The organism is uncultured Chitinibacter sp., from assembly GCF_945957625.1.
In the GTDB taxonomy this organism is placed as follows: domain Bacteria; phylum Pseudomonadota; class Gammaproteobacteria; order Burkholderiales; family Chitinibacteraceae; genus Chitinibacter; species Chitinibacter tainanensis.
Genome location: NZ_CAMFLP010000013.1, coordinates 1 through 57,671, shown reverse-complemented (window position 1 = coordinate 57,671; position 57,671 = coordinate 1). Strand labels below are relative to the sequence as shown.

Sequence of the window (57,671 nt, the reverse complement as noted above, 5' to 3'; positions counted from 1 at the left end):
CAGCTCATGCCACATTTCACCCACCAGAATCAGCGGGGTGTCGTAAAGTTTGCGCACTTGCAAGAGCTGCCACACCATCGAGAGCTCAAGCAAGGTGCCAATCCCGCCTGGCGTCACAATGAACGCATTCGAGCGCAGAATGAAATGGTGTAGCCGCGAAAAGAACGTCTTGTGCTCAAATACCCGGCCGACAAAATCATTTACGTTTTGCTCGAAATCCAGATCAATCCGGATCCCGACCGAGGCTTCGGGTTTGTTCGGTGCGCCTTGGCTGGCGCCTTCATTTGCCGCCTGCATCAGGCCTGGGCCACCGCCGGTGACAATTCGGCAGCCCATGGCCGCGAGCTGGGCAGCCAGTTGTTTCACTGCTTCGTAGGCCGGCGTGTTTTCCTGAATGCGCGCCGAGCCAAAAATAGTCACGTGATAATCCGGGGTATGCGCCGGGCGCAGCCGGGATAAATCATCCACCGCATCCCACAGTTTCAGTACGGCTGAGCCAACGATGTCCAGTGCTTCCTCATCGTCGATCACGCCGATGGGTTTATTGTTTGGATTAATCATGCTGTTCCCTTCTGTGTTGTTATTGGTCTTGGTTGTCACTCTGTCAGCTTAGGTATAAACCACGACCTTTGTATAGGCCGACGCCGGCTCTGCGCTAAAATAGCCGCTTCACGAGCCAAAGCCGGGCCTTTTATGCGACTGAGCGACCCCACACTAGTTCAAACCCGTTGCCTGATTAACGGCCAATGGCAGTCTGCCTGTGCAGTATTACTGGTCTACAACCCCGCCAGTGGCGAATTACTGGCCACAGTACCGAAGCTGGGTGCAGCCGAAGCTCAGCTGGCGATTGCTGCGGCCACCGCGGCCCAAACTGACTGGCAGGCGCGCAGCGGCAAAGAGCGCGCCCAGTATCTGCGCCGCTGGTTTGAGCTGATAATGGCCGCGCAAGACGATCTGGCCCGCATCATGACAGCCGAACAAGGCAAACCGCTGGCCGAAGCGCGCGGCGAGATTGCCTACGCGGCCAGCTTTATCGAATGGTTTGCCGAAGAGGCCAAGCGCATTTATGGCGATGTGATGCCACATCCGCAAGCCGGCGGGCATATTCTGACCCTAAAACAAGCCATCGGCGTGTGTGCGGCAATCACCCCGTGGAATTTCCCGGCCGCCATGCTCACGCGCAAAGTCGGGCCAGCGCTGGCGGCGGGTTGCACCATCGTCGTCAAACCCGCTTCGCAAACCCCGCTCACCGCGCTGGCGCTGGCGGAACTCGCCCAGCGGGCCGGTATGCCAGCCGGAGTGCTCAATGTCATTACCGGTCCCGGCGCCGAGCTTGGCGAAACGTTAGCCAACAGCCCACAGGTACGCAAACTCTCGTTCACCGGCTCCACCGCCACTGGCCGCCAGCTGATGGCCAGTAGCGCCAGCAACATCAAAAAACTCTCGCTCGAGCTGGGCGGCAATGCGCCGTTTATTGTTTTTGCCGATGCCGATTTGGATGCTGCGGTAGCTGGCGCGATGGCCAGCAAATTTCGCAACGCCGGCCAAACCTGTGTCTGCGCCAACCGCTTTTTAATTGCAAGCGAGATTTACGAGGCATTTACCGCCCGGTTTGCCCAAGCCATTAGCGAATTAAAGGTGGGGTATGGCGATGCAGATAGTACCCAGATTGGGCCACTGATTGATACCCCCGCCATCGAGAAAGTCGAAAGCCATATTGCTGATGCCCTGGCACAAGGCGCACAACTCGTCTGCGGCGGCCAGCGGCACCCGCTAGGGGGTAGTTTTTTTGCGCCGACCCTGCTGCGCGATGTACCGCCCACGGCGCTGATTAATCACGAAGAAACCTTTGGCCCGGTGGCGGCGCTAGTGCGCTTTAGTGATGAAGCAGAAGCGCTGGCCTTGGCCAATGCCAGCGAATACGGGCTGGCCGCCTATGTGTATACCCGTGATCTGGCCCGCACTTTGCGCGTGGCGACCGCGCTGCAAACCGGCATGGTCGGCATCAATACGGGGCTGATTAGCAATGAGGTGGGCCCTTTTGGTGGCATCAAGCAGTCAGGGCTTGGGCGCGAAGGCTCAAAGTATGGGATTGAAGAATACCTTGAGCTGAAATATCTGTGCCTTGGTCACTAGGCACTAACGAATGCGCTGATTTTGGCTACGACATTGCTGACCGGGGTCGAGCAATTGCTCACCGGCCAGTTGATTGAGTGAAAACACCGCCTGTGCCGCTCGACCGGTGGCGGCACACCAGAGCTGTTGCCGCCGCGCTTCGGTGGGGCGGGATACGGGGCAAAAACTACTCTGTCCGTCTTGCACCCGCTCGGTAAATACCTCCAGCACCCCCTGCCAGCGCTCAGCGGGCAATGTGGCTGCCACCGCCTGTAAATAGGCCGCGGTATCTGGCCGTGGATCACGGCGCACGCCTTGCCCATCTTGCACCAGCCAGATCACCCCGCTCTGCTGTTGCAAGCGTTGTAGCATTTCGGCGTAGACCCGGGGTGGGCTATGCCCTCCAAAAAAGGTCGACACATACACCGGCTTGCCCGGCGTGAGTTTGCGCAAGGCCACGACTTGCTCGCGCAAATGCTCGGCCAGCATTTGCTGCCGAGGCAAGGATTGCCAGTTTAAATCGTCGATTTCTTCCGATAGATACCAGCCTTTCACCTGTGCGCCCATGTGGGGCTTAATTTTGGCCGCCTCCGCCAGATTGGCCTGCGCCAGCGCATGCAGATAGTCTTTCAACTCAGCATCGCTAAGTTTTAGCCGCTCGAAAAACTGCGGATCCGCATACAGACCAAAAATGAACTGATACTTGCGGTTGCCACACAAGCGCCGTTGCAGCCAGTCATAACCGCCACTATCCCATAAGGAATAAGCGCCATAACGGCTCCACTGCAGAATAATGGTCTTTACTTGGCGCGCTTGCAGCTTGGCTTTAATCGGCTCCAGCATTTCTTCATTCAAGCCCTGATGTCGCAAGAGGGGCTGGTAAAACACCATGGGCGCGGGCTGGCTGCTGCACTCCAGCGCAGACTGGGCTGGGTGGGCTAGCAAACTCAACAGTAGCGCAGCGTAGCTAGCAATTCGCTTGTCCATTAGTGCACCAATTGCCAGTTCAGCAAGATGCTATGGCGATCTTTGGTATTGCCGCCAATCGCCTGCCGAGCTTCAAGGCTCCAGCGTTGCGTCCAGTCCGGTGCGCGCCAAGTATCACCGCCGTGCCAGATCGTTAGCGCCAGCCCCACGCCCACATCCCAACGGCTCACCGCCGAATCGGCGTCATTGGCGTTGTTCATGGCAAAAATGCTGTTTATGTAAGGCTCGAGTGTCATTTTGCCGTCAAACTGCTTGAGCTTGTAATGGCGACCAGCCTCGGCCTTGGCGGTCAAATAATAGTATTGATTGCGTACCAGCCAGGCAAAATCGCCGTACACATTAAAGTGATTCCACGCTGAGGCGACTGGATTCCAGTCGGCGCCCACAGAGTGCGAGCCTGATAAGCGCAGCATGATGTCATCTTGCACCGCCCCCTGCTCGGAATGTACCCATTCGGCCGAGCCGAGCACATTGTAGTCTTTGGATAAGCGCTGGCTGACCCCAAACCCAGTCATCCAAGCATCTCGCAGCGGCTGCAGTGAATGCTCTTCCAAGCTTGTCATGACCCGCCCAAAGACATAGGTCGGATGCGCGCTATCCCACAGCGGATCAAGCCGGTAAGCCACATTGGCAGCGAGCTGGCTATTGTATTGGGCATATTGCACGGGACTCGTCATCATGGCGGTATCGGGCTGATTATCTAGCCGCCATTGCCCGCCCAAAATAAATGACCAGCGGTCTTCATGCGTCTGCACAGCGCGCTGCCAGCCAAACTGCCGCTCGGCTGCGGTGTCGGCATCGTAATCCAAGTGTTCTTGAATCTGCGCAGCGGCGTCGATCGATTGCCGCCAATACTGGGCCGCCAATTCACGTTGGCCCGCGTCGGAAGCGACTTGCGCCAAATCAGGCAGCAGCTCTTTGCGACTAGGCTCTAGTTGATAGGCCGAGCTCAATGCCGCCAGTGCGGGTGCCGCTTGTTGCGCTTGTTTTAGCCAATAGCCATATTCGGCTTGAAATTGCGCATTGTCGGGCGCGAGTTGCACCGCTTTGGCCAGCGCGGCGCCTTGTTCCGCCGACTGCTCTAAATGCCGATGCGCTTGTGCCAATTCGTACCAGCTATCTGCCTGCTCATTGGCGGCCAACGCACGCTGATAGGCCGCCACAGCAGCGGCCCAATTTTGCTGCTGCATTAATCGGCGCGCATGACTTAGCGGTACTTCACCCGGCGGCAATGCCGCCTCGTAGCGGGCCAGTAGCGCCGCGCTGTAGGGTAATTCCGGGTGTGCTAGCGCCAACTCTGCAATATGTTTGGCGTGGGCTGGGCTGGGGGCTAGCTGATTGATTTGATCGTAACGTTCCAGCGCTACCGCCAGCTCACCTGCGGCCAGCCGCGCATCGGCCTCGCCGCGTAGCCATGCAACGGGCACCGCTTGGTTTAATTGCCGTGCGATCTGCTGAGCCGCAACAAAGTATTGCGCAGCAAGGGCCGGGTCTTTTTCTTGCATCGCGCAGTAGGCGGCCGCTAGCTGGCTATGACTGCTGCTGCTTTTTACATCGCTAGAAATTGCGACTAGCTTTATCAGCTCGGCACAATGTTTCCCAGACAGTCGATTGGCCAATTGCTGCTCGATTTTGGGGGTATATAAACCCGCCGTTTGCAGCGCTTGCACCGACAGCTCTAGCTCTTGATAACGGGCTTGGCGGATGAAGCTGGCAAATAGCGCAGATAGCTCGGCTTGGCGTTCCGCGGCGGACAGTTCGCGATACGGAAACTCTGGCGCTTTCGCTGGCGCCACGACTTCTGCTGCGCGGGGCGGATTAACCGCCATTTTGGTTTTTTTGCTCGCTGCAGATGGCGTTTTTTTCTCTTGAGACGATGCAATCGGCTGCGCTACGGGCGCCGCAATCTCTGCCGTGGTGGTGCTTGGGGTTTCTTCAGTCGTTGCGGGCTCGGCTGCCAATTGTTGTTGCCAGTTTTGTAAATCGCTGGTCGCGATCGGCACCTGCTTGGCTTGCAATAAACGGATGGCCTGTTGTGCTTCGGTTTTGCGTTGCTCATGCAGTAGCGCCGTCACCCAGGCGCGCGCGCCGCGCTGTTGCTGGGTCGCCGTCAGCCCGCTGCGGGCAAGCGCGGCGCTGGCATACGCGGGCACGATCGTCCAGTTTTGCTCTAGATAGGCGGCATAGGCTTGTAAATAAGGGCCCAGCGCATCGGCGGGGCGAATATGGCTCCACTGCGCCCCTTGCTGATCCAGACAAGCGGCATCGCCCAAACGACCACAAATTTGTGACAGCAAAATCCGCGCCTCACGCGCTTTGGGGTCGATGCGCACAACTTCTTCCACCAGCGGACGCGCGCCAGCCAGATCATTTTTGCGATACAGCTCGTAGGCCTTGTTCAGACGCGGATAGGTACGAAAATTGCGCCACTCATCGCCAAGCCAGCTAGCCTGAACCGGAGTGGCCAAGCCGGCCAGCAGCAGGCTGCTGAGCAAGACCGGCACGACAAAAATAGGTTTTTTCATTGGCTTAATCATCCGCATGCAGATCGGGGAAGTCGTGACTGGTTTTATCCCATTTCACCGCGCTGCCCGTTTTGCGACTATTGCGCACCTGGAAAAAGGCGCGGAAAAACGCCCCGATATTGACCACATTGCCCACCAGCAGGCGCGGTATCGATTGCAGCGCTTGCCACCAACCAAAATAGCGGCGGGTAAAAATAAAGCGTTGCAAGATGCGATTGCACATAAACAAAAAGTTGATCCCCACCAGCGTCCACAGCCAGCTCTCATGTGGAATCAGCTCAGGGAAAGTCCACCAATCGGGGTCGATCTCATGGTGTGCCCAAGCTAGAAATACCGAGAGCACAATCAGGTAGCCCATCAGCAGCGATGGGAAGGCCAGCACACTCTTGCGATCACGCATCAGCATATAGCGCATCAGGGGTTTACCCTGCCAGCCCAGGTTTTTCCAGCCCTGGAAGACAATACCCACAATCCAGCGCGATTTTTGCCGTATGGCTTGCCATAGATGGTTGGGGAAATATTCCTGCACGCAAATCATGCGGTGCACACCTTTACGGCCAAACCAGCTCGGCGGCTCGCCTTTAAACTGCACATCGTAGTGCAGCATCATTTCGCGCGCGCCCACCGCATGCAGCCGAAAACCGATTTCATAGTCTTCGGTCAGCGTGCCGGTATCAAACACCACGCCACCGTTGATTTGCTCCAGCAGGCTAATGGCTTTACGGCTAAACGCGGTGCCCACGCCAGCGCTTGGCACCTGGCCGGTCAACATTTGCCGCACCAGAATATCCTTGCCGTGCCACTCGGCAAATTCATCGACATAGTGATTGCCCACCACGCTGGTCCAGCGCCGCGCCAGCGGCATCACGGGCAGTTGCACCAGATCAAACTGCGGCACCAGCCGGTTGAAGGCGCGCAGCTCCAGCGGATGAATAATGTCTTCGGCATCGTGATAGGCCAAGCAACTGAAATGAATGCCGTCGCGCGCTTCCATCTCGGTGATAAAAGCAATGATGTTGTTCAGGCAATCGGCCTTAGTAGTCGGGCCGGGGTCACGAGTGACCACCTTGTGCACATTCGGGTAGCGCGCAGCCACCTTATCGACTTCGGCCTGGGTCTCAGGGTCGTTCGGGTAAGTGCCGACAAAAATATGGTAATTGTCGTAATCAAAGGTGCGCGCAGCATAATCAGCCATGCGTTGAATCACCGGCGCCTCTTGCCAGGCCGGAATCATAATTGCAATCGGCTGCTGGGTATCCTGATATAGCTCATCGGCATACTCAGGCAGGTATTCGCTGCGACGCCAGTCTTTACGGTGCGTTAAGCGCCATACCCAGTAGCGAACATCAATCAAAAAGTCATCAATCGAGCTAATAAAGATGGTAACAATCCCCACCCGCAGCAAAATGGCCAACACAAACCAATAGGTCGCCAAGAAATCAAGCCAGCTCATCGTGCGGCGCTCCAGGCTTTAATCAAGGCCACAATCTGCTGCGCCGCATCCCCACTGCCATACGGGTTTTTGGCTTGCGCCATCGCGGCATAGGCGGCGGGTTGTTCTAGTAATTCGCTCACCGCCTGCACGATGGTGGCAGTTTGCGTGCCGACCAATTTGGCGGTGCCGGCCGCAACCGCCTCGGGGCGCTCGGTGGTATCTCGCATCACGAGCACCGGTTTTCCCAGCGCAGGCGCTTCTTCCTGAATACCACCACTGTCGGTCAGAATGATGTGCGCTTGTTTAAGCAAATACACAAAAGGCAAATAATCTTGCGGCGCAATTAAGTGAACATTCGCCACCTAGGCCAGCCAGCGCTGCACCGGCGCCTGCACATTCGGATTGAGATGCACCGGATACACAATCTGCAAATCCTCACGCTGCGCGAGCTGCGCTAACGCGGCACAAATCTGCTCAAACCCATCGCCAAAGTTTTCCCGCCGATGGCCCGTTACCAGCAGCAGTTTTTTGCGGGGGTCGAGAAACGGAAACTGGCTCGCCAATTCAGCGGCTAAGGCGGGTTCACGGTCAATACGCTGGCTGATGCTGAGTAGCGCATCAATCACGGTATTGCCGGTAATGTGAATCTCGCCCTGCCGATGGCTGCTGCGGGTGAGGTTTTCGGCGGCCTGCGGCGTGGGTGCAAAATGCAGCGCGGCAAATAGCCCAACCACGGTGCGATTCATTTCTTCGGGCCACGGCGCATCCAGCTGCCAAGTGCGCAAGCCTGCCTCAACGTGGCCAACCGGAATCTGTCGGTAAAACCCAGCCAGCCCGGCCGCCAAAGTGGTGCTGGTATCGCCATGCACCAAAATCAGATCGGGTTGCGCCTGCGCCAACACTTCATCCACGCCTTGCAAGGCGCGGGCCTGCAGCTGCGCCAGTTGCTGGCCGGGGGTCATTAAATCCAGATCATAGTCCGCCTGCAGCGCAAACAGCTGCATCACCTGATCGAGCATTTCTCGATGTTGGGCGGTGACACACACCAGGCTTTCGATGGCCGGATCGGCGGCCAGCGCATGCACCAACGGGGCCATTTTGATTGCTTCTGGCCGGGTGCCGAAGACCGATAACACGCGGATAGGCTGTTTCATCTTTCTTCCACCTTTCTAGATTTATGACCTGCAATTATATGCTAGCCAGATAATTTAGATGTGAAGTAAGAATTCGGATGTTGTGCACTATTACATCGACAAGGCCAATTAGGCAAAAAAAGACCGCACCGGCGCCAGCGCACAGTGCGGCAGAGGATGGAGACGGTGAATCAGCTAGGCCACTAGCGTGAGCTTGGGGGGCTGCGGGTGATATTTATGCTGCATTTTATCCAGCGACAGTGGTTTGATTTTGTCGGCCATACCGGCGCACCCAAAATCAACATAACGGGCGCGGCAAATCGTTTGCATCGCACTAATGGCCGGCTTCAGATACTGCCGAGGGTCAAAATCAGCCGGATGCTCGGCCAGATGCTTGCGAATCGCAGCGGTCATGGCAAGGCGCAAATCAGTATCGATATTAATTTTGCGCACGCCCCAGCGGATAGCGCGCTGGATTTCCTCGATCGGCACGCCCCAGGTTGGCGGCAGCTCGCCGCCATACTGGCGAATCTGCTGCAGTAAATCCTGCGGCACGCTGGAGCTACCATGCATGACCAGATGGGTGCTTGGTATCGTGTCGTGAATGGCTTTCACCCGCTCGATATCCAGCACTGCGCCCGTAGGCGGGGCGGAAAATTTATACGCGCCGTGACTGGTGCCAATGGCGATGGCCAGTGCATCTACTTGGGTGGCCGCCACAAACTCTTTGGCTTGCCACGGGTCGGTGAGCATCTCGGCGTGGCTGAGCGCCCGTTCGGCCCCCACCCCATCTTCGGCTTCGCCCCGGCCGGTATCGAGCCGTCCCAGGCAACCAATCTCACCTTCCACCGAAACCCCGCAAGCGTGCGCCATGCGCACCACTTCCTGTGTTACCGCCACGTTGTAATCGTAGCTACTGGGGGTTTTGCCATCGTCGAGCAAAGAGCCATCCATCATCACACTACTAAAACCATGCTTGATGGCGGTCAGGCAGACGGCCGGGCTGGTACCGTGATCTTGGTGCATCACAATTGGCAAATGCGGAAAACTGGCCAGCGCACCTTCGATTAGCTGCTTTAAAAACTGCTCGCCGGCGTATTTACGCGCCCCGGCGCTGGCCTGCAAGATCACCGGGCTGCGGGTGGCCTCGGCCGCCTGCAAGATCGCCTGCACCTGCTCCAGATTATTGACATTGAATGCGGGCACGCCGTAGCCGTGTTCGGCGGCGTGATCGAGGACCTGACGAAGCGAAACCAGTGGCATTGCCAACCTCTTATGTTGCGTTGCGACAAGGGCACTTTAATCATGCCCGAGTCGCACTACAAATAAGCGATTTTCCCATCAGGGAGATACCTGAAACCACTTGCTGCAGGCCAGCAATACCACTTATTCGCTGCGTTTGACCGCCGCGCGCAAGCTGGCGAGCTCCTCGGCTGACACCGCCGGCACAAACTGCGCCCCGCCCATGCCATCGGCAGTGAAGTTAATAGGCAGCGACAGCCGTTGTCCGCAGGCTTCGCCAGTCCAGGTTTCCTGCCATTGGCCGCGAATCAGCGTGTAGGGCTTGCTTGGGTTGAGCTTCAGTTGCAGATATTCTGCACCACTCAGCGGCTGGCTGATTTGAAAATCCACCGGTTTGATGTCTTCATTGGTGCATTGCGCTGCCGTGGCCAAGCGCTGGAAGGCCTCGGTCACCACCGGATCGCGCATAACTTCGCGGCGTAAATTGAGCGGCGCCAGGCTCTCACCCAGCTCGCTCGCCCGTGCCCACGCTTCGCGATTGGCACATTGACGATACCAGTTGGCCCGCTCGGCTCCACTCAGCGCCGTAACCGAATTGCTAATATCGGCGCACACCACCTCTTTTGCGGGGGTAAAGCCCTGCAAGGCAGATGAATAAATGAGTTCAGCGGCATACCGCTCGTTCTCACGCTCTTTCAGGCTGCGCTTGCCTAGCGCTTCATAGCGCGCCGAATCGACCCGGCCATTGGCGCCCTGCAAATCTTGTAGCGCTTCTTGTTTCAGCATCCCGCCCAGCAAAAACCGCGCTTCGGCATTGCTGCGCGCCAGCGGCTCTAATAATTTACGTGCCGCGGCTACGTTTTTCTCGGTGCCTTTGCCGTGCATATAAAACTGAGCCAGCAACATCTTCACCGCGGGCGTCGCTTGGCCCGATTTCACATCGGCCTTGGCCGAGGCAAATGCCAAGGCATAGTCGCCTTTTTCCAGCGCGCTATTGATCAGAATCTCACCCGCCCACAGGCCACTGGCCCACAGTCCGAGGCATAGCGATAACACCAGTCGTTGCATTATTTTCTCCATCCTGTTGTTGTTTTTCGCTGGCAGATCAAGCTGCACAGCCTGTGCGTATCTTACTGTAGTCATCGCTGAGCGCCTACAGCTGCAGCTCACACCTGGAGGGGCCCAATCTGTAAATATTACAGCCCGAGTTTGTAAGGCGCTTTCTATTGTCGGGCTATATCCCTATCATGATGAACATTCGGATAAGGATGGCCTTATGACTGCCGCTCCCTCACTTTGGCGCAATCGCAATTTCATGCTGTTGTGGCTGGCTTCTATCATCAGCAATTTTGCCCTCGCCGTGGCCATGCTGGCCGAAACCTGGTACGTGGTGAAAACGCTGGACGCCAAAGCCCAGCTGGGCCTGGTGATGATTGCGGGCTCGGTGCCCAGGGTGTTGCTGATGGCCGTCGGCGGCGTGCTGGCTGACCGGATGCCACGCAGCCGGATTATCTTTATTTCGCTAGCCAGCCGCGTGCTAATGCTGTTTGGTTTGGTCGCCCTGCTATATTGGCAGCGGCTGGATATCTGGGCGCTCACCGGCTTTGCCTTTCTATATGGCGCGCTGGATGCTTTTTTCTGGCCGGCGCGCGATGCACTCACCCCCACTATCGTGCCAGAACACGACCTCACCCGCGCCAACTCGGTCATGCTCACCACCAATCAGGTGGGGCTGGTGTTTGGCCCGGTGCTAGGCGGCATTTTGCTGGCGGCGCTATCGTATGAAACGATTTTTGCCCTCACCGGCGCCACGCTGCTGCTAGCTACCTTGTGTATTTGGCTGATTAATGAGCCTTTCACGCCCCGCGCCGTGCAAGCCGGGCATTCGATGCTCAGCGAGCTAAAAGAAGGCGTGCAATATGCGCTGCAAACCCCGGTCTTGCGGGCGCTGATGCTGGTGTATGCCGCTGCCAATTTATTATTTATGGGGCCATTGGCGCTGGGTATTCCGCTGATCGTCACCGAAAACCTCGATGGCCAGCCAGCGACCTTGTCATTTCTGAATAGCGCCTTTGCCGCCGGCATGGTGCTGGGCGGGATTTTGCTCACACTGTATCCGCCACAACGCAAGCGGCTGCTGATGATCACGGTGATTATCGCGCTGGAGGGCGTGCTGCTCGCCTTGCTGGCTCACACGCATTGGGTCTGGGTGGCGGTAGGCATTCAGCTGCTGATCGGGCTGGGCGTAGCGGGTAATAATGTGCCGATGATGTCGCTGATTCAGCAGTTTTCCGACAAGGCCAAGCTGGGCCGGGTAATGAGCCTGAACAGCATGGCGTCGATGGGGCTCACCCCGCTATCGTATGCGATGGTTACCGGCATGCTGTCGCTGCACTGGTCAATTGGCTGGATCATGCCCGCCTTTGGCCTACTGATGAGCGCGGTGATGGTGTATCTGAGCTGGCAAATGGCGGTGATTCGGCAGACCGACTAAGCCCTTGCCGTGTCGCAAGTCGTGTAGTTGGCGCAAATTCACTACACAACTCGTGAATGCACAGTGCAACGACCACAAGATAAGCCATTAAAAATAAAAGGTTTTTTTAAGCCGCATCGCCATTCGTGAAATAGTGAGCTAGGCACACCCCGAATTGTCACGTGGCAAGGCATGATGCCTCCATCGCTTGGAGTGCACATGATGTTTCACCGCCTGATTACCTGTTTTTTACTCTTTCTGAGCCCGCTGCCGCTGCTGGCTGCCAACTTGCAAGTGCAACCTTGGCCCGCTGGCGCCAAGGCGGCGCATACCATTGCCCATGATGATGTGTGCGGCGGAAATACCGGCGGGATTTTTCAGCATGCCCTGCCCGTGCTACAAGCCCGCGGCCTACATGCTAGCCTAGGCTTGATTGCCGGATTATGTAACGAGCCACAATGGCAGCAGCTCAAACAAGCGCTACAAGCCGGACACGAATTGTTTAATCACACCACCAGCCACGTCGGCATGCTTGAGCCGGGCAGCCTCGCCCCGATCGCGGGGTGGGACAATCTGAAAGAAATCGCCCAAGCCCAACGCTTGGTGCAGGCCAAATTGGGCTACACCATGCAGTTTGTGGCTTTCCCTAGCGATCTGGCCACGCCCGAAGCCAAAGCCTTTGCCGCGGCCCAGCCGGAAATCCTCGGACTCAGAGCGGCCAAACACCTCTACGATGGTAGCAATGCCGGCCTGAATGCCGTCGATGAAATCGACCCACTGTTTGTGAAGTGGGATATGTACTGGCGCGATGGCAAATGGTCGCGCTACAAACCGGCCAACGGCAATATGTTGATCCAGCATGCGCAGGCCGCGCTCGAGAGCGGCAGCTGGAGCTATCGCACCATGCATGGCGTGGCCGATGGCTCGTTTGAAAGCGTGCCGCTGGCCCAATACACCGAATACGCTGATTTTCTTGCCGCCAAAGTCAAAGCGGGCGAGCTGTGGGTCGCCCCGCCCACCGCCGTGCTGCGCTATGCCATCAGCCGCCAGCAATGTGATCTGCAATTACAAGGTAAGCAGATCAAGGTGGATGCCAGCGGCCCCGATTGCCAGCGCTATCACACCGCGCTGACTGTCGATCTCACCCCCGATGCCGACTGGCAAGGCCAATTTAGCCAGCAGGGCCAAGCGCTGGCCAGCCAGAAACTCGCCAACGGCCAATACCGTATTTTGCTCGACCCGACCAAGGGCGATGTGCGCATCCAATAGAGGTATAAGCCTCAACAATAATAAATAAAAGACTTACCGGGCAATACCCCAAGAAGCGTGACGAGTTGTGCCGGTTCCGGTAGCGGGCAACTCACCTAACTAGAAAGAGGATGGAGATTATGCAAGCCAAGAACATGGGCCACGCCCTGGTGTTCGCATTACTCACCAGCGCTGGTCTGGTGTTGAATCCGGCTCAGGCCACAACGCCCACGCCAAGCCCTACTGCGACGCCGAGCTACCCAAGCTGGGATAGTGCTGCCGTGTATAACGGCGGCCAGCGCGTTATTTATAACAGCCAAATCTACGAAGCCCGCTGGTGGACGCAAGGCAATAATCCAGCCGAGGCCGGTGAATGGGGGCCGTGGAAATTAATCGGCGTAGGCCCAACGCCCACCCCGAGCCCTACCCCTAGCAGCAATGTGGTAACACTAACGGCCAGCCAGGTACCCAATGGCATTAAACCCTGTGGCAGCGCTAACTATGCCAGCTGGCAAAGTAACCAGAACTATGCCAGCGGCGCGATTGTCGCCGTGAGCAGTACTAGCGTACCGTTTCTGGTCTTTACTGCACAGCAGGCGCATTTAAGTACAGCAGCCAATCAGCCACGCGACAACGGCAATGGCACCATCAGCTACGACCGTACCGTGTGGGCGCCAAGCAATGCCTTGCCCGCGCCTTGCCCATCCTTAACGCCATCACCCACCCCAAGCACACCGCCGGTTAACCAAGCGCCAACCATCAGTTTTAGTACGGCCGCTCAGGCAGCATGCCAAAGCCCATTCCAGCTCAAGGCAGAGGCCAGTGATAGCGATGGCAGCGTTGCTAAAGTTGAGTTTTATATTGACAACGCCCTCGTCGGGACTAAAACCAGTGCACCATACGAACTAACTGCCACCAATGACGTGGCATGCTGGTCAAGCGGCGGCAAAAAAGTGATGTATGCTGTGGCCACCGATAATCTTGGCCTGCAAACCCGCTCCGCCAGCATCACCGTGACCATTCCACGTGATGTGCTGGCCACGCCGAGCCCCACCCCAATCGCCACCTATGCAAACTGGAATGCCGCAACGGCCTACACCAGTGGTCAGCGGGTGAGCTACAACGGCCGCGCCTTTGAAGCCAAATGGTGGACACAGGGCCAGACGCCGAATGCCAACGATCCGTGGGGACCATGGAAAGATCTGGGTGTGATTGGTAATGCAACGCCAAGCCCGACACCCGTGATCACCGCAACACCAACCCCAACGGTGAGTGCGTCACCAAGCGCTACGCCAACAGCCACGCCAAGCACCACACCAGCAGGCAATCTCAGCCTGACGGCCGCGGCCATTAGCACCTGGAAAAACGGCGCCAAAGGCGCGTATTCACTGGTGCATGATGATTATTGCTCGATGTATTACGGCACCGATCCATATATCAAAATCATGGATCCAGAGCTGAAAAAACGCGGTCTGGTCGCCGGTTTTGGCATGATCACCGGCAGCTGCTCAGAGCAACACTGGGCGGCGGCGAAAACCTTTATCGCCAATGGCCATGAAATTGTAAGCCACAGCCGCAATCATCCGAACCCGTATATTCCGGATGCCAGCCTGGAAACCGAAATCAACGGTGCAACGGCCGATATCGCGGCCAAACTGGATGGCTATCAAGCTAGCTACTTTATCTGGCCGGGTGATGTGGCATCGACCAAAGCGATCGACTTCCTGAAAGCGCAGCCCAACTTTATTGGCGGCCGCGCGACGCATCTGGTCGATGGCTCTGGCCCGAACAATGCGGTGGATTACACCACCATGCCAGCCGGGGTGAATCCAGCCAACTTTGATAATCCATACCGCGTGAAATGGGACTTGTTTACCGCCGATGGCAAATGGTCGCTCTATCCAATGGGCAGCGAGATTCTCAATCTGCACATTGATGCGGCCATCAGCCAAGGCGGCTGGGCGACGCGTACCGCGCATGGTGTCGATACCGGCTACTGGGAGACCATTCCGCTCAATCGCTATCTAGCTCACCTCGATTACGCCAAGGCTAAAGTCGATAGTGGCGAGCTGTGGATGGATACCCCATCGAATGTGATCAAATATCGCTACGCCCGCGAAAAATGTAGCTTGGTCATACCTGCGGTAGTGGGCAATCGCACCGTTGGCTTTAACACCAGTGCCGAATGCCAGAAATATGCCACCCCAGTGACTCTGCAGCTGACGGTCGCCAATCTGCGTGGCTCGCTGCAAGCCACGCAAGGCGGTCAGGCCTTGGCAGTGAAGGCCGGCCCGGCCGGTAGCTGGCTGGTGACGGCGCACCCACTGGCCGGCGCTATCACGCTGGGCGACAGCCAGTAAACGTCGCACTACATCTTTTCCCCGCTCGGGTCAGATACTCTGCTTGAGCTTGCCCCCGTACTGCCATCCGGCGTACGGGGATTTTTTTCTGTCATCACCCTGTGCTACTCTTCGCGGCTGATTCGACCAAGACGTGCGCGCCACCCCGGCGCTAGAACACGCGAAGCAGGATGGACGTGGTAAATCTGAAGAAACGCAATATCATCACCATCACCGATCTCGATCGCACCGAGACTTGGGTGAAGTATTACAACGGCTTATGTGACGACTGCGTCGGCAGCTGCTGCACCATGCCGGTGGAAGTCAAAATCGTTGATCTGATCCGCATGGGTGTGGTGGATGAATTTGATGCGGTAGAGCCGGCGAAAAACATCGCCAAACGGCTGATGAAGGCGCGCATCATCGAGCATTTCAATTTCAAAAACGAAATCTACACGCTGGCGCGCCGGGCCAATCACGACTGTATTTATCTGGATGAGCGCAGCCGCCGCTGCACCATCTACGAAAACCGCCCCAATACCTGTCGCAAACATCCGCAAGTCGGGCCGCGCCCCGGATATTGCGCGTATAACCAGAAACGCGAAACGGCCAAGTGCTAAGCACTTGACCGCTTGGGTATTACTGCGAGAGTCTTTATTAATAAGGGCTAGCCAGCCATACCCCTATGCACTCATAGCAGAATTACCCTCGCTACCAGCGGCGGGCGCCTCGCGCACCACCGCGGCCGCCAGCAAAGCCGCTTCATACGCCGCCAATTGGGCATCATCCATTTCCGGTCGAAGTTGCTCCAGCTTGGTGGCTGCGACATAGGCTTTAAACGGGTGCGGTGCCTGAACTTGTTGTAGTAGTTCATCCAGTTGCGCCAGACTCACCGTCATGATTTCAGCTCCTTGCGATGCTTGTTGTTATTCGGTAAACCAATGGGGAAATTGTTCCCGCAGCCGGGGCACCATCGAACGGGCCACCGGAATCGCCGTCTCGCCCAGCAGCACCGACCAATGCTCCCGCCCCCGCTTGCTCATCCCGGTTACCTTGCGCGGATTAACCAGATAGGAGCGGTGCACTTGCACCAGCAGGCTCTCTTCAAAGTAAAGCCGAATCGCCCGTAAACGTAAAGTAATATACAAAGGTGCGACGAGATCACTGGCATGAATCGCGCTGTAACCCTTGTCGGCGCGGATAAATAAGAGCTTATCCCGCCGCGACGCGATCTCATACACCTCGCTTAAGAGCTGCGGCTGACGCCCCAGTTCATACAATTGCCGCCGCACAATCTGTAGCTGCTGCAACAGGCTTTGAAAATACGCCGCGTCGTCTTCATCCAGTGGGGCGGTGAACTCAAGCTGCAGGACATAATCATCCAGCGGCTGGCTCATGCGCTGCGCGGCCACGCCCAGCTCACGCGGGCTGGGGCTCGCCTCATCGGCATCCAGATCTAGCACACTGCTGTGGCGCACCAGTGGTTCGGTAGCCAGAAAGCCCAGCGTGATTTCCAGCATTTTTTCCAAGCTGCGCTGCTCTCCCAATTGCCGCCCCAACTCGGTCAGCCGCTGCAAGCGCTGCGCGGCGCTGGCGGCAGGTTTTGCGCTAGGGCTGGCCATGGCTTGGGCGAGGGAAGTGGCCTGAGGGGCATCGCCGAGCGTGGCTTCGCTCAGTTCGGCGGCAGCCAACTCATTTGCTAACACCGCGGGCGTACTAGGCTCACCTGGCTCTTCAGCGACTGCCGACTCGGGCTCTGGCACACTCTCTACCGCCACAGCCGGCGTAGCGAGCGCTGGGCGCGGCGGAGCCGGCAGCAAGGGCTGCAACTGCCAGGCCAGCTGGCGGCTACGCCGCACCCACGGCTGTTGCGCCGGGCCACCCTGCTCGGCCAGCTCGGCCAAAGTCAGCAGCTGAATCGGCAACTCGCTCAGCTGTAGCCGCAACTGCGTGATTTGCGCGACTTCCTGCGCCAGCAGTTGTGCGCGCTGCTTGCGACGCCACCACCACTGCAGCATAAGCGCCAGCTGCGCAGCCAGGATACAGCCCAAGAGCAATTCCACCCAGGCCGGGTGATGCCGCCACCAGTATTGCAGATCATGCCAGCGGCACTGCCATGGCGCGGCATCGTGTTCGATTTGCCGTAGCAGCCGGTAATCGGCCGCGTCGCTAGTGAGCTCCCACAGCGCAATCCCGCGCAAGCCGCGCGCGCGGGCAAAATCCAGCTTGGCCGCCAGCGCCGGTTGGCTTTCTACGCTGATAAACTGCCGTTTGCTGGCGCTGTAAAAAGTGGTGGCCTTGGCCAGCGGATCCCAATGCTCTACAAAATCGCCATCCTGCCGCAAGGCGGCCAGCTCATCTTGGCCAAACACGCCGGTGGCCCCAGTTTGCTCATTATCCCACGAGCCCATACTGACGCCGCCATGCGGCTGCCCCAGCCCCTGTGACATCGGTGGCACGGCATTAAAACTAATGCCCTGCGTGGGGATCAGTACGCTCAGCTGCGCAGGCTTTACACCATACCCCAATACCGTATCGACCGCAGAAGCAATAGATACCTGCCCTGGTGGCGCATACAGTGGTGATTTATGCCCCGTTTGCCCTGACCAGGCGCCGACAAAATCAGTGGCGATCAGCATAAAGTAATCCACCTGTGCCGCGAGCTCGGCCCAACGCAGGCCTTGCCATTGATACGGCTGGGTACCAATTGCCAGACCAATCCGCAGCCCGGGCTGAGCACGCCGCAGCGCACTCACAAACGCCAGCAGGTGCTCACCATCGGCGGCATCAACCGCATTGCCGGCCTTGCCGCCCGCCACCGGATAGCGCCAGTCGATTTCGATGCCGTCAAAACCTTGCGCCGCCAGTAGCGCCAGGGTCGAGCGCACTGCGCGCGCCTGCTGCGCGGGCTGTAAGGCGGTAGAGATCTGCGCCGAATAATTCCAGCCACCCACAGCCAACACGGTTTTCAGCCGCGGATACAGGCGTTTTTGCTCGCGTAACAGCGCAAAATTGCCACGCAACATGCGCCCATCAGCCAGCGTATAGGGTTTGGTGAGATCGGCAAAATTATCCCCTGCGATCAGCTCCCCTTGCGGGGTAAAGCGCGCAAAGGCGTAGGTGAGCTGATTCAGCCTCGCAAGGGGTAAATCGGCTAAGGGGCGGGTCTGGGCGTAACTCACCCAGTAGGGATAATAGGCAGTGAGCTGGCCGGCACTGGCGGTCGCCATGAGCAAACCGCAGAGCCAAGCCCAGCAGAAAACAGGTAAGCGCATTTCGTCTCCATCGCGCTCTGTGGCGCTTTGGGCAGCAGCTTACCAGAGGCGATGGCCGGCACCGCTGTGCCAAGGCCACCTTGCGGCGCGAATGCCGCAGTTAAAATAGCTCGTCGCTGCCGCTGGCGACTTCCTGCTGAGGCAGGGTATCGAAAAACACGATCTGATTGCGGCCACTGTCTTTGGCCTGATACAGCGCCTGATCGGCACGGCCTAAGGTCATGCTCAAGACTTCATACGGGCGAATATCGGTGACGCCACCACTGATGGTGAGCTGATCGATTTGCGGAAAGCTGTGTTTTTCGACTTTTTTGCGAAAGCGCTCGAGCGCCTGCACCGCCCCTTCCCGGGTTTGCGGCCCCAGAATCACCACAAACTCTTCCCCGCCAAAGCGGAATAAGCGATCGTTGGCGCGAAAACAGGAGCGCATCAGCTGGGCGATCAGCAGCAAGACCTCATCGCCATACAAATGCCCGAGCCGATCGTTAATGCGCTTGAAGTGATCAATATCGAGCACCACCAGAAAATAATGCCCCACCCCCTGCTCTTGCCGGCGGCCATTTTGCAAAGGATGCACGCCCGGCAGGTTTTGCAGCGCAGTGACGATTTTGAAAAACTGCCGCTCCAGCGTTTTGCGATTCAGCAGGCCGGTGAGGGTATCGGTTTCACCGTAATCCAGCAGCGCGATGTGGTTTTCATAAATCCGCGCCATACCCTGCAATAAGCGAAAATCCGCCGGCACCAAGCCTTTATTGAGCCGCATGTCCAGCAGCGCATACACCGACTGCTGCCGATGCAGGCCCAAAATCACCCGATTGCCATTGGCATCGACCTGTAGAGAGCTTTCAGACACCAGCGCGCCGTGCAGCAGCGGATCTACCTCCGCCTCCCCCGCTTTCGCTGTGGTTTGCTCCAGCGAATGCTGACGGATGCCGTTTTCGTCGAATTCCACCAGCAAGCCCAGCCGCTGCTTACCGGTGCCCTGCATGGTGCGGTAAAAGCGCAGCGAGCTGGATGGCAGCATCTCGAAAATTGTCAGACACAAGCTCACAGCCAGATCATCGCGGTCGATCAGGCCGGTAAATTCAGCCAGTGAATAGATAAAATCGTGCGGGTTTTTCTGCAAATTCATGGCTGACAGGCGTGCGAAAGGAACAGAGCTTCCAATCTAGACCAGCCCGCGGGCAACCCCAAGCCCGCCGGCCGATTTAGCAGCCGCTCGGCCAGTCAATCCCGGGCAGGCTGGCCGAACGCGAACCGGCCAGTGGCAAGTTATCGCGGGCGTGGTAGCTAAAGACCAGCGAATACTTGGTGTGCGTGGTGGTATTGCGGCTAGCGGCATGGAAAGTGCGCGCATCAAAGAGCACCACATCGCCAGCGGCCAGCGTTGGAAACTCGGCCCGCGCGATCCATGGGGCGGCCTCGGGGTGGCTGGCCTGCAAAAATTCCTTGGCATCAAAGGCCGCTTCGGGGAAATCCACCCGGTGCGAGCCGGGAATAAAGCCCAAGCCGCCATTGCGCGGCGATTCCTCGCCCAGCGCAAGCCAGCTTGATACCAACTCGGGGCGGCTAAAGCGCCAGTAACGCACATCGCGGTGCCACAGCGTATCACTGCTAAAACTAGGCTGTTTGGTCATCAGGCTATTATGATGCGCCTGCGTCAGGGTGATGTCCGCACTACCCAGCAGCAGACGTAACAGCGCCAACAGCGCAGGCTCGCCCGCCCAGGTATGAAACAGCGGATGGCGCGCGGCCATTTCACGCAAGCGGCGAATGGTCGCCCCCCCCTCGGCCTGGGTGGAGCTGGGCGCTCCGGGGTAGCCCAGCTCGGCTTCCAGCTCTAGCGGCGGCAGACGCAAATCCAGCTGGTGCATCGCCTCGGCGCGAATGGCCGTCACGCGTTCGGCGGCGAGAAAACCCCGCAAAATCACCACCCCATCGCGGGCAAAGTCGGCGGCAATTGCCGCAGGCTGGCTAAAATCGCTGAAAGAGGAAATACCCACGGTCAGTCCATCCAGATATCGGGCAGTAATTGTACTGCAATGCTGGGGCGACGCCCATGCGCACTTGCCGCAAGTGCGGGGCAATACAGCCGGCACGCACTGCAGCAGGTCTCAAATACCCACCCACCGTATAGCGCAAAAACGATTTATTTACCTAGCACCGTGGCATATACCCGCTTAAAGCACGGCAGGCAGAGTCACAATGGCTTGCAAGCCACCATCGGGATGGTTTTCCAGGCTAAGCTCACCGCCATGGGCCTGAATGATATTGCGCGCGATGCCCAGCCCCAGCCCGTGACCATGGCTATTGCGCTGCCGGCCGTGCTCCAGCCGCACATAGGGATCAAACAGCGTTTTCAGCGATTCTTCCGGCACCCCCGGGCCATGATCGCGGATGATAATCACCCGCTTGCCCACGCCTTCCAGCACTTTCACTTCGGCGCGCTGGCCGTAATACAGCGCATTATCCAAGAGATTGCCAATCGCACGTTTCAGCGCCAACGGCTTGCCTTTCACCCGCAGGCCGCTGCGACTAAATGCCACTTCATGCCCAGCCAGCCGCGCATCACGCACCATCCGCCCCAGCATGGCATCAAGGCTGATCGCAGTGTGGTTTTCGTGAATATCGCTGTCTTTTACGCTTTGCAGCGCGCCTTTCACCATCATATCGAGCTCATCGAGATCTTCGTGAAACTCGGCGCGGGTGGCTTCATCATCCAGCATCTCGGTGCGTAATTTCAGGCGGGTGATGGGCGTGCGCAAATCGTGGCTAATCGCCGAAAAGAGTTTTTCCCGATCTTCTAGGTAGCGCACAATCCGCTCGCGCATGGCGGCAAACGCCTGCGCCGTGCGCACGAATTCAATACTGCCGGCCTCGGGCAACACCGGCGATTCGCCCCGGCCAAAGGCCTCAGCAGCATTGGAGAGTGCCGCCAGCGGGCCGGTAATCCAGCGCACCACCACCCAGCTCAACAGTAATACGGTACACAGCGTGACAAACTGCAGCAGCCAGCGCTCAGGCGGCAAGGGATTACTGTTATCCAGAAAAAACGGATCGGGCATCAACGTGGCCAGATACAGCCATTGTCCGGGCTCGATCTGCGCCTGAATCACCAGCACCGGCGCTGGGCGTGGCTGGGTGAGGATGGTATTGCGAATCCAGTGATCAGGTAGCTCCAGCATATGGGTGCCGGATTTATTCACCACCAGATCATCTGGCCAGGCAAACTGCACATCCAGCCCCAATAGCTGCGGCAGGCGGGCAGCAAAATCGGCGTGGATTTTCTGCGTGACCAAATCGGCCATGGGCTGCGGGCCAATACTTTGAAAATCAATCGCCGAATTATTGGTGCTAATAAAAAACCGCGTACCGCCGATTTCGCGCATCTGCTCAATCACCAGATGCCGGTAGGTGAGCGGTAGGCTCTGGAAATACTGAATCGCGCTGGCCGCGCCCGAAGACACCTGCAACGCCGCCTGCCCGACTTCCTGCTCGGATTTGGCCTGCAGATAGTTTGCCCAGATCAGATTGCCCAAGATTTGTGAGGCCAGCACGCCCAGAGTCATCACCAGCAAAAAGCGCGCTAACAGGCTCGCGGGCAACAGCCGCTCAAACCAGCGTGGCGCGCGGGAGCCCCAGCGCCGCTGCAAGCGCAGCCAGAAGCCGGGCGCTGGCGCTTCACTCACTTCGGCCGGTGGAGCCGGCCGGGCGCGGGAATCAGGCATTACTCTGGCTCACCTCGGCCGAAAGCACATAGCCCGCACCACGCACGGTTTTAATCAGGCTAGGCTGTTTGCCATTGTCGGAGAGGCGCTGGCGCAGGCGGCTAACCTGCACATCCAGCGAGCGATCCAGCGGACCAATATCGCGGCCACGGGTTTCTTCAGCCAGCTGGCTGCGATCCAAAATCTCGCCCGGATGCTCAAGGAAAAACTTCAACAGCTGAAAATCCAGCCCGGTAAGCTTCACCAGATCGCCGCTGGGCGACTGCAAAGTGCGCTCGACGGTATCAAGGGTAAAGCCGACAAACCGATAAAAGCGCCCACCGGTACTGACGGCGTCGAGCCCCGCGCGGCGGTGAATGGCCTTGATCCGCGCCAGCAATTCGCGCGGGTTATACGGTTTGGCAATGTAATCATCGGCGCCCAGCTCCAAGCCCACAATGCGGTCGGTGTCATCCGAGCTGGCGGTCAGCATAATGATCGGCACATTGCACTGTTTGCGCACAAACTGGCACAGCGCAAAACCATCGGTATCGGGCAGCATCACATCCAGAATCACCAGACTCAGCTCATCGCGATAACGCTCGAATTCCTGATAAAAACTCTCGCCATCGTGCGCCAGCCGCACATCATATTGGTTGCGCTCCAGATAAGCTTTGAGCAGCATCCGGGTTTTCTGGTCATCATCAACGATCAGGATTTTTCGGGTCGTCATTATTGTTCTCCTGAATATTCAGCGCCCGCACCATGGCGGCCATTCTTTGCTGGTTGTCGGCCACACTCAGGCCATCATCCAGATAAAACTTATGCACTTGCGCCACCACGGCGTCTTTAAATTTTTCATCACTGGCCATCCGGTGCACAAGGCTAGGAGCCTGCACCGCACTACCGCGATTAAAGGTCTGCCATGAATTGAGCGCACAGCGATCAAGCTGGCCTTGCTCGGCCCGTGACAAATCACGCCGCACCGTCACCGAGCCTTTCAGCCGGTTATAGCCATGCTGCACCGGCGGGCTTAGCAGCGCCTGTGCCATTTTTTCCTGCGTTTGCTGCTGCGAATAATCACCCGCAAACATCACCAGCGTATCCACACTATACAAATGCCAATTGGCCGTACCCGGCAAGGTGGTACAGACAAAATCCGTATCCAGCTTTTTGCCCAGCGCCTGCAATTCGCCTTTAAACCAATCGCCCATAATCACCATGCCCACCTGGCCATTAGCAAGTTGTTGCGCGATCTCGGTCCAGCTTTGCTCACGCGGGGTTTTGCCGCCATGCGCACGGATCTGCCGCAAGCGCTGCAAGGCATTCGCAAAGCGCACATCCAGATAGGCTTGCGGATTACGCTTTACAAATAGCTCACGGTAAAACGCCGGCCCGCCCTCGGCCAGCACCAGCGTTTCAAATAAAGTCGCCACTTGCCAGGGCTCGCTGCTCTGGCCAAAGGGCACCACATCGGCAGCGGCCAGCCGCAGCGCCGCGCGTTTCAGATCTTCGCTGCTGTGCGGCTCGGCAATGCCGAGCTTGCGAAACAGTTTCGCGTTGTAATACAGATTATTGATGCGATGCACGCCCAGCGGGGCAGCCACCACATGCTCGCGGTGCTGCAAAAGCTGATACACCGTGGGGCTCAGCGCCTTGCTCCAGCCCTGATAGCGAGCCACGGTATCTAGCTCTAAGATCAGCCCCAAATCAGCCCACTCGGCAATCGCCGGGCCAATCAGCTGCGCCACGGCGGGCTGCTTGCCGGCCAGCACACGGCTTTTCAATACCCGCATCGCGCCAATGCCACCACCACCGGGAATCGCTGCGTCATGCCAGTCTATGCGCTCATCGGCGAGGCGCTGTTGCAAAAACCGGGCGGCCGCACGCTCACTGGCCGAAGTCCACCAGTGCAACACGTCCAGCGATTCGGCAGCTTGCAGCGGCAAACTCAGCAGCAAGCCCAAGGCCAAGATTTTTGCTTTGTATTCAAACACCTGTTGTATACCCCACCCAGCGGCCAAACTATATCGTAAGCAAGACGACAAAATTGTAATAAAAGATCACAGACTCTTGCTAAACCCTAACACACTCGTGCGCCAAGCATTTCATTCCAATGCTTATTTTTGCTGAGTTTGCTGCCGGTCGCGATGCGGGCTTTCGTTAATATCTGTAACAGCCGCAGGAAAAGATTACGCCCCGACTTTCAATTAAATTGTTCAATATCAAATACATAGCCAATTCGACACGGTTTCATCAGCCTGTATTCGTGTCACAAAAATCGCCGTGCTACTTTGCCGACACCGTGGCAACAGATCACGGCAACCAAAGCGCCACCTTCATAACAACGGCGCGCACTGAGGATATATCGAACATGCAACATGCAAGCACAAAACTGCTGCTGGGCAGCCTTTTACTGGCCAGCACGCTGGCGCAAGCCGGCACTGTCACCATCGAATCTTGGCGGGTGGATGACAAGGCGCTGTGGGAAGACGTTTTGATCCCGGCTTTCCAAAAGAAAAACCCCGGCATTCAGGTTAAATTCGCCCCAACCGCCCCGACCGAATACGATTCATCACTGACCGCCCGCCTCACCGGCGGCACCGCAGGCGATCTGATCACCTGCCGCCCGTTTGATAAATCGCTGACGCTGTTTAAACAAGGCCAGCTGGAAAAACTCGACGGCAAAGCCGGCATGGAAAACTTCCCAGCGTCAGCCAAAGTGGCGTGGCAAACCGATGACGGCAAAGACACTTACTGTATGCCGATGGCCTCGGTGATTCACGGTTTCTTCTACAACAAGAAGATCTTCAAAGACCTGAATCTGAAAGAGCCAAAAACCCAGGCTGAATTCTTCGCTACGCTGGAAGCCCTGAAAAAAGCCGGCAAAGTGCCACTGGCGCTGGGGACTGCCGATCAATGGGAATCCAACCAGATCGTGTTCACCAGTATTGGTGCCAACTACTGGAAAGGCGAAGAAGGCCGTAAAGCGCTGATCGCCGGCAAAGCCAAATTCACCGACCCACAATTTGTGGCGGCGTGGGATCAGATGGCCAAATGGGGCCCGTATCTGAGTAAAGGCGCGTCAGCCCAAACTTATGCCGATAGCCAGAACTTGTTCGCCATGGGCAAAGCCGGCATCTACCCAGCCGGCTCATGGGATATCGCCTACTTCAACCAGCAAGGTCTGGATTTCGGCGCCTTCCCGCCGCCAGTGGCCAAAGCGGGCGACAAATGCCAAATTTCGGATCACACCGACATCGGTATGGGCGTAAATCCGAAAGGCAAAAACAAAGCCGACGCATATAAATTCCTCGCATGGCTCGGCTCGCAAGAGTTTGCAGATCTCTACACCAATAAAGTCACCGGCTTCTTCTCGCTGTCGAACCACCTGATTAGCGTGAAAGACCCCGTCGCCAAGCAAATGATCGATTGGCGCAAAACTTGCGGCTCCACCATCCGCCTGAACGCGCAGATTATGAATCGTGGCGAGCCAGCGATGGAAAACGAGCTGTGGAATGTGAGCTCGCAAGTCTTGAACGGCAAAATGGCGCCGAAAGACGCTGCGGCCAAAATCCAGACTGGTTTTGCCAAATGGTATAAACCGCAGCAGAAATAAGCAGGAAACCCCTGCTGGGTATAGCACTGCAATCATTATTGGTAGATTGTTGTAGCGCTATACCCACCCTCTCCTCCTCCTCGCTCATCCGCGAGCTGGCCGGCAGCAGCCTGCATGATCGCTTGTTGCCGGCCCTTTTTTTGTGCAAATTCGCTGCCGCAAGGCAGCCCAAGTTCGACCCAGGGAGCCTGCGATGAAACGCATGCCATGGCATATTGCCGTCTTTCTCGCCCCGGCCGTGCTGGTGTATTCGGTGTTCAGCGCTTTGCCGCTGCTCGATACCCTGCGGCTAGGTTTTTACGCCACCACCGATACCGGCAGCACCCATTTTGCCGGGCTTAGTAATTACCTGACCATCCTCACCGATCCGGCCTGGTCGGAATCGTTCTGGAATGCGATGTGGAATAACTGCAAGTTTTTCTTCATCCATTTGCTGATCCAAAACCCGATTGGCCTCGTACTCGCCACGCTGCTCTCGCTCAAGGGCCTCAAAGGCGCGCGTCACTATCGCACGCTGATTTTCCTGCCCACGCTCTTGTCGGTGGTGATCATTGGCTTTATCTGGCAGCTGATTCTGTCACCGCTGTGGGGCGTGTCCGAAGGCTTAATGGCCAAGGTGGGCCTGGCGGATTATTTCGCGCCGTGGCTGGGCCAGGAAAGCAGCGCGCTGATTACACTGGCGCTGATTTCGGTGTGGCAGTTTGTCGGCATTCCGATGATGCTGATTTACGCCGCGCTGCTGGCTGTGCCGGAAGACATCGTTGAGGCCGCCCATGTGGAAGGCGCTTCGGCGTGGCGCATTTTCTGGGAAATCAAACTGCCACTGATTTTGCCCACGTTGGGCCTCGTTACCATCCTAACCTTTGTCGGCAACTTTAATGCCTTTGATCTGATTTATTCGGTGAAAGGCGCGATCGCCGGCCCGAACTACAGCACCGATATTCTCGGCACGCTGTTTTACCGCACCTTCTTTGGCTACCAAAGCCAGGTTGGCAGCCCAACCATGGGCGCGGCCGTAGCCACGCTGATGTTTTTGGTCATCCTCGCCGGGGTGGGAACGTATTTCTATTTCGTGCAGCGCAAGCTGACACGTTACGAGCTGTGAGGCTGCGCGATGAAAACTCATAAAATCACCCAACCGCTCTCCAGTGCCGGCGTGCATCTGGTGCTGGGCGGCTACACGTTGTTGGCGCTGTTTCCGATCATTCTGATTTTGATTAATGCCTTTAAAAGTCGCGCCGGCATTTTTGACGACCCGCTGGCGCTGCCGAACGCGGAAACCTTCTTTATCGGCGGCTTTGAAAAGGTCTTGGCCAAGTCGCATTTCATGCTGTATTTCGGCAACAGCCTGACGGTCACGCTGATTTCATTGGCGCTGATTTTGCTATTTGGCGCCATGGCGGCCTGGGCACTGGCGGAATATAAATTCCGTGGCAATCGCCTGCTGGCGCTGTATCTGGCCATCGGCATTATGGTGCCCATTCGCTTGGGCACCGTGTCGATCCTAGAGCTGATTGTGAAGCTTGATCTGATCAACACCCTCACCGCGCTGATCTTGGTCTACACCGCGCAGGGCTTGCCGCTGGCAATCATGATTTTGAGCGAATTTATCGCCCAAATCCCGAAAGAGCTGAAAGAAGCAGCACGCTGCGATGGCGTGGGCGAATTCAAGATTTTCTTCCAGATCATCTTGCCGCTGATTCGCCCTGCGGTCGCGACGGTGGCGGTGTTTACCATGATTCCGGTGTGGAATGATCTGTGGTTCCCGCTGATTCTGGCGCCGGGTGAAGAAACCCAAACCGTCACGCTGGGCGTGCAGCAGTTTATCGGGCAGTACGTTACCGACTGGAATTCGGTGCTGGCTAGCCTCAGCCTGGCGGTGATTCCGGTGCTGATTATGTACATGATCTTCTCGCGCCAACTGATCCGCGGCTTGACCTCGGGCGCGGTGAAATAAGCGTGTTAGTGCCTGCGGCACGGCTGTTTACAGTCGCAATCCGCGACGGGGACTTCCTTTCTTTGCTTCGCCAAAGAAAGGAAGCAAAGAAAGTCGACCCGGGCGAAAAGCGCTCCGCGCTGCCCTTGCTTCGTCGTGAGCCAAACTACGTTTGTCTCACTCCTCGCCGCGGTTTTCGCTACACGGGATTCAAGCCCCAGCACAATCAGCGCATCACCAAGAACAGCTTTTGATGGGTATATCCATCAAGATCAATATGAATATAGCCTTCATGGCAATACCCCTTGAAGGTTGCAAGAGGAATTTAAATCATGGCCACAGTTAAACTCAATAACCTTTCCAAATCCTACGACGGCAAAGCCAAGGTCTTGGATGGCATTAACCTTGACATCAAACACGGCGAATTTGTGGTGCTGGTTGGCCCATCGGGCTGCGGCAAATCCACGCTGCTGCGCATGCTGTGTGGGCTGGAATCGATTACCGGCGGCGAATTATCGATTGGCGACACGGTGGTGAACGATCTGCCACCGGCCGAGCGCGGTATCGCGATGGTGTTTCAAAGCTATGCGCTGTACCCACACATGAGCGTGTACAAAAACATGGCCTTCGGCCTGAAAATCGCTGGCGAGAGCAAAAGCCAGATCGAGGCGCGCATTAAAAATGCCGCCAAAATTCTAAAAATCGATCACCTGCTCGAACGTCTGCCGCGCGAATTGTCGGGCGGCCAGCGCCAGCGGGTGGCGATTGGCCGTGCGATTGTGCGCGAGCCGAAACTCTTTCTATTTGACGAGCCACTCTCCAATCTGGACGCCGCCCTGCGCGTACAAACCCGCCTCGAAATCGCCAAACTGCACCGCGAACTCAACGCCACCATGGTGTATGTGACGCATGATCAGGTCGAAGCGATGACGCTGGGCGACAAAATCGTGGTGATGCACGACGGGCATATCCAGCAAGCCGGCACCCCGCTGGAGCTGTATCAGCAGCCGGCCAATCTATTTGTCGCTACCTTTATCGGTTCGCCGAAAATGAATTTGCTGCCAGCTGAAGTGCGGGCAGTCGAAGCCAATGGCGTGCGCCTGTGGCTCAAACAAGGCAAAGAGATTTTTGCCGAAGTGGATGGCAGTGGCCTGCAAGCGGGGCAAAACGTCACCGTTGGCATTCGTGCCGAGCATTTGCTGGAAGGCCAGCGCGCACAAACCGGCGCCAGCGAAGAATTCAATGGCAAGGTCAATCTGGTTGAGCATCTGGGCGAGGCCAACTACCTGTATCTGACGCTGGATAATGGCTGCGATCTGGTGGTGCGCGGCGATGGCGAGCGCGAGGTAGCGCTGGGGAGCGACATCAGCATCAGCGCGGCCAGCCAATCTTTTCATGTGTTTACGGCCGATGGCCAAGCACTGCGCCGGTTGCGCCCGGGGAATACCCGCTCATCACGGCAGCAGACAGTAGCCGCCTGACCAACGCGCTGGCAATGTAAAGCGGATCTGCCACACTGAAGTCATCCCATTGCTGGGGTTTCATCATGCGCGATCCGCTGCCCATTACCGAACAAGCGACCTTAGCCACCCGGCTGGCCGATTTGCACCGTGCCTGGCATTTGCAACCTGAAGCCGCGCGGCGCGCCTGCCTGCAATTGATTGATGAAGCCCGCAGCGCCCGCGAGCCGCGCATCCAGATTCAAGCCGCCGATTTGTACGGCAAAATCATGGATCACGAAGGTCAGGCTTTTGCCGCGCGCAATGTGCTTTACGAGGCCATCCAGCAGGCGCAGTCGCTGCATGAATTCGGGCTGGAAGCCCGCATTTACGAGCAAATTGGCCGCCTGCATTACACCCAGGGAGATTACCGCACCGCGCTGCAAAACTGGCAACAGGCGATTGAGCTGGCGCAGACCGAGCCCACTACCTGGATGCTGGCCAAAGTGGGGCTGGGGCAAATCTATGATGCGCTGGGTGATCCCGCCTCGGCGATTTTGCTGCATCAGGCCGCCGCTAGCCGCATTGGCGAGGTGGATGATCCCTATCTGGAAGCCAAAATCCGCATCAATCTGGGCGTAAACCTGCAAAAATGTCAGCGCCACAGCGAAGCACGGCAAGAGCTGCAGCGCGCGCTGGATTTATGCCTGGGCCCTTATCCCGATTACGCGGCCGAATCGCTGTTTCGCTTAGCCGAGATCGCCTTGGCCGAAAACGATTTGCCGCTCGCTCGCCAGCAACTGGAAAGCGCGCTCGATCTGGCACGGCAAGTGCATTACCAATGGGGCGAAGCCAATATCTACAGCACGCTAGCCGAGGTGTATGCGCGGCAGGAAGACTGGCTCACCGCGCTGGATTTGATTCAGGTGGGGCAGCAAATTGCGCTCACCAATAACTTCAACCACATCCTGATGCGCCAGCATTTGGCCGCGGCGCGTTATGCCGAGGCCTTATTTAATGCGCCACTGGCGCTGGCCGAGCTGAAAGACGGCTTTGCCTACCAGCAAAAAATCATCGAGCAAGCCCAGCCCGAGCAGCGCGCCGAGCTGGAAATGAAAACCGGCCTGCGCCCCAGTGTCAGCAGCCAGCTGATTCAGCTGGCCAATCACCATGATATCGAACACGGCAGCGAGGCCGAATTTCGCCAGCTGATTTGCACTGAGGCCTGCAGCATTTTGCAGCTCAGCCGCGCCAGCTGGTGGCTGCTGGGCGAGGATGGCCTCACCCCGCTACAGCAGCATGATAGCCTGAACCCCGATGCCCCCTTGCCGCCCGCATTAGGGCTGGCCGAGCTGGGGGCTGCCTACGCCGAGCTCAAAGCTAATCGGCTGCTGATCGCCCACGATGCGCTGCACCACCCGGAAGTCTGGACACTGGCCGAGCGATTTTTGCACCCGCGCCAAACGCTATCGATGCTGGCTCTGCCGGTGCGCAGTAGCCACCAGCATTGCATCTTGCTACTGGAACACGTGGGCGAGCAGCGCAACTGGATTCCTGATGAAATCATGCATGCCGGGCAAATCGCCGATATTGCGCTGCGCGCGCTGAATAATCACGAACGGCGGATTTTCCAGCGCGAAATCCGCGAGCTGAATCTGCGTCTCTTGGAAGCCAATGAAGCGCTGGAGCAACGCGTGCAACAGCGCACCGAAGAGCTGGCCCGCACCAATGCCGAGCTGCAACAAGCGATGGCCAAGTTAGTGCAAAGCGAAAAACTCGCCGCGCTCGGCAGTCTGGTGGCCGGGATTGCCCATGAGCTAAATACCCCGCTAGGCGCTGCGCTCACTTGCGCCACCGCGCTGCATAGCGAAAGCGATTTAACACGGGGCCTACTCGAGAGCGGCAATCTGAAAAAAACCGAGCTCAATGATTTTCTGCTCACTGCCCATAGCAGCAGCGACATTATCGAGCGCAATATTCGCCGCGCCAGCGGCTTGGTAGCGCAATTCAAACAAGTGGCGGTGGATACCGATAGCGAACGGCGACGGCAATTTGGGCTCGCCGAGCTCGCGCGCGAAGTGGTCATGATGCTGCGGCCGCATATTGATGCGGCGCGGGTCGATGTAGAGCTGCAATTGCCGGAAGATCTGCTGCTGGATAGTTACCCCGGCCCGCTGGAGCAAGTATTGAGTAATCTGTTGCAAAATAGCCTGCTGCATGGCTTTGGCGAACAAGGGCATGGGCAGATCCGGCTGTATCTGGCCCAGCGTGATCACCAGCAATGCCAACTGATTTTTGAAGACAATGGCGCCGGCATCGCCAGCGAACATCTGAAGCGGGTTTTTGATCCATTTTTCACCACCCGACTGGGCCAGGGTGGCAGCGGGCTGGGGCTGTATATTGTCTACAACCTGGTCACTGGCCAGCTGGGCGGGGAGCTCAGCGTCAGCAGCGAGGTGGGCGTGTACACGCGCTTTACTCTCACTTTACCGCTATGCGCACCAAATACCCAGGACAGTATCGCCCTACAGGCCATCATTTAAATAACCCACAGGGCAATACCCCTAGTCAACAATCATAGTGACCGCGATAGGCAGCTCGCTTTCGATCGCCTCGCCATTACGGCGGGCCGGCTCGAAACGCCAGTTGTCGAGTATCTGCTGCGTCACCGACTCATCAATCAGCGGATTGCCACTGCCCTGCTGCACTGTCACCCGCAGCGCCCGCCCCTGCGCACTCACGCGAATCAGCACCACCACCCGCCCCTGCAGGGCCTGCTCGGTCTGGCGCAAACGGCGCGGCACCTTGATCGGTGGATTACGCAATTGCGGGCCCTGCGCACTGGCCGGGCGATCATCGCCGCCGCTCGCGCGCTCGCCCGTGGCCGCAGCTTGACTACGCGGTGCGTCCACCGGCGCAGGCGCCGCCGGCTGATTATTGCTACTGGCGCCCGCTGCGCTCAGCCCCGGTTTGGCCACAGGCTCTGGCAAGGCAGGCGCGGCTGGTGGGGCCGATTTCAGCGCCAGCAACGCAGGATTGAGCGGCCTGATTGGCTGCTGTGCCGGAGCGGAGATTGCCTGAGGCGCAGCAGCGGCGATGGGCTGCGCAGGCCGCGGGTGGGGTACTGGCGCCGGGCGCGCAGCAGCAGATCGCGCCGCTGCTTGCGGGGCGGGGGCGGCCAACATCACCACCACCGCCGCACTGGCTGATTCAGCCGGCGCGGGCAGCAGCCGGCCTTGCCAGCTGGGCAATAAGCCCAGCAGCAGGCCGTGTACCAGCAGCGACAGCAGCAAAATCCAGCCCCAACGTCCGGGCATCGCGCCCTCCCCGTTTGCTCGCCACCGATGTGATGGCGCGAAAGCCAGCATTTTACCTGCCCGCAGCGGCGGTCGGGCGTTTGCGCCGCCACAACAGCAGGCCCAACACTGCCAACGCCACATTCGCCGCCGCGGCGCTGGCCAGGATCAGGTCACGGTTGCTCTTGCCCAGCCCATCCAGCCAATGCCATTTATGCAAATAGGCAAACAGCCAGCCCTCGAAGCGATCGGCATCTTCCACGCGCGTGGAGAAAGTACCGGTAGCCGGCTCGATATACCAGCTGCTATTGGCCGCATTGTCCAGATCCACCCGATACACCGGCAGGCGTTTCTGGAAAAACCCATACTCGCCGCCAAAGCGCTCGATCAGCTGCACCTGTTTCACGGGCCCAACCAGCTCACCACGCTGCACCTGGCGCACCAGCTCGCCCGCATGCACAAGCGCAAGGCCCGGCTGCGCCATACCGTGTGCATCCAGATAAATCGGCAAGGCACTGTTTGACGCGGCTGGCGCGTGGTGTTGATGCCCACCCGCCGCCGGCTGAGCATTTTTCGCTGGCTTGGCCCGCTCTTGCAACCAATACGCCTGGCCCTGCACATTCACGGCCGTTAAGCCGGCAGTCTGGGCCGGCAGATGATGCAGCTCGGGCAGCACCGCAAGCGGTTTGGGGCTGGCTGCCACATAGGGTGCGCGCTGCAACCATAAATGCGTCAGCCCTGAAGCGGTGAGCACGATACCGGCCAAGCCCAGCACCACGCCCAGGCCACGGTGCCAGCGGCGTAAAGGTTTTTGCCCGGCTTTGAGCGTACCTTTTTGCCAGCGCAACACATACATCGCCAGCCCGCCCGCCATGCTGGCTAGCACCAGCACCAGCAGCACGGTAATGCCGACGCGTTTGACTGGCTCGCTAGCCCAGCTCCAGGTGTGCAGCAGCGAAAATACTGGCATCAGCGTGCGTTTGGTGCGATCCGACAAACTCGCTAGCCGCCGCCCTTCGGTATCGACAAAGGCCACCATGCCATCCGCGCGGGCAAACTCCACCCGCCAGACCGGTAAGATTTTGTTAATCGCCGGATAGCTGCGGCTAAATTCATACACCGGCGTCAGCTGGCGCACCGGGCTGTGCGCATCACCCACCAGGGCCCGCGCCAAGCGTTCGGCTTCTTGCGCATCGGCCTGTGGCAATTGGGCGCCGCTGCGCGCATCAAACCACAGCCCCTGCGCTTGCCCCGGCTGTCCAATACGCCAGGCCGGGGTCTCCCCCAGCATACGCAAGCGCACTGATTGAATCGGCCCAGCCGGCAAGGCCAGCTGCGCCAGCGGCACTGGCTGCAAGTCGGCCGGCAAGGCCGCGGCGGGCGGCAAAGGCTGCACGGTCGGCGTTAGCGCCGACATAATCGGGTGCAACACCCCGGTCAGCCCCCAAGCCAGCACGGCCAAGCCAGCCACCCAGGCCAGCTTGCGATGCCAGCGCGTTAGCCAGCCCAGCGCCGAGCCGGCCGCCCGTGGCGGGCGCAGCGCGGCATCCAGCGTCAGATCATCGCGCTTCATTGCCCGCCTCCTTGGCTTTTACTGCCAAAGGCATAGCTTAGGCCGACAAAGAAGGTGCGCGGCGCGCCCGGGCTGTAGCTGTCTTGCGTGTTGCCATTGCGCTCGCCTACGCCTTTGTAGCTGGAAGACGCGATCTCGGCGTAATGCTCGTCAGTGAGATTGAGCGCCTGCGCCCATAGTGTCCAATCTTGCCAGCGGTATTCGCCGCGCAGATTAAACAGCGTATGCCCGCCGTAGCGCACATTATTGGCGTTATTCATCCAGTAGCCGCCCACATAGGCCGTTTCCAGCGCCAGGCGCAGATTGGCATTGGGCTGGAAAGCCACTTCCAGCGTGCCCTGCCAGCGCGGGGCGGCCGGAATATCTTTGCCGGCGTAGTTTTCCTGCGGCGACGGCTGGTATTGCTGATAGATGTGGCGCGCATACTGGCCCGCCAGACGGGCACTCCACTGCGCAGTAGCGGCCCAATCCAGACCCAGCTCCAGCCCTTCATGGCGGGTTTTACCGGCATTACGCGGCTCGGATTTACCCGGCACGATGGTGTAGGTCACCAGCTCATCCTGCCCATCCAGCCGATACAGCGCGGCATCGACTTTCAGATTGGCCAGCGCCTGCCAGCGCGCGCCCAGCTCGAACTGATCAAAGGTGGCCGATTGCAGATCGGGTACAGTGGCGCTGCTAAACAGCGAGCCCACTTCCGGCGGGGTAAAGCCCCGGCTGTAACCCCCGTAAACAAAGAGATTATTCGCTGCTTCCCAGGTCAGGCCCAGCTTAGGCGAAGTGCTGGCAAACGACTGGCTTTGCGAAGCCGCACCCGTGGTGGCCGAAGGGGTTAGATTATTGGTGAAGTCATACACCACTCGGTCGTAGCGCAGCGCGCCATTGATCGCCCAGCCAGTGCCCAGTGGGTAGCTGGCATCGGCAAACACCGCCTGATTGCCGAGATCCACATGGTAATCGCGACGCACGCTGCCGGTTTTGTAGCTGAGGTATTTGCCGGTTTTCGGGTCGCGCACGATGGATAAATTCACCTCGCGCTGATCATTCGGGCTTTGCTCCAGCAGGCCGCCGACAGTGAGCTTCAAATCGCCCCACTGCTGGCGATGAAAGGCACTCAGCCCCAGCGAGGTAAAGGTGTTATCGGTGGTACGGCCGCTCGCCGAGCTAGGGCCGGTATTGAAAATCAGATAACTCGGCAATTGGTAAGTGCTGTTATCGCGGTAATACACGGTGGCGCTGGTGAGGCCGCCGGCATTAAGCTCGCCTTCCAGCCCGGTGCTGACGCGCAGCGCCTCAACCTGCCGGGTGGTAAAGGTTTGGTAGGAATAGCCAGGGCGGGTCTGGTAATCGCTTTCGTTCAGGCTGCCGGGCATATCGGTATCGAGCTTGGAATAGGTCAGCACCGATTTCCAGCGCAGCTCATCGCTGAGCCAGTGATCTAGCCGCGCGGTCAGGCCGGTTTTATCCATGCTGTTGTAGTCTTGCCAGCTGTCGCCACGCGTGGCTTGATAGCCGGTGATACGCACGCCGGTATCGCCCCAGGAATTAGATACCCCAAGGTCTGCACGCCGATACCCCTCGCTACTTCCTTGCACGGCGGCCTTGGCCGTGAGGTGAGCGCTGGGCGCTGCCGTGGTGAAATTCACCGCGCCACCCACCGCATTGCTGCCATACAGGCTCGAGGCGGGGCCCTTTACCACTTCAATGCCGTCGCTGCCGGTCAGGTTGACTTCGTACAGCGCATTGTGGTTGAAAATACCCACTGGGCGAATCGGCACCCCGTCTTCCAGATACTGATACACCGCCGAATAGCTCATCGGCTGGCGAATCGACATATTGTGCTGCTCATTGCCCAGATCGGTCATGTGCACGCCGGGGATTTTATCCAGCACTTGACCGATAAAGGTGGGCTTGGTGTCTTCGATGGTTTTGGCATTCACCTTGCCCACCGCGACGGGGGCTTTGGCTAAAGGCGTGGCTTCACGGGTGGCCGTCACCACGATTTCTTCCAGCGGCGTTGCCGCGGCTGGAGCTGGCTCGCTGGCCAGGGTGAAAGGGGAAAAGGTGGCCAGCACGGCGCAGGCCAGGGGGCGCAAGGCCCAGTTTGGAGTTATAGACATACGATTTCCTATCCATCTGGCGCACGCACGGCAGCCAGATTCAAGCCCCGCGCACAGCGGAGCCATGAATAAAGTGCAGCACGCTCAGTGCTGCGCGAACAGATCAGTAGGAAATCAGCGGGGGGCCACGCGGTGGCGGCGGGATCGCGCGCGTGAGCGGCGAGCGATGGCTGAGCGCTAGGCTCGCCACCGGCAGAGTTGGCGCTGGCACCAGCGCCAGGAGAGTCAGCGCCGGCGGTGGCGCCAGTGCATGCAGGCTGGCCACCGAGCACAGCGCACATTTCACCAGAATTTTGGCTTCGCCCGCGCCGCCCTGCGCCGGGCTTCCCTCACCCTGCATGGCCGTGGGCTGCGGGCCGGTGCCACACCAGGCCAGCGGCACGCCCGCATCCATCGCCGCGGCATGCGCGAACGGCAGCAGCAATTGCGCCAGCATGGCCAGTAAAGCCAAGGCATGGGCAAAGCGCCAACGAGGATGGAAAACAGTCAGGGCTGACACGGGTGAGCAAGATGCAAAATCAATGTGCCGGCGATCATAGCGTAAATATTCACGCCAAACCTTTCGCCAAACCAACAGCAGTAACTGGCCCACATTTTCCCCGCGCCGAGCCATCGCAGCGGCTAGACTGAAACCATCATCAGCTAAGGAAGCGCAATGCCTCGCCCGCGTTTCGAGCGCCCTTCGTGGCGGCAACTCTGGCAAAGCAGCAGCCTCGCTCAAATCCGCCGGGCCTACTGGCTGCAGGATGCCATGGCGGGCCTCAGTGTCTGCGTGGTGCTGATCCCGGCCTGTGTGGCCTACGCCGATCTGGCCGGCATGCCCGCACAAAGCGGGCTGTATACTGCCCTGGCCGGTATGCTGGTGTATGCGATCTTGGGTAGCTCGCGCTTGGTGATCGTCGGGCCGGATGCTGCGATTGCCCTCTTGGTCACCGCCGCAATTGCCCCGCTGGCGCAGGGCAACCCCGCCGAATATGTGCGCCTGGCAGCCGAGCTGGCGCTGCTGGTGGGGCTCTTGATGCTGATCGCCGCCAAGGCCCGCTTGGGCGCCATGGCCGATCTGTTGTCCAAGCCGGTGCTACTGGGTTTTATGAATGGCGCGGCCTGTATTCTGATCGCCAGCCAGCTGGGCAAACTCACCGGCCTTAGCCTCACCGAAGACGCGTTTTTCCCCCGCGTAGCGCAATGGGTGCAGCTGCTGCCCACAGCCCAGGACACCACGGTGATTGTGGGCCTGATCTCGATGGCTTTGCTGCTGCTCTTGCGGCTGGTGGTGCCCGGCGTACCGGGCGCGATTGTGCTGTTTGCGCTGGCGATCCCCACTGCTTATTTTTTGCGGCTGGGCGAACACGGCGTGGCGCTGCTGGGGCGGCTGCCGCAAGGTTTGCCCGCGCTGGTGCTGCCGTTTACCAGCCTGCAGGAAATCGCCCAGCTCTTACCCGCCGCGGCCGGGATTGCGCTGTTGGCCATGCCTGAAGGCATCTTGCTCGCCCGCGCATTTGCGCGCAAACACCACGACGACATCAACCCCAATCGCGAATTACTGGCGCTGGGCTTGGCCAATATGGCCGCCGCCTGCGCGCAGGGTTTTGCACTGGGCGCCAGCCAATCACGCACGGCGATTAACGATGCCGCCGGCGTGCGCTCGGTGTTGTCCGGGCTGGTAGCGGCCGGCTGTTTGCTGCTGTTTTTGCTGCTGTTGTCCGATAGCCTGCGTTATTTACCGGTGTGTAGTTTGTCGGCACTGCTGATTGTGGCGGGGCTGAATCTGATTGATGTGGCCAGCTGGCGTGAAATGTATCGGCTCGATCGTACCGCCGCCCTGTTCTCGTTAATCACCACCGCCGGGGTGCTGATTGTGGGGGTATTGCCCGGTATCATAGTTGGAATCTTGCTTTCGCTGGCATACCTCATTCAATTTATGGCCCGCCCCTTTGATGCGGTGCTGTGTTCAGTCTCTGGGCGCAAAGGTTTTCATGACGTCACCGAGGCGGAGCTAACGGGCGAATCGCGCTATCTGCAGGGACTGTTGGTGTATCGCTTTTATGCGCCACTGCTGTTTGCCAACGGGGGGTTTTTTGTTGAGCGCATTAGTGCGCTAGTGGCGGCCGATGGCGATACACGCTGGGTACTGATTGATGCGCAAGCGATTACCTTTCTGGATGTCACCGCCGCCGAGCAATTGCTCACCCTTAATCGCCTGCTGGAAGAGGCCGAAATCGACCTTAAATTTGCCCGCTGCAACCGCCCACTACGCGAAGCACTGGATCGCTACGGCGTCACCGCGGCGATTGGCGCCGATAGTTTTTACAGCCATGTGCACGATGCTCTGGCGGATTACCGCAGCCTGTATCCCGATGTAACCCACGAGCCGGTGAGCCTGTGGGATGGCGTCGAGCGGCGGCGTAGCTGACACGCCAATCAAACAGTAATTCCTTATTTACAACAGTGACTTGGATTATTTAGCCAAGCGGCAGCATCGGCCTACAATCATCCCGTTTCTGACCAAAAAAGCAAAATACATGTTGGCAGAAATCACTACGCCGTCAGTTTCACGGCGGCGTGTTAATTAAACAGGATGGAGAAGACCTATGCACTCACGCATTACCGCTCTGCTGGCGGGGCTATTGCTCGCCGCCAGCGTTCACGCGGCCAGCTGGCAAGAAGGCACCAGCTACAGCGCCGGCACCGTCGTGGATTACAATGGCAAAACCTACACCGCACTGGTGCGCCACACCGCCTACGCCGGCGCAGGCTGGAATCCGGCCAGTACGCCAACGCTGTGGAAAGAAGGCGGCAGCAGCACGACCCCTGCCACACCAGTACCAACCCCGACGCCTACCGCCACACCAAACCTACCTACACCAACACCAATGCCAACCCCTGTTGGCGATTGGGCCTGTGAAATTGGCGCTACCCCACCGCCAACTGGCTACTGCGTAATCTGGTATACCCCGAAACCTAAACCTAGCACGGCCCCGAGCGCACCAAGCTGGGATAAAACCGCTGTTTACACCGGCGGTAGCCGAGTGCTGTATAACGGAGCGCTTTACGAGGCCAAATGGTGGACGCAAGGTGATGTGCCAGGCGGCGCGGAATGGGGACCATGGAAATTGGTGAGTGCAGCTACAGCAACACCATACGTTTCACCAAGCCCGACGCCATGGGTATCGCCAAGCCCCACGCCGATCGTAACATTAACACCATGCCCAATGCCGACCCCACCGCTCCCGTCGCCCGACTATATTGCGGAACCCGTGTATGACGCCGCGGGTTCCTGCGTGATCGCGTGGAAACTTAAGCCAAGAAACACACCAACCCCAGAAGTGCCCCCAACCCCGACGCCCGTGGTGACCACGAGCCCAACACCAACCCCAAGCATCTCGCCAGCCCCCGCGAACGACAAACTGCTGGTCGGTTATCTGCACGCCAGCTTTGCCAATGGCTCGGGCTATATCCGCATGAATGATGTGTCGGATAAATGGGACTTTATCAATCTGTCGTTTGCCGAGCCGACCTCATCCACCAGTGGTGAAGTGGCATTCAAGCTCTGCCCATCGACCGAATGCCCGAATGTCGAATCAGAAGCCGACTTTATTGCCGCGATTAAGGCCAAACAGGCCAAAGGCAAAAAAGTGCAGATTTCGATTGGCGGCGCTAACGGTCAGGTTCGCCTCGAAACCACCGCCGCCAAAGATGCCTTTGTGCGCTCGGTGGCGGCCATCATCGATAAATATGGCCTCGATGGCCTGGATGTCGATTTTGAAGGGCATTCATTGCAACTGAATGCCGGCGACAACGACGTGGCTAACCCGAAAGCACCGGTGATTGTGAATCTGATTGCCGCGCTGAAAGAGCTGAAAGCCAAATACGGCAGCAAATTCACGCTGACCATGGCGCCAGAGACATTCTTTGTGCAGTTAGGCTATAGCTTCTACGGCGGCACTTGCTCGGGTTGCGATACCCGCGCCGGGGCTTACCTGCCGGTGATCTACGCGCTGCGCAATGATCTGACGCTGTTACACGTGCAGGATTACAACTCCGGCCCGATCACCGGTCTGGATGGCGTGTATCACACCATGGGCAATGCCGACTTCCACGTGGCGATGACCGATATGCTGCTAAAAGGCTTTAAAGTCGCGGGCACTAGCTTTATGTTCCCCGCGCTGCGCCCTGATCAGATCGCCATCGGCCTGCCAGCCAATGCCAATGCCGGCGGCGGCTTTACCACCGTGGGCGATGTACACACTGCACTCGATTGCCTGATGAAAGGCACGAACTGCGGCAGCTACAAACCGGGCGCCACATACCCGGGCCTGCGTGGTTTGATGACCTGGTCGATCAACTGGGACAAATTCAATAATTTTGAATTCAGCACTCAGCACCGCGCTTATTTCGACAAACTGCCTAAATAAGCCGTATTAAGCCCTGACCAACGCCCCGACCTCGGGGCGTTTTTTATTTTCAGGCCGGCCGCACGTGGCGAAAATACTGCCGGCGTAGCATGTCGTAAGCCCAGTTATACAAATAGGTGTAGGGCAGAAAAAACAGGAAAAAGCCAATATCCAAAGCCAGCGCCTGCCAGAGGCTGAGCTGTAGCCACCACATCGTCAGCGGCACGGCCAGCATGATAAAGCCGCCTTCGAACAGCAGCGCGTGTAGCGTGCGAATTTTGGCCGTGCGCTGCCAGCCCTGCCGGCGCTCCAGTTTTTCAAAACCATAATTAAAAATGGCATTCCACAACATGGCGCAGCTGGCCAAAATCATCGCCAGCACCCCCACATGCGCCACACTGGCCCCCAGCAACCAGGCCGCAATCGGCGTCACCAGCAGCACACCGCCAACTTCAAAAAGCACCGCATGCAGTACTCGCTCGGGCCAGGTTTTGGCGGGTAATTGGGCTAAATCAGGCATGTCACATCCTCTGTAGTAAGGTGATTCGCCCAGATTATCCGCAGAAAAACCGATAGAATAAAATCAGTTACCATCGGCTTTAACGATAGATAGGGTGTGTTTATGTTTAACTCCATCGATAGCCTGACCGCCTTTGTGCATGCGGCCCAGCTGGGCTCTTTTTCCGCCGCCGCGCGGCATATGGGCAAGAGCCAATCCACGGTGTCCGAGGCCATCAGCCAGCTGGAAATCGATGCCGGGGTTGCCTTATTTGATCGCCGCACCCGCCAGCCCACCCTCACGGCGGCGGGCGCACGCCTACTAAGCCATGCCCAGCATGTGCTGCACAGCCATGCCGCGCTGCGCCAGCAAGCGCTGGCTTTGCAAGGTGGCGAAGAAGCGCAATTGAGTATCGTGCTCTCGGATACATTTCAATCGCAGGCCTTTGAAACGCTATTAACCGCCTTTGCCGAACGATTTCCGCTGCTGCGTCTGGAGTGCCTCGTTGGCGAAGACGATGATGTGCTGGCGCTATTGCGTAGCGGGCGGGCGCAGCTGGGGGTGATGCGCGCGCAGGGGCGCTATCAGGCCGATGTTTCCGCCCAAGCCCTGCCCGGCCACACGGCCATGGCGCTGTATGTGGGCGCACAGCACCCGCTCGCGCAGGCAGCGCAGGTGGATGAAGCGCAATTATTGCAACATCGCGAGTTGCGGCTCAGCACCTACACCCGCAGCCCAGCCGGCCCGCATAGCCCCCGTTGCTGGCTGGCACCGAGCTATCTGCTGCTACTGGAACTCACTGCGCGCAATTTTGGCTGGGCCGCCCTGCCTACTTGGCTGGCGGCGCAGTTTGGCCACGGGCAACTGGTGCAGCTCAACACCGCCAATTGGCCTCAAGCCACGACGCTCGATCTGGTATGGCTACGCACCGCGCAATTGGGGCCGGCCGCGTGCTGGCTAATCCAGCAGCTGCAACACGCGGGGCACACGGCTGCGGCGAGGTAGGTCTCGGCACGCGGGGGCACCCGCGCCCTTACTTAATCGGGGTATTACTCGACAGCCATTATTTAATAATGGCCAAAGAAAGATACCCCGCCCAACTATTTGGCCGCTGGCAATTTCGGCAGCACTTCGCGGCTGAAATACGGCTCTTCTAAGCCCCAGAAAATATAATCCAGCCCCAGATACTGCTCGGCAAATTGCAGATTATCGGCCACGGTATTGCGTTTGCCGGTTTTCGGGTTTTTCTGGCGCAAATTACCATCCTGTACCGCCAGCGCTTTGATCAGCTCGGCCGGATAGGCGCGCAAGAATGCATAGCTTTGCTGCATATGCGCTTTGCGGTACGGCATCAGATCAGGGCCGCCCACCCCCATTTTCAGCTCGGCCGCGCGCTGAAACAGCCGGCGCATATAGCCATGGTCATCCCACGGCAGCCATTCGCCTGGCAGAAAATTCAGATACACCATCGCAGTGCTCTGCGGGAAAGCCGCCGCCAGCACGCCCATATTCTCCTCGATGGCCGCCACATACTGCGCCGGGGCAAACCCCGCCGGCCACGTGGTGGTGCCATCACGATGCTCGGTGCCGATGTCGATAGCGCTTTCGCTGAAGTTAATCCCGGCAATCTGGCCATCGAATTCCTGACCCAGCGCCTTAATCAGCGCCTGATAGCGGCCACGTACGTTCGGCTCCCACATTTTGGGCACCCAGCCATATTCATCGCTGCCCAAGGGCTGGGTCGGGTCGCGCTCGGGCGCGCTGGCCATGCTTTGCTTGAGCGCCCCGCCCTGATAGGCCGGGCTCAATAAATATGCCGGCACATTGGGCTGGGGCGTGAACGATTTATCTTGCAGCTGCACCCACAGCTGTTTGTGCTGGCTACGCAAATACGCCAGATCGGCGCGGATGGCGCTGAAATCGTATTCGCCGGCTTTTGGCTCCAGCAGGCGCCACGGGTAGGCAATTTGCGCCCCGACAAAGCGCGGGTCACTCAGCGCCTTGGTGGCGCGCAGGGTTTCGCCCTCGCCACCGCGCGATGGGAAATACAACCAGTGTTGCGGGGCGGCGGCGCTGGCGGCATTAGCCAGCAACACCAAGAGCAAACCGGCCACGGCCAGTAGGATGCGTAGCGGCATCTGTCACTCCCTTGCGGCCGAGTCCGGCCAAAAAACGGCAGAGTGTCGGCCAAGCGTTGCGGCTTGCCAAGTGGTAAAAATCCCAGCCGCTAGCCCGGTGGCTGACTCCATTCGATTTGTGGCGCCGGGCGGCCCCACCAGGCCAGCAGCAACACCAGCCCCAGCGCCAAGCCCAGCTGCAGTGGCCACGGCCAGCGGCGATAGCGCTGCCAGCCCTGCTGGGCTATCCGGCTCAGCACCGGCTGCCAGCGTTGCCATTGCTGCTGCGTCTGCCGCGCCAGCACTGGCGTCCAGCGCCGCAGTTGCGCCGCACTGCTGGCGAGCAGCCGGCGGGTGCCGCGCCAGCCATGGCGGGCCAGCCAATGCAATAGCCGCCCGCTACTGGCCAGCCATGGCCGTAGCGGATCACCCCCCGCTGGCGCAGCGCTGGTCTGCGCGCTCACGCGAGAGTTAGGCTCAGCGGTGGCAGTGTGGGCTCGATGGGGATGGTGGGATGAGGTGTCCGGCTGGCTTGCCGTGGCCGCCGTGGCCGCCGTGGCCTGATGATGAGTTGCAGTAGCACTGGCTGGCTGCGCCGCAGTGCCCGACTGCCAGCCGGCTTGCAAGGCCGCGAGCGCAGCGGCGGCATCGGCAAAGCGCGCCTCGCGCTGCCGGGCCATGCAGCGCATCACCAGCGCTGAGAGCCATTCGGGCACCTCGGGGCGCAACACGGCGGGCGTAGGCGGTTGGTGATGCAGCACCTGATACACGATATTCATCGTGGTTTCGCCATCAAAGGGCAGCGCGCCGGTCAGCGCCTGATACAGTACCACGCCGGCGGCGTATAAATCAGCCCGGCCATCCAGCGGCTGGCCTGCCAGCTGTTCGGCCGGCATATAGCGCGGCGAGCCCAGCACGGTGCCGGTGCGCGTGAGCTCACTGGCCGGCAGTTGGGCAATGCCAAAATCGGTGATTTTCAGCCGCCCGGCGCGCGTCAGCATCAGGTTGGCGGGCTTGATATCACGATGGACAATCTGATGTATATGTGCGTGAGCCAATGCAGAAAAGAGCTGGCGAGCAATACCCACCACGTCACGCACTGGCAGTGGCCCTTGCCGCGCCAGCAGATCTTTGAGCGTCGCGCCTTCCACCAGCTCCATCGCCAGATAATTTTTGCCACGCCATTCGCCGCAATCAAACACCGTGATAATGCCGGGGTGATTCAGCCGCGCGGCCGAGCGCGCCTCTTGCAACAATCGCGCGGCGTATTCGGCGGCTTCGCTGCTGGCCAGATTAACCTGCAGCAATTTCAGCGCCACATCGCGCTCCAGCCGGGTATCCCGCGCTTTAAACACCACGCCCATCGCGCCGGCACCGAGGCGATGTTGCAGCGTGTAATGGGCGATCTGCGGCGAGCTCATCAGGGCGGCCAGAAAGAGTCAGCAAAGCGCTTATTGTAACCTGAGCCACAGCCCGCACCGCCAGCCGGCGTGGCCGGGGTGACGCAGCGCACAGCCCTGTGGCGGCAGTTTGCCCGCGCACCAAGACGCAAACCCCGCTAAAATGGCGCTTTATTTTGCGGATACAGCGCACCATGAAAATCGCCCTCGCCCAGATCAACCCCATTGTTGGCGACTTGGCCGGCAATACCGAGCTGATTCTCGCTGCGGCCCGCGAGGCCCAGGCGGCCGGGGCCGATATTCTGCTGACCCCCGAGCTCGCCCTCACCGGCTATCCGCCGGAAGACCTGCTACTGCGCCCGGCGTTTTTGCAGCAATGTAAACAGGCGATTGGCCGTTTTATCGATGAAGTGGACGGCATTACCTTGGTGGTTGGCCACCCCAGCGGCGTTGCGGGTGACGAGGTATTTAACTCGGCCAGCGTGATTCGCGATGGCAATCTACTTGGTCGCTACGATAAATTGTTGCTGCCGAATAACGCCGTGTTCGACGAAGTACGCTACTTTACCCCCGGCTTTGCGCCGCTGGTGTTTGAGCAAGATGGCGTGCAAGTCGGTATCGCGATTTGCGAAGACATCTGGGATACCGAGCCAGCCGCCGCCGCGCGCGATGAAGGTGCCGAGCTGCTGTTGGTGCTGAACGCCTCACCGTTCCATCAAGCCAAACAAGAAACCCGCCGCGCCGTAGCCGCCCAGCGCGTCGATGAAAACGGCATTCCACTGGTGTATTGCAACCTGGTTGGCGGGCAAGATGAGCTGGTGTTTGATGGGCATTCGTTTGCCTTAAACAAATCTGGCGACTTGGTGCTGCAAGCGCCGGCGTATCAAAGCCTGATTACCTACTGCGAGTATGTCTCTGGCGACCTTATTCAAGCTGAAGTAGCACCCGATACCCCCATTGAAGAGAGCATTTACGGCGCGCTAGTCCAAGGCGTGAAAGACTATATCGGCAAAAACCGTTTCCCCGGCATTTTGCTGGGCCTCTCGGGCGGGATTGATTCGGCGCTGACTTTGGCGATTGCGGTCGATGCGCTCGGCGCCGAGCGCTGCCACGCGGTGATGATGCCGTCGCGCTATACCGCCGATATTTCGGTGACCGATTCGCGCGCGATGATTGATATTCTGGGCTGCAAATATTCCGAAATCGAAATCTGGCCGATGTATGAAAGCATGATGGCCGGCTTGGCCGACGAATTTGCGGGCCGCGAAATGGATACCACCGAAGAGAATCTGCAGAGCCGCATCCGGGGTATGCTCTTGATGTCCTTATCGAATAAGACCGGCAAGCTAGTACTCACCACGGGTAATAAGTCCGAAATGACCACCGGCTACGCGACGCTGTACGGCGATATGGCGGGTGGTTTTGCGGTGCTCAAAGACGTGGCCAAAACCATGGTCTATCGCCTATCGAACTGGCGCAATCAGCAAGCCATCGCCAACGGCCAGCCGGCGCCAATCCCTGAGCGCATCATCACGCGCCCACCGTCAGCCGAGCTGCGCCCTGATCAGAAAGACCAAGACAGCCTACCGGAATACGACGTGCTCGACGCGATTTTGGCCGCCTATGTGGAAGAAAACCTCAGCATCGCCGACATCATCGCCCGCGGTTATGCCGAGGCCGATGTGAATAAAGTGGTGCGGCTACTGAAAATCAACGAATACAAGCGCCGCCAGGCACCGGTGGGCCCGCGTATTACCGAGCGCTCGTTCGGTAAAGACTGGCGCATGCCGATCACGCAGCGCTTTACGCTGTAATGCCAACGTCGGTGAACTACAACACTTTCTCGCGCCATACAGCTCGCTGTATGGCGTTTTTATTACATCTGCAGGCATTGATTTTGCAGTGCAAAATCAAGCCTTTCCGCATTTTACCGGCATTTGAAGTGCCAATTGCTTGCCTACATGCAACAAAAATGTAACCTTACGCTGTTACCTTACGAGTTCACCCAGCTTTAGCTTTATCGGCATGCCACCCTCCAGCTCCACCACCTCGCTCACCTCCGGATTGCTTGAGATCATTCAATCGCAACGCTTGAGTGCTGTATTCCAGCCGATTGCCGTGGTGAATGAAGGCCAGGTGTATGGTTATGAAGGCCTGATTCGTGGCCCGCAAGGCCATGCGCTGGAGTCGCCGGTGGCACTATTTGCCGCCGCCGAAGCTGCCAATCTGGTGGCTGAGCTGGATGCGGCCTGCCGCAGCGTGATTATTCGCCGCTTCGCCGAGCTGGCTCTGCCCGGCCATCTGTTTCTGAATATCTGCCCTGGCAGCCTCACCGTGCCCTTGCCGCAGCAGCAAGCGCTGCTGGATGTGTTGCACGCGGCGGGGCTATCCCCCAGCAATGTGATCATCGAGCTGACCGAAACCCAAACCATTGAGAACTACGCCGAGCTCTCCACCGCGGTGCGCCGCTGTCGCGAGCAGGGCTTTAAGCTGGCGCTGGATGATCTGGGCGAGGGTTTTTCTTCGCTGCGGCTGTGGTCGGAGCTCAAACCTGATTTTGTCAAAATCGATAAATATTTTATTCAGGGCCTCAATAGCGATCCGCAAAAACGGCAGTTTGTGCGCTCGATCCAGCAAATTGCCCTGAATACCAAAACCAGCGTAATCGCTGAAGGCATTGAAACCGTGGCCGAGCTCGATTGCGTGCGGCAAATCGGCATTACCTTGATTCAGGGCTATTTGTTGGCCCGCCCGGCGGCTGAACCGCTACATACAGTTCAATTGCCCTCGGCGCCGGCCAGCCTGCGTGCGCGCGAGCTGCAAACCACCGCCGCCTCACTGTTGCAGCTTACCCCCGCCGCCTCGCCTCGCGATAACCACGATGCGATCTGGCGCCGCTTTCAGCAACAAGCCGACCTGCATGCCATCCCGGTGGTGGAAAACGATCAGCCCATTGGCCTGATTAAACGCCACGATATTCTGGAGCTGTTTTCGCGCCCGTATAGCCGCGAGCTATTTGGTAACCGCGATTGCCGCTTGCATATGGACCCACAGCCCTTGGTTGTGGAGCAAAGCACCAGCCTGACCGAGCTGGCGCAATTGGTGACCGCCAGCGAGCGGCTGAATCTGGATGATGGTTTTATCATTACCGAGCGGGGCCGCTATCTGGGCATGGGCACGGGCCGCGAGCTGATTCGCGCCATGACCGAAATGCAGCTGGCCGCCGCCCGCCACGCCAATCCGCTCACCGGTCTGCCCGGCAATGCGCCGATTCAGGACACCATGAGCCATCTTTTGGCCCAGCAGCTGGATTTCACCGTGGTGTACGTCGATCTGGATCATTTCAAACCCTACAACGATGTGTATGGCTATGCGCGCGGCGATGAATTGCTGAAATTTCTGGGCGCTTTATTGCAGCAGGCCTTTGACCCGGTGCTGGATTTTGTTGGCCATGTGGGCGGCGATGATTTTATTTTGCTGCTGCGTAGCCACGATTGGCAGGCGCGCTGCGAAACCGTGCTGGCGCAATTTGAAACCATGATCGGCAGCTATTTCACTAGCGAAGACCGCGCAGCCGGCGGCTACAACGCGCCCAATCGGCAAGGGCAAATGCAGTTTCACCCGCTAGTGTCGCTGTCGCTGGGCGCCGCGCAGATTCTGGCCAAATGGTATGAATCGCACCACGAAGTGGCCAATATCGCCAGCAGCGCCAAAAGCATGGCCAAACGCGAGCAGGGCAACAGTATTTTCATCGATCGCCGCACCCAGCGCCCACCCCTTCCCCCAGCCAATCGCGGCGGGTATAACGTCGAAAGCCCGATTTAATCGGGCTTTCTGTTAGATACTGCACGGGGTATTGGCTGACTACAGCGCTGTCGCCACTAGATCTGGCTCAGATCCCAATCCAGCCCTTCTTCGTCTTTGGCCAGCTCTAGCAAGGGCTTCAGATTATGCAGCAGCGCGCGCAAATGCGGCCGCAGCTCGTCCAGATTGCCTTTGTGCAACATCACTAAAGCTTCGGAAATCAGCGGGGTCGGTGCTTGCGCAGCAGCCGGATCAGGCATAAACACCTGATTATCCATTGGATCGGCATACAGCCGGTCTTGCGCCACGCTGAGCATGCGCTCGACCGAATGCACATCGTCATGCCAAGAATTAGCCACCGCAATCGATGCGGTGACGCGGATTTGCTCGTTGCGGAAATTCACCCGCGCGTTGGCAATGGTCTGGCGCAAGCGCTCGGCCACCACGCGCGCTTCGGTCAGCGGCGTAGCCGGCGACACAATGGCAAAACGCGAGTCGGCCAGATGCGCCAGTGTGTCTTCTTTGCGCAATTTGGCTTCGAGCAATTTCGCCAGCAGTCCCAGCAATTGGCCATGCACGCGCTCACCAAGCTTATTGTGCAAGGCGACGCCGTGATTGACCTCCAGCAACAACAGTGTGACCTCGCTGTTGTGCCGCAGCGCAAAGGCCAGCGCCTGCTCCAGTTGCAGATTCAGCAAATGCGAGCTACCAACACCCGTAACGGCATCGGTGGTGGCAGTTTGCACCTGCACCGCGCGGGTTTCAGCCAGCTCGCGCCGGGTGGCGGCCAATTCGAGATTGGCTTTCACCCGCGCCAGCATTTCGGTGCGGTCGGTGGATTTGGTAACGAAATCATTGGCGCCGCAATCGACGCAGCGCAACTTGGTGGCCTCGTCTTCTTCACCCGAGATAATAATCACTGGCAAATAGTGCATGCGCGGCTCGCCCGAGCCCCGGATGCGGGCCAAGAGCCCCAGCCCATCCAGCTCGGGCATGGTGAGATCAGAGAGCAAGAGATCAATCGAATCATCCGCCAGCAGGCGGCGCCAGCCGGCTTCGCCGTCGGCCTCTTCAATCAGCTCATAAGCATCGGCAAGGTGTTTGCGGATTGTCGCCCGGACGATGCGGGAGTCATCAACGACCAGAATTTTCGGCCGGGTCGCCAGCTCGGTATTGTCATTCATCTTCGGCAATCGGTGTGGGTGCGATTAGAATTCAAGCCTAGCATACCATGGCGGCATTGGTGTGAAAGCAATGCCGCCACTTTAACACTGGACAGGCACTGGCCTGCCATGTCATAAAGAAACCATCACCGGCGGATGGATAAATCATGGCCAGCTCGTACCGTTTGCAAATAGGCTTATCGCCTCTGGCTCCGCAAGAGGCCGATATTGCGCTGGGCGCGATTCGCCGCACCTGGTGCATGCCCTCGTGGGTACGCAAACAGCCCTTGGCCGATGGCGTGATCTTGCTGGAAGTTCGCCACGAAGCCGAGCTCAAACCCGGCGAAAGCGCCGACTGGTTTGTTGAGCGCCTCGCCGCCGCCCTGTGGCAAGATATCGGCCGGTTTGTGCGCATCGCCATCGATATTGCCCCGCATGAAGCGCCGGATGGCCGGATTTTCGTGCTAGAAGAAGAATCCTACTGGCGCATCATGCGCAGCTTCCGCCTGTCGCAACACTAATCAAAGTATACCCAACCAAGGTATCAAGCCCAAGCCAAGCACTTTCAATCAGTTCAAGCCAATACCAAGCCCGAATTGCCTTATGATGTCAGTCTAGGCATTTTTGCTAGGCGAAAAAAAACCCGCTCGAGAGCGGGTTTTTCTACCGGCAAAAACTTAGGCCATTGCTTTAACAGCAGCAGCCAGACGGCTCTTATGACGAGCAGCCTTGTTTTTGTGGAAGATTTTCTTGTCAGCGATACGGTCGATGGTGCTAACAGACTGTTGGTATACAGCAGCAGCAGCCGCTTTATCGCCAGCAGCGATCGCTTTCAGTACTTTCTTAACTGCAGTACGGAATTCAGAACGCTGAGAAGCGTTGTGCTCACGTGCTGCGGTGGCTTGACGGGCGCGTTTGCGAGCCTGTGCGGTATTTGCCATGGTGTAATGCTCCTAGTAGGTGTAACGGGTCTACTGCTTGGCCGGAGACACGGACTTTCGGCAGCACACACAACCCTAGAAAGCCGACGATTTTATTCGTTCTTCACCTTCAGCGCAAGAGCAGCGTATCATGCGCGTCACATACCTATCAGGGGCTTTCTTCGCTATGAATCTGCTCAAGGCTGTGGCCGCCGTCAGCTCAATGACCTTGGTTTCCCGCGTGCTGGGCTTTGCTCGCGACGCCATCATGGCACGGATGTTCGGGGCTGGCATTGCCACCGATGCCTTTAACGTGGCCTTTCGCTTACCGAATTTATTGCGACGTATCTTCGCCGAGGGCGCATTCAGCCAAGCTTTCGTGCCTATACTGGCCGAATACAAGAATAAACAGGGCGACGAGGCCGCGCGAGAATTCATCGCCGATGTCTCAGGGATGCTCACGCTGATCCTCAGCATTGTGACCATTCTGGGCATTTTGGCGGCGCCCTGGATCATCACCCTGACCGCGCCGGGCTTTAGCCAGAATGCCGATAAATTTACCCTGACCGTTGATCTGCTCAGGGTCACCTTTCCGTATATTTTGCTGATTTCGCTATCGTCATTGGCCGGCGCGGTGCTCAATACCTGGAATAAATTCTCGATTCCGGCGTTTGTACCCACGCTGCTAAATGTCTCGTTTATTGTTTTTGCGCTGTTTCTCGCGCCCTATTTTAATCCGCCGATTAAAGCCATGGCCTGGGCCTGCGTTGTGGGCGGCATCGCGCAGCTGGCATACCAACTACCCTATCTGCGCAAAATCGGCATGCTCACTCGCCCCAAACTCAACTGGGACAATGTGGGTGTCTGGCGAGTCATGAAACAAATGGGGCCAGCGATTCTAGGCGTGTCGGTGAGCCAGATTTCGCTGATCATCAATACGATTTTTGCGTCATTTCTGATTTCGGGCTCGGTGTCGTGGATGTACTACGCCGACCGCTTGATGGAATTCCCCACTGGCCTACTCGGCGTGGCGCTGGGCACGATTTTGTTGCCGTCTCTTTCCAAAACCTACGCCAGTAATGACACTGCCGAATATTCGCGCCTGCTTGACTGGGGTTTGCGTTTAGCACTGATGCTGGCGGTGCCTTCGGCGGTGGCGCTGGCACTGATTGCCGAGCCATTGACTGTGGCGATGTTCCAATACGGCAAATTCACGGCGCACGATGCCGCCATGACCCAGCAAGCACTCACCGCCTACGCCGTCGGTTTGGTCGGACTGATTCTGATTAAAATCTTGGCCCCTGGCTTTTACGCCCGACAAAACATCAAAACTCCAGTCAAAATCGCGCTATTCACCTTGTGTATTACTCAGGCGTTTAATCTGGTGCTGATTGGCCCGCTCAAACATGCCGGGCTGGCGCTGGCAATTAGCCTGGGCGCGCTCACCAATGCCGGCTTTCTGTTTTATAAATTGCGTAGCCAGCAGATATTTAGCCCGCAAGCCGGCTGGAGCAGCTTTTTGCTCAAGCTCTTCATCGCCGTCACGGTCATGGCCGCGGCCTTGCTGGCCACATTGCAATTTATGCCGCCGTGGGCCGACGGGCATATGGCCTGGCGCCTAGTGCGGCTGGCCGGATTGGTCTCGGTCGGGATCGTGGCATATTTTGCCACCTTGGGTGTACTGGGCTTTCGGCCACGCGATTTTTCCCGACGCACGACTTAGATCAATACCGATCGGCACAAGATCACCGCGCGGCCAGCAGGCTTCGTGCTAAAATCTTGCCCTTGCCGAGTTACCTGTGGTGCGGCAGCACCAAATACCCTCTCTGTAGCCAATGGAGCAAAGCATGACTGCCTCGATTTTTGCCAATGTTGAAATGGCCCCACGCGACCCGATTCTGGGTCTGAATGAAGCGTATAACGCCGATACCCGCGGCACCAAAGTGAACCTGGGTGTAGGGGTGTACTACAACGACGAAGGCAAAATTCCTCTGCTGGCAGCTGTGAAAGAAGCAGAAAAAGCCCGTCTAGCCGCTCAGCCACCACGCGGCTACCAAGCTATTGAAGGCAACCCAGCGTACAACGCCGGCGTGCAAAACTTGCTGTTCGGCGCTGATAGCGAATTGATCGCGGCTGGTCGCGTAGTGACAGCTCAAGCTTTGGGCGGCACGGGCGCACTGAAAATCGGTGGCGACTTCCTGCAACGTCTGAACCCAAATGCGACTGTTTACATCAGCAACCCCAGCTGGGAAAACCACCGCGCGATTTTTGAATCAGCGGGTTTCAAAGTAGGCGACTATCCATACTACGACGCGACCACTCGCGGCGTTGATTTCGCAGCGATGAAGGCGTTTCTGCTCACTCTGGAAGCGGGCTCGATCATCATCCTGCACGCGTGCTGCCACAACCCAACTGGCGCAGACATGTCTGACGCACAATGGGGCGAAGTGGTTGAAGCATGTCGCGAGCGTGGTCTGGTACCGTTCCTCGACATGGCTTACCAAGGTTTCGCGGAAGGCATCGACGCTGACTCGGTGGCGGTAAAAGCATTTGCAGCGTCTGGCCTGCAATTCTTTATCTCTAGCTCATTCTCGAAAAGCTTCTCTTTGTACGGCGAGCGCGTAGGTGCGTTGTCGATCATTACTTCAAGCAAAGAAGAATCTGGCCGCGTATTGAGCCAGCTGAAACGCGTCATCCGCACCAACTACTCTAATCCACCGATCCACGGCGGCGCGGTAGTGGCTGCCGTTCTGGGCAGCGCCGAATTGCGCGCGATGTGGGAAGAAGAACTCGGCGGCATGCGCGTGCGTATTCGCGCAATGCGCTCTGGCTTGGTGGAAAAACTGGCGGCACGCGGCGTAGCGCAAGATTTCTCGTTTGTAACGCAACAGCGCGGCATGTTCTCATACACCGGCCTGACTGCCGAGCAAGTTGAAAAACTGCGCGCTGAATACGGCATTTACGCCGTTTCAACCGGCCGTATCTGCTTGGCTGCGTTGAACAACAACAACATCGATTACGTGGCCGACTCAATCGCCAAAGTATTGTAATCTGCCGTGGGCTACTCGCTGAAGTGAGAGCCCTGCATAAAAAAGCCTGCGCATGCGCAGGCTTTTTGTTTGGCTCGCACCACCTTAAGCGGGCATATATTGCTGAATATCCACCTCATCAATCTGCTCGGCCTGCATAAAGCGCTCGGCATACTGTCGATAAATACCTTCCTGCAAAAACAGCGCAAAAAGCTCGGCATCGATATGCTGATCTTTGACCATAAAGCTCATGATCTTAAGCGCCTCGGAAAGGGTTTTACCTTTTTTATACGGCCGATCGACCGCAGTGAGTGCCTCGAAAATATCGGCCATCGCCATCATGCGCGCCGGCACGCTCATCTCTTCGCGCCGCAGGCGCTTTGGATAACCCGTACCATCCATTTTCTCGTGGTGACCACCGGCGATTTCCGGCACTTGCCGCAAATGCCGTGGGAACGGCAGCTTTTCCAGCATGATGATGGTTTGAATAATGTGCTCATTGATCTTGTAGCGTTCTTCCGAAGAAAGCGTGCCACGGGCCACGCTGAGATTGTAGAGTTCACCGCGGTTATACAGTGCTTCAGGCACATTCACTTTAAAGCCCCACGGATTATCCGCCGCCAGCTGCTCGCGCGCACCGCGCTCAATCAAATGCTCAGGACGATCCGCCAGCAAGGGCTCCAGCACCGGTAAAGCGGGCTCTGGGCTGCGCGCTTTACGCTGTTTTTCTTCATGCGCAATACCGACGCGATCCGATAGCGTCCGCCGCCAGGTGCGCTGGGCAATCTGCTGCAAACGCGTGATTTTTTCAGGCGCCATAAATTCTCCACCCTCATTACAGGCCGCCACAAACGCAAAATCATCATCCAGCGCAGCCAATTGCGCGGCCAGCTCGGCCTGCAACACCGGCACATCACCGCCTGCGGCAACGCCCTGCCAGTAGGCCAGCTCGGCATCGCGCTTAAGCACCTCAAACCGCATCCGCACTTCATGAATCCGGTCATACAGCGTTTCAAGCTTGGTGGCTTTATCCACCACGTATTCAGGGGTGGTCACCTTCCCGCAATCATGCAGCCACGCCGCGATATGCAGCTCCTCCCACTGCGCTTCACTCAAACTAAAGCCCGCAAATGGCCCTTGCGTTTGCCGCTCTGCGGCTCGCGCCAGCATCTTGGTTAATTCCGGCACGCGCTGGCAATGCCCACCTGTATAGGGGCTCTTGGCATCAATCGCGCCAGCAATCAATTGAATAAAGGCTTCGAGCAAGGTTTTTTGCTCATTAATCAAGCGCTGAGTATCTACAGCCACCGCAGCAGTGGCGGCGATGGTTTCCACAAAGGCCAGCAATTCGGCCGAAGGCCGCTTCGCCTCGTCCAGCGCCAAGGCCAATACCCCCACCAAAGCCCCATCCCGATTGCGCAAAGGCAACGTGAGCTGGGTTAATTCACGCTCAGTAGCCGGTAAAAGTGGAAAATCCTGCGTAAATTGGGCGGGCGACAAGCGACACAGGGTCTCGCCTTCACGCAAAGCGCTGGCCACGGCATGCTCACTGGCGAGCGCAATCAACTGCGAATGCTCATCGGCTGGTTGCGCCGGCCCTTGCCAGAAATATTGTGCGGCCTCCAGTGCCTGGCCATCGGCGCTGGTAATAAAGATCACCCCGCCCTCCGCCAAGCTCACCGCCCCCAATTCATTCAGGATGCGTGCCAACAATTGCCCAAAATTACGCTCGCTCGCCAGCGCCTGTGAGAGCGACATAAAGCGATGAATCGTTTGCTTCATACTGCCTAAACCATCTGCCAAGCGGGCAATCTCGCGGATATTACTGCGCACATGCAGCGGCTCATCAAACTGAAACTGCTCGATTTTTTGTACTTCATCGCTCAGCGCATTAATCGGCCGTGATGCTTTGTGCGATAGCCAGATGGCCATCAACACCCCAAAAGCGAGCAAGCCCAAAGAGACAAGAATCCCGCGATTGCGCTCACTCACCGCGTCAGCCATCAATTCCGCATGCGGGGTCGCCATGGCCAGCGTCATATCCGGCATACCCGGCAAACGCAGGGGCTGCACCATCCCCTCCCACTGCTCCCCCTGCCCATTGGCAAAGGTACTGGCCGAACCAGCATGCCCGGTCTGCTGCCCAAGTAGGCTCAGCAGTACATTCGGGTCATAGTGGCTCAGCTCGGGCAAGCGCCACTGCCCGTCGCTACCCCGAGTGAGCTCGGGCACACCCTTTTGCGAAGCCAACACGCGCTGCTGACTATCAAGCAGTGCTAGCCGCGTATCCGGCGTGATTTTATGCCGCAGCAGGAAAGTATTGATGCGCTCCAGCCGCACATCACTCCCCACCACCGCCTTGTGATTGGCTGCCAAACGCGAAAAGGTGATCCCCGTCTGGCCGCTACTGGCAAAGAAATATGGCGCGGTTACTTTTAAAGTCTGCGGCTGCCCATGCACCTGGTACCAATCCCGCAAGCGGGGATCAAAGCGATAGCGCTCATCCACGCGTTGCTCAAGCAGATGCAAATCTTGATCAAAAAATAAATACTCGCCGCGCAGCTGACCTTGCGGATAAGTAATACTTTGCACAATCCATTCGGTGCCTACAGGCGGCTGGAAACGCTGTTGCAGCACCTTATTTTGGCCATAGGTGCGCACCATGAAAAAATCGCCCGTGTCATAGCCGATATACTGCGCCGTGAGAATGGGATTGTGCCGCAGCGAGGCCACTAGATAGGGCAAAGCCTGCAAACGCTCATCCAGCGTTCGGGCACGCATCAGCTCGTGCTGTGCCATCAACTCACTGCTGCGCGCACCACTGTGATAAATCTCGCGTATTTCTTCTGTCGCCGATTCAACCGCCAGCCGGAACTGCTGATCGGCCGTTTGCTTCAGCATGCGCGTGGTGGTTTGATATTGCTGCCAGCTACTAAGCAAAGCAAAACTGAGCAACAAGCCCACAAACAAATACGAAATATGAATATAAAACGGTACCTGTGTTGCTCGGGCCTGCGACATCAGCGACTCCTGAGTGGGGATAACCCACCAAACACGCATCAACCAAACCTTGGGGTATATACCCGAAGGCATTAAATTCATTAGGCCACAGGCATATACCTATTGCTTTTTAGCCTTTTGCAGACACTCGCGCCACTTGCTCGCCGTCGCAGTAGAATTGCCATCCATGGTGCAGTCCCCCGTCTTGAGCCGCAGGTAATTCAAGCCTTGATCTTCGCCCTGTGCCGCAGCTTCGTGCCCACTGGCTTCCGGCGCCGCCTCTTTATGGTTTTCCTGCTGGCGCTCGTATTTTTCCACTTTGCCTTCCAGCTCGTGGATATGATCGGACTTCGCCCGCAATTCGAGCTTCATGGCTTTGATTTCTTCCTGCAGCCCTTCGCGCTCATGCACCATGGTCTCGACGCTTTCTTTGAGCTTGTCGATTTGCTCAAGATAGAATTTTTTCTCGAAATGCCGCTTACTCATGCCAATGGCGATGCCACCCAGCAAAAACACCACCAAGAGTAGAAACGCAAACACGCCGATCAAATGCATCCGGTATTTGAGCAGCAATGGTGGCTCAGGGCTGGCTGGCGCAGCCTCAGGGGTGTGAGCAGAAGAAGATTCAGCCGGAGCGGGGGCCGCAGCGGGATCAGACATGCACAAGACTCCAAACAGATAGAAATCTTAATAAGCATAATCTGCCGATCAGGAAAGCTCCATGTCGATACACGGGCTGTGGTGCGGTACAAACGCACTTGGCGCAGAAAAGAAAAAAGCCAGCGACTTGCGCTGGCTTTTAGTTTGGCTCCCCGACCTGGGCTCGAACCAGGGACACACGGATTAACAGTCCGTTGCTCTACCGACTGAGCTATCGGGGAAT

The 57,671-nt window shown here is 58.1% G+C and carries 42 protein-coding genes, 1 tRNA gene and 1 pseudogene (1 of these 44 running past the window's edge); 18 read left to right on the top strand and 26 right to left on the bottom strand.

Translation table 11 applies throughout. From position 1 onward, the window contains the following. Window positions 1-561, bottom strand: partial view of an LOG family protein gene (locus QV747_RS13780; protein WP_051258907.1) — the 5' portion only. It extends 189 nt beyond the left edge of the window; the window shows 561 of its 750 coding nt (coding positions 1-561); it begins with the start codon at window positions 559-561; its stop codon lies beyond the left edge, outside the window. A gap of 132 nt (window positions 562-693) precedes the next feature. Here QV747_RS13780 and QV747_RS13775 point away from each other — a divergent pair, with 132 nt between their 5' ends. Further along, on the top strand, window positions 694-2,136 hold the full coding sequence (locus tag QV747_RS13775) for an NAD-dependent succinate-semialdehyde dehydrogenase (RefSeq protein WP_273429978.1): 1,443 nt from the start codon (window positions 694-696) through the stop codon (window positions 2,134-2,136). 3 nt (window positions 2,137-2,139) lie between these two features. Here the strand turns inward: QV747_RS13775 and QV747_RS13770 are convergent, their stop codons facing one another. The 6 genes and pseudogenes from QV747_RS13770 to QV747_RS13745 all read right to left on the bottom strand — a co-directional run bounded on the left by QV747_RS13770 (window position 2,140) and on the right by QV747_RS13745 (window position 10,505). Then, window positions 2,140-3,102 (bottom strand): DUF4434 domain-containing protein, encoded by a 963-nt coding sequence (locus QV747_RS13770; RefSeq protein WP_273429977.1) that lies wholly within the window; start codon window positions 3,100-3,102, stop codon window positions 2,140-2,142. Next, window positions 3,102-5,627, bottom strand: coding sequence for a tetratricopeptide repeat protein (locus QV747_RS13765; RefSeq protein ID WP_273429976.1), 2,526 nt, complete (start codon window positions 5,625-5,627; stop codon window positions 3,102-3,104). The genes QV747_RS13770 and QV747_RS13765 overlap by 1 nt, the downstream gene beginning before the upstream one ends. 4 nt (window positions 5,628-5,631) lie before the next feature. Then, window positions 5,632-7,080 (bottom strand): glycosyl transferase family protein, encoded by a 1,449-nt coding sequence (locus QV747_RS13760; RefSeq protein ID WP_273429975.1) that lies wholly within the window; start codon window positions 7,078-7,080, stop codon window positions 5,632-5,634. Continuing rightward, window positions 7,077-8,216, bottom strand: a pseudogene (gene wecB, locus QV747_RS13755) (non-hydrolyzing UDP-N-acetylglucosamine 2-epimerase). The gene QV747_RS13760 and the pseudogene wecB overlap by 4 nt, the downstream one beginning before the upstream one ends. Window positions 8,217-8,390: 174 nt before the next feature. Beyond that, a complete protein-coding gene (gene fba / locus QV747_RS13750) occupies window positions 8,391-9,458 on the bottom strand; it encodes a class II fructose-bisphosphate aldolase (protein WP_273429973.1) in 1,068 nt (355 codons plus the stop codon). Window positions 9,459-9,581: 123 nt separating this feature from the next. Next, on the bottom strand, window positions 9,582-10,505 hold the full coding sequence (locus QV747_RS13745; RefSeq protein WP_273429972.1) for a hypothetical protein: 924 nt from the start codon (window positions 10,503-10,505) through the stop codon (window positions 9,582-9,584). A gap of 208 nt (window positions 10,506-10,713) precedes the next feature. Here QV747_RS13745 and QV747_RS13740 point away from each other — a divergent pair, with 208 nt between their 5' ends. The 4 genes from QV747_RS13740 (at window position 10,714) to QV747_RS13725 (ending at window position 16,117) form a co-directional block, all read left to right on the top strand. Beyond that, window positions 10,714-11,931: an MFS transporter gene (locus tag QV747_RS13740; protein WP_273429970.1), complete on the top strand. Its 1,218-nt coding sequence runs from the start codon at window positions 10,714-10,716 to the stop codon at window positions 11,929-11,931. 198 nt (window positions 11,932-12,129) lie between these two features. Continuing rightward, window positions 12,130-13,179, top strand: coding sequence for a polysaccharide deacetylase family protein (locus QV747_RS13735; protein WP_273429968.1), 1,050 nt, complete (start codon window positions 12,130-12,132; stop codon window positions 13,177-13,179). Window positions 13,180-13,298: 119 nt separating this feature from the next. Continuing rightward, window positions 13,299-15,518 (top strand): carbohydrate-binding protein, encoded by a 2,220-nt coding sequence (locus QV747_RS13730; protein ID WP_273429967.1) that lies wholly within the window; start codon window positions 13,299-13,301, stop codon window positions 15,516-15,518. Window positions 15,519-15,688: 170 nt separating this feature from the next. Then, window positions 15,689-16,117, top strand: a complete 429-nt coding sequence (locus QV747_RS13725; RefSeq protein WP_034619468.1) for a YkgJ family cysteine cluster protein — start codon at window positions 15,689-15,691, stop codon at window positions 16,115-16,117. A 63-nt stretch (window positions 16,118-16,180) separates the two neighbouring features. On the opposite strand, the gene QV747_RS13720 is transcribed toward QV747_RS13725, so the two are convergent. From QV747_RS13720 to QV747_RS13690, 7 genes are all read right to left on the bottom strand, one after another. Further along, the gene (locus tag QV747_RS13720) at window positions 16,181-16,396 is read right to left on the bottom strand and encodes a hypothetical protein (RefSeq protein WP_273429965.1); all 216 of its coding nucleotides are present in this window, start codon (window positions 16,394-16,396) and stop codon (window positions 16,181-16,183) included. 27 nt (window positions 16,397-16,423) lie between these two features. Next, on the bottom strand, window positions 16,424-18,772 hold the full coding sequence (locus QV747_RS13715) for a glycosyl hydrolase family 18 protein (RefSeq protein WP_273429963.1): 2,349 nt from the start codon (window positions 18,770-18,772) through the stop codon (window positions 16,424-16,426). Between the two features lie 100 nt (window positions 18,773-18,872). Next, window positions 18,873-19,904, bottom strand: coding sequence for a GGDEF domain-containing protein (locus QV747_RS13710; RefSeq protein ID WP_051258910.1), 1,032 nt, complete (start codon window positions 19,902-19,904; stop codon window positions 18,873-18,875). A gap of 76 nt (window positions 19,905-19,980) precedes the next feature. Next, on the bottom strand, window positions 19,981-20,775 hold the full coding sequence (locus tag QV747_RS13705; protein ID WP_273429962.1) for a phytanoyl-CoA dioxygenase family protein: 795 nt from the start codon (window positions 20,773-20,775) through the stop codon (window positions 19,981-19,983). Window positions 20,776-20,952: 177 nt separating this feature from the next. Then, complete coding sequence (locus tag QV747_RS13700; RefSeq protein WP_028449928.1) at window positions 20,953-22,500, bottom strand: ATP-binding protein; 1,548 nt, start codon at window positions 22,498-22,500, stop codon at window positions 20,953-20,955. Further along, window positions 22,493-23,212, bottom strand: a complete 720-nt coding sequence (locus QV747_RS13695) for a response regulator (RefSeq protein WP_028449929.1) — start codon at window positions 23,210-23,212, stop codon at window positions 22,493-22,495. Before QV747_RS13695 ends, QV747_RS13700 begins: the two co-directional genes overlap by 8 nt. Then, complete coding sequence (locus QV747_RS13690; RefSeq protein ID WP_231550484.1) at window positions 23,184-24,476, bottom strand: ABC transporter substrate-binding protein; 1,293 nt, start codon at window positions 24,474-24,476, stop codon at window positions 23,184-23,186. Before QV747_RS13690 ends, QV747_RS13695 begins: the two co-directional genes overlap by 29 nt. A 377-nt stretch (window positions 24,477-24,853) precedes the next feature. Between QV747_RS13690 and QV747_RS13685 the strand changes: the two genes are divergently transcribed. From QV747_RS13685 to QV747_RS13665, 5 genes are all read left to right on the top strand, one after another. Continuing rightward, a complete protein-coding gene (locus QV747_RS13685) occupies window positions 24,854-26,098 on the top strand; it encodes an ABC transporter substrate-binding protein (protein WP_028449930.1) in 1,245 nt (414 codons plus the stop codon). Between the two features lie 193 nt (window positions 26,099-26,291). Next, window positions 26,292-27,203 carry a carbohydrate ABC transporter permease gene (locus QV747_RS13680; RefSeq protein ID WP_273429959.1) on the top strand — a complete coding sequence of 304 codons (912 nt, stop codon included), beginning with the start codon at window positions 26,292-26,294 and terminating at the stop codon, window positions 27,201-27,203. Window positions 27,204-27,212: 9 nt separating this feature from the next. After that, window positions 27,213-28,055: a carbohydrate ABC transporter permease gene (locus QV747_RS13675; RefSeq protein ID WP_273429957.1), complete on the top strand. Its 843-nt coding sequence runs from the start codon at window positions 27,213-27,215 to the stop codon at window positions 28,053-28,055. A 311-nt stretch (window positions 28,056-28,366) separates the two neighbouring features. Next, on the top strand, window positions 28,367-29,515 hold the full coding sequence (locus QV747_RS13670; RefSeq protein WP_273429955.1) for an ABC transporter ATP-binding protein: 1,149 nt from the start codon (window positions 28,367-28,369) through the stop codon (window positions 29,513-29,515). Window positions 29,516-29,580: 65 nt separating this feature from the next. Then, the gene (locus QV747_RS13665) at window positions 29,581-32,016 is read left to right on the top strand and encodes an ATP-binding protein (RefSeq protein WP_273429953.1); all 2,436 of its coding nucleotides are present in this window, start codon (window positions 29,581-29,583) and stop codon (window positions 32,014-32,016) included. Between the two features lie 21 nt (window positions 32,017-32,037). Here QV747_RS13665 and QV747_RS13660 read toward each other — a convergent pair whose 3' ends face one another. From QV747_RS13660 to QV747_RS13645, 4 genes are all read right to left on the bottom strand, one after another. Beyond that, window positions 32,038-32,790, bottom strand: a complete 753-nt coding sequence (locus QV747_RS13660) for an energy transducer TonB (protein WP_273429951.1) — start codon at window positions 32,788-32,790, stop codon at window positions 32,038-32,040. A 52-nt stretch (window positions 32,791-32,842) separates the two neighbouring features. Then, a complete protein-coding gene (locus QV747_RS13655) occupies window positions 32,843-34,342 on the bottom strand; it encodes a PepSY domain-containing protein (protein ID WP_273429949.1) in 1,500 nt (499 codons plus the stop codon). After that, window positions 34,339-36,462, bottom strand: a complete 2,124-nt coding sequence (locus QV747_RS13650) for a TonB-dependent receptor (protein WP_273429948.1) — start codon at window positions 36,460-36,462, stop codon at window positions 34,339-34,341. Before QV747_RS13650 ends, QV747_RS13655 begins: the two co-directional genes overlap by 4 nt. Window positions 36,463-36,565: 103 nt before the next feature. Continuing rightward, window positions 36,566-36,961, bottom strand: coding sequence for a DUF2946 family protein (locus QV747_RS13645; protein ID WP_273429946.1), 396 nt, complete (start codon window positions 36,959-36,961; stop codon window positions 36,566-36,568). 156 nt (window positions 36,962-37,117) lie between these two features. Here QV747_RS13645 and QV747_RS13640 point away from each other — a divergent pair, with 156 nt between their 5' ends. Then, complete coding sequence (locus QV747_RS13640) at window positions 37,118-38,875, top strand: SulP family inorganic anion transporter (RefSeq protein ID WP_273429944.1); 1,758 nt, start codon at window positions 37,118-37,120, stop codon at window positions 38,873-38,875. A 178-nt stretch (window positions 38,876-39,053) separates the two neighbouring features. Continuing rightward, the gene (locus tag QV747_RS13635) at window positions 39,054-40,877 is read left to right on the top strand and encodes a chitinase (protein WP_273429942.1); all 1,824 of its coding nucleotides are present in this window, start codon (window positions 39,054-39,056) and stop codon (window positions 40,875-40,877) included. Between the two features lie 49 nt (window positions 40,878-40,926). Here the strand turns inward: QV747_RS13635 and QV747_RS13630 are convergent, their stop codons facing one another. Further along, window positions 40,927-41,376: a multidrug/biocide efflux PACE transporter gene (locus QV747_RS13630; RefSeq protein ID WP_273429940.1), complete on the bottom strand. Its 450-nt coding sequence runs from the start codon at window positions 41,374-41,376 to the stop codon at window positions 40,927-40,929. A 102-nt stretch (window positions 41,377-41,478) separates the two neighbouring features. Between QV747_RS13630 and QV747_RS13625 the strand changes: the two genes are divergently transcribed. Further along, window positions 41,479-42,360 carry a LysR family transcriptional regulator gene (locus QV747_RS13625; protein ID WP_273429939.1) on the top strand — a complete coding sequence of 294 codons (882 nt, stop codon included), beginning with the start codon at window positions 41,479-41,481 and terminating at the stop codon, window positions 42,358-42,360. Between the two features lie 95 nt (window positions 42,361-42,455). Here the strand turns inward: QV747_RS13625 and QV747_RS13620 are convergent, their stop codons facing one another. Both QV747_RS13620 and QV747_RS13615 read right to left on the bottom strand, forming a co-directional pair. Next, the gene (locus QV747_RS13620) at window positions 42,456-43,493 is read right to left on the bottom strand and encodes a hypothetical protein (RefSeq protein ID WP_273429937.1); all 1,038 of its coding nucleotides are present in this window, start codon (window positions 43,491-43,493) and stop codon (window positions 42,456-42,458) included. An 89-nt stretch (window positions 43,494-43,582) separates the two neighbouring features. Then, the gene (locus QV747_RS13615) at window positions 43,583-44,893 is read right to left on the bottom strand and encodes a serine/threonine-protein kinase (protein WP_273429935.1); all 1,311 of its coding nucleotides are present in this window, start codon (window positions 44,891-44,893) and stop codon (window positions 43,583-43,585) included. A 173-nt stretch (window positions 44,894-45,066) separates the two neighbouring features. On the opposite strand from QV747_RS13615, the gene QV747_RS13610 reads away from it, so the two are divergent. Together QV747_RS13610 and QV747_RS13605 are read left to right on the top strand one after the other, a co-directional pair. Then, on the top strand, window positions 45,067-46,686 hold the full coding sequence (locus tag QV747_RS13610; protein WP_273429933.1) for an NAD+ synthase: 1,620 nt from the start codon (window positions 45,067-45,069) through the stop codon (window positions 46,684-46,686). Window positions 46,687-46,897: 211 nt separating this feature from the next. Beyond that, complete coding sequence (locus QV747_RS13605; protein ID WP_273429931.1) at window positions 46,898-48,697, top strand: GGDEF domain-containing protein; 1,800 nt, start codon at window positions 46,898-46,900, stop codon at window positions 48,695-48,697. A 56-nt stretch (window positions 48,698-48,753) separates the two neighbouring features. On the opposite strand, the gene QV747_RS13600 is transcribed toward QV747_RS13605, so the two are convergent. Next, complete coding sequence (locus tag QV747_RS13600) at window positions 48,754-49,860, bottom strand: response regulator (RefSeq protein WP_051258915.1); 1,107 nt, start codon at window positions 49,858-49,860, stop codon at window positions 48,754-48,756. Between the two features lie 146 nt (window positions 49,861-50,006). On the opposite strand from QV747_RS13600, the gene QV747_RS13595 reads away from it, so the two are divergent. After that, the gene (locus QV747_RS13595; protein ID WP_028449942.1) at window positions 50,007-50,360 is read left to right on the top strand and encodes a hypothetical protein; all 354 of its coding nucleotides are present in this window, start codon (window positions 50,007-50,009) and stop codon (window positions 50,358-50,360) included. Between the two features lie 156 nt (window positions 50,361-50,516). On the opposite strand, the gene rpsT is transcribed toward QV747_RS13595, so the two are convergent. Continuing rightward, a complete protein-coding gene (gene rpsT, locus QV747_RS13590) occupies window positions 50,517-50,780 on the bottom strand; it encodes a 30S ribosomal protein S20 (protein ID WP_028449943.1) in 264 nt (87 codons plus the stop codon). A 166-nt stretch (window positions 50,781-50,946) separates the two neighbouring features. Here rpsT and murJ point away from each other — a divergent pair, with 166 nt between their 5' ends. Together murJ and QV747_RS13580 are read left to right on the top strand one after the other, a co-directional pair. Further along, window positions 50,947-52,482, top strand: a complete 1,536-nt coding sequence (murJ, locus tag QV747_RS13585) for a murein biosynthesis integral membrane protein MurJ (RefSeq protein ID WP_273429928.1) — start codon at window positions 50,947-50,949, stop codon at window positions 52,480-52,482. A gap of 124 nt (window positions 52,483-52,606) precedes the next feature. Beyond that, window positions 52,607-53,809: an amino acid aminotransferase gene (locus QV747_RS13580; RefSeq protein WP_273429926.1), complete on the top strand. Its 1,203-nt coding sequence runs from the start codon at window positions 52,607-52,609 to the stop codon at window positions 53,807-53,809. Between the two features lie 84 nt (window positions 53,810-53,893). Here the strand turns inward: QV747_RS13580 and QV747_RS13575 are convergent, their stop codons facing one another. From QV747_RS13575 to QV747_RS13565, 3 genes are all read right to left on the bottom strand, one after another. After that, entirely contained in the window at window positions 53,894-56,809 is a 2,916-nt protein-coding gene (locus tag QV747_RS13575; protein ID WP_273429924.1) for an HD domain-containing phosphohydrolase, read from the bottom strand. Window positions 56,810-56,908: 99 nt separating this feature from the next. Continuing rightward, window positions 56,909-57,448 carry a hypothetical protein gene (locus tag QV747_RS13570; RefSeq protein ID WP_273429922.1) on the bottom strand — a complete coding sequence of 180 codons (540 nt, stop codon included), beginning with the start codon at window positions 57,446-57,448 and terminating at the stop codon, window positions 56,909-56,911. Window positions 57,449-57,593: 145 nt separating this feature from the next. Beyond that, a tRNA-Asn gene (locus QV747_RS13565) sits at window positions 57,594-57,669 on the bottom strand. Window positions 57,670-57,671 lie beyond the last annotated feature (2 nt).

What these genes read in the sequence shown, in the direction of transcription:
- QV747_RS13775 (WP_273429978.1), top strand. Translation starts at nt 694, where the DNA reads ATGCGACTGAGCGACCCCACACTAGTTCAAACCCGTTGCCTGATTAAC.
- QV747_RS13770 (WP_273429977.1), bottom strand. Translation starts at nt 3,102, where the DNA reads ATGGACAAGCGAATTGCTAGCTACGCTGCGCTACTGTTGAGTTTGCTA.
- QV747_RS13765 (WP_273429976.1), bottom strand. Translation starts at nt 5,627, where the DNA reads ATGAAAAAACCTATTTTTGTCGTGCCGGTCTTGCTCAGCAGCCTGCTG.
- QV747_RS13760 (WP_273429975.1), bottom strand. Translation starts at nt 7,080, where the DNA reads ATGAGCTGGCTTGATTTCTTGGCGACCTATTGGTTTGTGTTGGCCATT.
- fba (WP_273429973.1), bottom strand. Translation starts at nt 9,458, where the DNA reads ATGCCACTGGTTTCGCTTCGTCAGGTCCTCGATCACGCCGCCGAACAC.
- QV747_RS13745 (WP_273429972.1), bottom strand. Translation starts at nt 10,505, where the DNA reads ATGCAACGACTGGTGTTATCGCTATGCCTCGGACTGTGGGCCAGTGGC.
- QV747_RS13740 (WP_273429970.1), top strand. Translation starts at nt 10,714, where the DNA reads ATGACTGCCGCTCCCTCACTTTGGCGCAATCGCAATTTCATGCTGTTG.
- QV747_RS13735 (WP_273429968.1), top strand. Translation starts at nt 12,130, where the DNA reads ATGATGTTTCACCGCCTGATTACCTGTTTTTTACTCTTTCTGAGCCCG.
- QV747_RS13730 (WP_273429967.1), top strand. Translation starts at nt 13,299, where the DNA reads ATGCAAGCCAAGAACATGGGCCACGCCCTGGTGTTCGCATTACTCACC.
- QV747_RS13725 (WP_034619468.1), top strand. Translation starts at nt 15,689, where the DNA reads ATGGACGTGGTAAATCTGAAGAAACGCAATATCATCACCATCACCGAT.
- QV747_RS13720 (WP_273429965.1), bottom strand. Translation starts at nt 16,396, where the DNA reads ATGACGGTGAGTCTGGCGCAACTGGATGAACTACTACAACAAGTTCAG.
- QV747_RS13715 (WP_273429963.1), bottom strand. Translation starts at nt 18,772, where the DNA reads ATGCGCTTACCTGTTTTCTGCTGGGCTTGGCTCTGCGGTTTGCTCATG.
- QV747_RS13710 (WP_051258910.1), bottom strand. Translation starts at nt 19,904, where the DNA reads ATGAATTTGCAGAAAAACCCGCACGATTTTATCTATTCACTGGCTGAA.
- QV747_RS13700 (WP_028449928.1), bottom strand. Translation starts at nt 22,500, where the DNA reads ATGCCTGATTCCCGCGCCCGGCCGGCTCCACCGGCCGAAGTGAGTGAA.
- QV747_RS13695 (WP_028449929.1), bottom strand. Translation starts at nt 23,212, where the DNA reads ATGACGACCCGAAAAATCCTGATCGTTGATGATGACCAGAAAACCCGG.
- QV747_RS13685 (WP_028449930.1), top strand. Translation starts at nt 24,854, where the DNA reads ATGCAACATGCAAGCACAAAACTGCTGCTGGGCAGCCTTTTACTGGCC.
- QV747_RS13680 (WP_273429959.1), top strand. Translation starts at nt 26,292, where the DNA reads ATGAAACGCATGCCATGGCATATTGCCGTCTTTCTCGCCCCGGCCGTG.
- QV747_RS13675 (WP_273429957.1), top strand. Translation starts at nt 27,213, where the DNA reads ATGAAAACTCATAAAATCACCCAACCGCTCTCCAGTGCCGGCGTGCAT.
- QV747_RS13670 (WP_273429955.1), top strand. Translation starts at nt 28,367, where the DNA reads ATGGCCACAGTTAAACTCAATAACCTTTCCAAATCCTACGACGGCAAA.
- QV747_RS13665 (WP_273429953.1), top strand. Translation starts at nt 29,581, where the DNA reads ATGCGCGATCCGCTGCCCATTACCGAACAAGCGACCTTAGCCACCCGG.
- QV747_RS13660 (WP_273429951.1), bottom strand. Translation starts at nt 32,790, where the DNA reads ATGCCCGGACGTTGGGGCTGGATTTTGCTGCTGTCGCTGCTGGTACAC.
- QV747_RS13655 (WP_273429949.1), bottom strand. Translation starts at nt 34,342, where the DNA reads ATGAAGCGCGATGATCTGACGCTGGATGCCGCGCTGCGCCCGCCACGG.
- QV747_RS13650 (WP_273429948.1), bottom strand. Translation starts at nt 36,462, where the DNA reads ATGTCTATAACTCCAAACTGGGCCTTGCGCCCCCTGGCCTGCGCCGTG.
- QV747_RS13640 (WP_273429944.1), top strand. Translation starts at nt 37,118, where the DNA reads ATGCCTCGCCCGCGTTTCGAGCGCCCTTCGTGGCGGCAACTCTGGCAA.
- QV747_RS13635 (WP_273429942.1), top strand. Translation starts at nt 39,054, where the DNA reads ATGCACTCACGCATTACCGCTCTGCTGGCGGGGCTATTGCTCGCCGCC.
- QV747_RS13630 (WP_273429940.1), bottom strand. Translation starts at nt 41,376, where the DNA reads ATGCCTGATTTAGCCCAATTACCCGCCAAAACCTGGCCCGAGCGAGTA.
- QV747_RS13625 (WP_273429939.1), top strand. Translation starts at nt 41,479, where the DNA reads ATGTTTAACTCCATCGATAGCCTGACCGCCTTTGTGCATGCGGCCCAG.
- QV747_RS13620 (WP_273429937.1), bottom strand. Translation starts at nt 43,493, where the DNA reads ATGCCGCTACGCATCCTACTGGCCGTGGCCGGTTTGCTCTTGGTGTTG.
- QV747_RS13615 (WP_273429935.1), bottom strand. Translation starts at nt 44,893, where the DNA reads ATGAGCTCGCCGCAGATCGCCCATTACACGCTGCAACATCGCCTCGGT.
- QV747_RS13610 (WP_273429933.1), top strand. Translation starts at nt 45,067, where the DNA reads ATGAAAATCGCCCTCGCCCAGATCAACCCCATTGTTGGCGACTTGGCC.
- QV747_RS13605 (WP_273429931.1), top strand. Translation starts at nt 46,898, where the DNA reads ATGCCACCCTCCAGCTCCACCACCTCGCTCACCTCCGGATTGCTTGAG.
- QV747_RS13600 (WP_051258915.1), bottom strand. Translation starts at nt 49,860, where the DNA reads ATGAATGACAATACCGAGCTGGCGACCCGGCCGAAAATTCTGGTCGTT.
- QV747_RS13595 (WP_028449942.1), top strand. Translation starts at nt 50,007, where the DNA reads ATGGCCAGCTCGTACCGTTTGCAAATAGGCTTATCGCCTCTGGCTCCG.
- rpsT (WP_028449943.1), bottom strand. Translation starts at nt 50,780, where the DNA reads ATGGCAAATACCGCACAGGCTCGCAAACGCGCCCGTCAAGCCACCGCA.
- murJ (WP_273429928.1), top strand. Translation starts at nt 50,947, where the DNA reads ATGAATCTGCTCAAGGCTGTGGCCGCCGTCAGCTCAATGACCTTGGTT.
- QV747_RS13580 (WP_273429926.1), top strand. Translation starts at nt 52,607, where the DNA reads ATGACTGCCTCGATTTTTGCCAATGTTGAAATGGCCCCACGCGACCCG.
- QV747_RS13575 (WP_273429924.1), bottom strand. Translation starts at nt 56,809, where the DNA reads ATGTCGCAGGCCCGAGCAACACAGGTACCGTTTTATATTCATATTTCG.
- QV747_RS13570 (WP_273429922.1), bottom strand. Translation starts at nt 57,448, where the DNA reads ATGTCTGATCCCGCTGCGGCCCCCGCTCCGGCTGAATCTTCTTCTGCT.